This is a genomic window from Aeribacillus sp. FSL K6-2848, assembly GCF_038004325.1.
Lineage (GTDB): Bacteria > Bacillota > Bacilli > Bacillales > Aeribacillaceae > Aeribacillus > Aeribacillus composti.
The window spans coordinates 2,268,599-2,326,269 of record NZ_JBBOQQ010000001.1; the positions used below are offsets into that span (position 1 = coordinate 2,268,599).

The 57,671-nt window shown below is 38.6% G+C and carries 51 protein-coding genes, 1 pseudogene and 1 CRISPR repeat array (1 of these 53 cut by a window edge); of the genes and pseudogenes, 17 read left to right on the plus strand and 35 right to left on the minus strand.

The features are described from left to right. The 4 genes from tkt to yneA all read right to left on the minus strand — a co-directional run. Positions 1-873, minus strand: partial view of a transketolase gene (gene tkt, locus NSS70_RS10980; protein ID WP_066251217.1) — the 5' end (the start) only. It extends 1,137 nt beyond the left edge of the window; the window shows 873 of its 2,010 coding nt (coding positions 1-873); the start codon lies at positions 871-873; its stop codon lies off the left edge, out of view. Between the two features lie 71 nt (positions 874-944). Continuing rightward, complete coding sequence (locus NSS70_RS10985; protein ID WP_340881566.1) at positions 945-1,175, minus strand: DUF896 domain-containing protein; 231 nt, start codon at positions 1,173-1,175, stop codon at positions 945-947. Between the two features lie 75 nt (positions 1,176-1,250). Then, a complete protein-coding gene (locus NSS70_RS10990; RefSeq protein WP_339196272.1) occupies positions 1,251-1,901 on the minus strand; it encodes a YneB family resolvase-like protein in 651 nt (216 codons plus the stop codon). A gap of 18 nt (positions 1,902-1,919) precedes the next feature. After that, positions 1,920-2,234 (minus strand): cell division suppressor protein YneA, encoded by a 315-nt coding sequence (yneA, locus tag NSS70_RS10995; protein ID WP_339196274.1) that lies wholly within the window; start codon positions 2,232-2,234, stop codon positions 1,920-1,922. A gap of 158 nt (positions 2,235-2,392) precedes the next feature. Here yneA and lexA point away from each other — a divergent pair, with 158 nt between their 5' ends. From lexA to NSS70_RS11010, 3 genes are all read left to right on the plus strand, one after another. Further along, positions 2,393-3,016, plus strand: coding sequence for a transcriptional repressor LexA (gene lexA / locus NSS70_RS11000; protein ID WP_063388299.1), 624 nt, complete (start codon positions 2,393-2,395; stop codon positions 3,014-3,016). Positions 3,017-3,345: 329 nt separating this feature from the next. Continuing rightward, complete coding sequence (gene gdhA, locus NSS70_RS11005; RefSeq protein ID WP_327862970.1) at positions 3,346-4,725, plus strand: NADP-specific glutamate dehydrogenase; 1,380 nt, start codon at positions 3,346-3,348, stop codon at positions 4,723-4,725. A gap of 732 nt (positions 4,726-5,457) precedes the next feature. Further along, on the plus strand, positions 5,458-6,042 hold the full coding sequence (locus tag NSS70_RS11010) for a lysophospholipid acyltransferase family protein (protein WP_066251223.1): 585 nt from the start codon (positions 5,458-5,460) through the stop codon (positions 6,040-6,042). A gap of 83 nt (positions 6,043-6,125) precedes the next feature. Here the strand turns inward: NSS70_RS11010 and NSS70_RS11015 are convergent, their stop codons facing one another. From NSS70_RS11015 to NSS70_RS11040, 6 genes are all read right to left on the minus strand, one after another. Further along, positions 6,126-6,707: an LOG family protein gene (locus NSS70_RS11015; protein ID WP_066251226.1), complete on the minus strand. Its 582-nt coding sequence runs from the start codon at positions 6,705-6,707 to the stop codon at positions 6,126-6,128. A gap of 97 nt (positions 6,708-6,804) precedes the next feature. After that, complete coding sequence (locus tag NSS70_RS11020) at positions 6,805-7,737, minus strand: aldo/keto reductase (RefSeq protein ID WP_066251228.1); 933 nt, start codon at positions 7,735-7,737, stop codon at positions 6,805-6,807. A gap of 694 nt (positions 7,738-8,431) precedes the next feature. After that, positions 8,432-9,718 carry an IS110 family transposase gene (locus tag NSS70_RS11025; RefSeq protein ID WP_340734194.1) on the minus strand — a complete coding sequence of 429 codons (1,287 nt, stop codon included), beginning with the start codon at positions 9,716-9,718 and terminating at the stop codon, positions 8,432-8,434. Positions 9,719-10,723: 1,005 nt separating this feature from the next. After that, positions 10,724-11,335 (minus strand): alpha/beta hydrolase, encoded by a 612-nt coding sequence (locus NSS70_RS11030; protein ID WP_339209818.1) that lies wholly within the window; start codon positions 11,333-11,335, stop codon positions 10,724-10,726. A 41-nt stretch (positions 11,336-11,376) separates the two neighbouring features. Further along, the gene (locus NSS70_RS11035; protein WP_339196279.1) at positions 11,377-12,318 is read right to left on the minus strand and encodes a ring-cleaving dioxygenase; all 942 of its coding nucleotides are present in this window, start codon (positions 12,316-12,318) and stop codon (positions 11,377-11,379) included. Between the two features lie 566 nt (positions 12,319-12,884). Continuing rightward, positions 12,885-13,028 (minus strand): hypothetical protein, encoded by a 144-nt coding sequence (locus NSS70_RS11040; RefSeq protein ID WP_161939811.1) that lies wholly within the window; start codon positions 13,026-13,028, stop codon positions 12,885-12,887. A gap of 95 nt (positions 13,029-13,123) precedes the next feature. On the opposite strand from NSS70_RS11040, the gene NSS70_RS11045 reads away from it, so the two are divergent. Beyond that, positions 13,124-14,101 (plus strand): LacI family DNA-binding transcriptional regulator, encoded by a 978-nt coding sequence (locus NSS70_RS11045; protein WP_063387811.1) that lies wholly within the window; start codon positions 13,124-13,126, stop codon positions 14,099-14,101. A gap of 348 nt (positions 14,102-14,449) precedes the next feature. Here NSS70_RS11045 and NSS70_RS11050 read toward each other — a convergent pair whose 3' ends face one another. From NSS70_RS11050 to NSS70_RS11060, 3 genes are read right to left on the minus strand one after another with little or no spacing between them, the layout of a single operon-like run. Next, the gene (locus NSS70_RS11050; protein WP_340881568.1) at positions 14,450-15,058 is read right to left on the minus strand and encodes a hypothetical protein; all 609 of its coding nucleotides are present in this window, start codon (positions 15,056-15,058) and stop codon (positions 14,450-14,452) included. Continuing rightward, the gene (locus NSS70_RS11055; RefSeq protein ID WP_339196283.1) at positions 15,058-15,921 is read right to left on the minus strand and encodes an ATP-binding cassette domain-containing protein; all 864 of its coding nucleotides are present in this window, start codon (positions 15,919-15,921) and stop codon (positions 15,058-15,060) included. The genes NSS70_RS11050 and NSS70_RS11055 overlap by 1 nt, the downstream gene beginning before the upstream one ends. Next, positions 15,908-17,944 carry a hypothetical protein gene (locus NSS70_RS11060; RefSeq protein ID WP_339196285.1) on the minus strand — a complete coding sequence of 679 codons (2,037 nt, stop codon included), beginning with the start codon at positions 17,942-17,944 and terminating at the stop codon, positions 15,908-15,910. Before NSS70_RS11060 ends, NSS70_RS11055 begins: the two co-directional genes overlap by 14 nt. A gap of 594 nt (positions 17,945-18,538) precedes the next feature. Here NSS70_RS11060 and NSS70_RS11065 point away from each other — a divergent pair. From NSS70_RS11065 to NSS70_RS11085, 5 genes are all read left to right on the plus strand, one after another. After that, positions 18,539-18,880 (plus strand): lmo0954 family membrane protein, encoded by a 342-nt coding sequence (locus tag NSS70_RS11065; RefSeq protein ID WP_063387809.1) that lies wholly within the window; start codon positions 18,539-18,541, stop codon positions 18,878-18,880. A gap of 15 nt (positions 18,881-18,895) precedes the next feature. Next, a complete protein-coding gene (locus NSS70_RS11070) occupies positions 18,896-19,540 on the plus strand; it encodes a PspA/IM30 family protein (RefSeq protein ID WP_063387808.1) in 645 nt (214 codons plus the stop codon). Between the two features lie 82 nt (positions 19,541-19,622). Further along, entirely contained in the window at positions 19,623-20,357 is a 735-nt protein-coding gene (gene liaF / locus NSS70_RS11075) for a cell wall-active antibiotics response protein LiaF (RefSeq protein WP_066251251.1), read from the plus strand. Next, positions 20,354-21,400 (plus strand): sensor histidine kinase, encoded by a 1,047-nt coding sequence (locus NSS70_RS11080; RefSeq protein WP_340881571.1) that lies wholly within the window; start codon positions 20,354-20,356, stop codon positions 21,398-21,400. The genes liaF and NSS70_RS11080 overlap by 4 nt, the downstream gene beginning before the upstream one ends. Beyond that, positions 21,393-22,025 (plus strand): response regulator transcription factor, encoded by a 633-nt coding sequence (locus NSS70_RS11085; protein ID WP_063387805.1) that lies wholly within the window; start codon positions 21,393-21,395, stop codon positions 22,023-22,025. Before NSS70_RS11080 ends, NSS70_RS11085 begins: the two co-directional genes overlap by 8 nt. A gap of 526 nt (positions 22,026-22,551) precedes the next feature. On the opposite strand, the gene NSS70_RS11090 is transcribed toward NSS70_RS11085, so the two are convergent. From NSS70_RS11090 to NSS70_RS11100, 3 genes are all read right to left on the minus strand, one after another. Next, entirely contained in the window at positions 22,552-23,796 is a 1,245-nt protein-coding gene (locus NSS70_RS11090) for an HAD-IIA family hydrolase (protein ID WP_340881573.1), read from the minus strand. 503 nt (positions 23,797-24,299) lie between these two features. Next, the gene (locus NSS70_RS11095; RefSeq protein WP_339196302.1) at positions 24,300-26,048 is read right to left on the minus strand and encodes a methyl-accepting chemotaxis protein; all 1,749 of its coding nucleotides are present in this window, start codon (positions 26,046-26,048) and stop codon (positions 24,300-24,302) included. A gap of 390 nt (positions 26,049-26,438) precedes the next feature. Further along, positions 26,439-27,161: an EAL domain-containing protein gene (locus NSS70_RS11100; protein ID WP_339196304.1), complete on the minus strand. Its 723-nt coding sequence runs from the start codon at positions 27,159-27,161 to the stop codon at positions 26,439-26,441. A 174-nt stretch (positions 27,162-27,335) separates the two neighbouring features. Between NSS70_RS11100 and NSS70_RS11105 the strand changes: the two genes are divergently transcribed. Further along, positions 27,336-27,674 (plus strand): helix-turn-helix domain-containing protein, encoded by a 339-nt coding sequence (locus NSS70_RS11105; RefSeq protein ID WP_063387802.1) that lies wholly within the window; start codon positions 27,336-27,338, stop codon positions 27,672-27,674. Between the two features lie 54 nt (positions 27,675-27,728). On the opposite strand, the gene NSS70_RS11110 is transcribed toward NSS70_RS11105, so the two are convergent. The 5 genes from NSS70_RS11110 to NSS70_RS11130 form a co-directional block, all read right to left on the minus strand. Then, positions 27,729-28,976 carry a restriction endonuclease subunit S gene (locus tag NSS70_RS11110; protein WP_339196307.1) on the minus strand — a complete coding sequence of 416 codons (1,248 nt, stop codon included), beginning with the start codon at positions 28,974-28,976 and terminating at the stop codon, positions 27,729-27,731. Between the two features lie 301 nt (positions 28,977-29,277). Continuing rightward, positions 29,278-29,820, minus strand: a complete 543-nt coding sequence (locus NSS70_RS11115) for a helix-turn-helix domain-containing protein (protein ID WP_339196309.1) — start codon at positions 29,818-29,820, stop codon at positions 29,278-29,280. Further along, positions 29,817-30,770 carry an alpha/beta hydrolase gene (locus NSS70_RS11120; protein WP_340733825.1) on the minus strand — a complete coding sequence of 318 codons (954 nt, stop codon included), beginning with the start codon at positions 30,768-30,770 and terminating at the stop codon, positions 29,817-29,819. Before NSS70_RS11120 ends, NSS70_RS11115 begins: the two co-directional genes overlap by 4 nt. A gap of 295 nt (positions 30,771-31,065) precedes the next feature. Next, positions 31,066-31,344, minus strand: a complete 279-nt coding sequence (locus NSS70_RS11125) for a YciI family protein (protein WP_066251612.1) — start codon at positions 31,342-31,344, stop codon at positions 31,066-31,068. Positions 31,345-31,436: 92 nt separating this feature from the next. Continuing rightward, a complete protein-coding gene (locus NSS70_RS11130; protein WP_094245887.1) occupies positions 31,437-32,582 on the minus strand; it encodes an AbrB family transcriptional regulator in 1,146 nt (381 codons plus the stop codon). 144 nt (positions 32,583-32,726) lie between these two features. Here NSS70_RS11130 and NSS70_RS11135 point away from each other — a divergent pair, with 144 nt between their 5' ends. Further along, positions 32,727-33,599: a LysR family transcriptional regulator gene (locus tag NSS70_RS11135; RefSeq protein WP_340806249.1), complete on the plus strand. Its 873-nt coding sequence runs from the start codon at positions 32,727-32,729 to the stop codon at positions 33,597-33,599. 79 nt (positions 33,600-33,678) lie between these two features. Here the strand turns inward: NSS70_RS11135 and NSS70_RS11140 are convergent, their stop codons facing one another. The 5 genes from NSS70_RS11140 to NSS70_RS11160 form a co-directional block, all read right to left on the minus strand. Continuing rightward, complete coding sequence (locus tag NSS70_RS11140) at positions 33,679-34,206, minus strand: nitroreductase family protein (protein ID WP_063387794.1); 528 nt, start codon at positions 34,204-34,206, stop codon at positions 33,679-33,681. A gap of 293 nt (positions 34,207-34,499) precedes the next feature. Further along, positions 34,500-34,712, minus strand: a complete 213-nt coding sequence (locus NSS70_RS11145) for a hypothetical protein (protein WP_066251603.1) — start codon at positions 34,710-34,712, stop codon at positions 34,500-34,502. 524 nt (positions 34,713-35,236) lie between these two features. Beyond that, positions 35,237-36,697 carry an aldehyde dehydrogenase family protein gene (locus tag NSS70_RS11150; RefSeq protein WP_066251600.1) on the minus strand — a complete coding sequence of 487 codons (1,461 nt, stop codon included), beginning with the start codon at positions 36,695-36,697 and terminating at the stop codon, positions 35,237-35,239. A gap of 224 nt (positions 36,698-36,921) precedes the next feature. Further along, positions 36,922-37,593: a response regulator transcription factor gene (locus NSS70_RS11155; RefSeq protein ID WP_066251597.1), complete on the minus strand. Its 672-nt coding sequence runs from the start codon at positions 37,591-37,593 to the stop codon at positions 36,922-36,924. Between the two features lie 2 nt (positions 37,594-37,595). After that, entirely contained in the window at positions 37,596-38,966 is a 1,371-nt protein-coding gene (locus NSS70_RS11160; protein ID WP_094245889.1) for a sensor histidine kinase, read from the minus strand. A 300-nt stretch (positions 38,967-39,266) separates the two neighbouring features. On the opposite strand from NSS70_RS11160, the gene NSS70_RS11165 reads away from it, so the two are divergent. Together NSS70_RS11165 and NSS70_RS11170 are read left to right on the plus strand one after the other, a co-directional pair. Beyond that, the gene (locus NSS70_RS11165; protein ID WP_340881577.1) at positions 39,267-40,574 is read left to right on the plus strand and encodes a cell wall-binding repeat-containing protein; all 1,308 of its coding nucleotides are present in this window, start codon (positions 39,267-39,269) and stop codon (positions 40,572-40,574) included. A gap of 519 nt (positions 40,575-41,093) precedes the next feature. Continuing rightward, positions 41,094-41,273 (plus strand): annotated as a pseudogene (locus tag NSS70_RS11170) (energy-coupling factor ABC transporter permease); the annotation flags it as partial. Positions 41,274-41,434: 161 nt separating this feature from the next. Here the strand turns inward: NSS70_RS11170 and NSS70_RS11175 are convergent. The 4 genes from NSS70_RS11175 to NSS70_RS11190 all read right to left on the minus strand — a co-directional run bounded on the left by NSS70_RS11175 (position 41,435) and on the right by NSS70_RS11190 (position 45,604). Beyond that, complete coding sequence (locus tag NSS70_RS11175; RefSeq protein ID WP_340881579.1) at positions 41,435-42,280, minus strand: hypothetical protein; 846 nt, start codon at positions 42,278-42,280, stop codon at positions 41,435-41,437. Positions 42,281-42,588: 308 nt separating this feature from the next. After that, positions 42,589-43,788, minus strand: coding sequence for a CaiB/BaiF CoA transferase family protein (locus tag NSS70_RS11180; protein WP_339196332.1), 1,200 nt, complete (start codon positions 43,786-43,788; stop codon positions 42,589-42,591). 1 nt (position 43,789) lies between these two features. Then, the gene (locus tag NSS70_RS11185) at positions 43,790-44,587 is read right to left on the minus strand and encodes an enoyl-CoA hydratase/isomerase family protein (protein WP_339196335.1); all 798 of its coding nucleotides are present in this window, start codon (positions 44,585-44,587) and stop codon (positions 43,790-43,792) included. Between the two features lie 351 nt (positions 44,588-44,938). Continuing rightward, positions 44,939-45,604: a GntR family transcriptional regulator gene (locus NSS70_RS11190; protein ID WP_339196337.1), complete on the minus strand. Its 666-nt coding sequence runs from the start codon at positions 45,602-45,604 to the stop codon at positions 44,939-44,941. A gap of 750 nt (positions 45,605-46,354) precedes the next feature. On the opposite strand from NSS70_RS11190, the gene NSS70_RS11195 reads away from it, so the two are divergent. Then, entirely contained in the window at positions 46,355-47,638 is a 1,284-nt protein-coding gene (locus tag NSS70_RS11195) for an SLC13 family permease (protein WP_063387780.1), read from the plus strand. 259 nt (positions 47,639-47,897) lie between these two features. On the opposite strand, the gene NSS70_RS11200 is transcribed toward NSS70_RS11195, so the two are convergent. Together NSS70_RS11200 and NSS70_RS11205 are read right to left on the minus strand one after the other, a co-directional pair. After that, the gene (locus NSS70_RS11200) at positions 47,898-48,911 is read right to left on the minus strand and encodes a FecCD family ABC transporter permease (protein ID WP_063387779.1); all 1,014 of its coding nucleotides are present in this window, start codon (positions 48,909-48,911) and stop codon (positions 47,898-47,900) included. Position 48,912: 1 nt separating this feature from the next. Further along, positions 48,913-49,956 (minus strand): FecCD family ABC transporter permease, encoded by a 1,044-nt coding sequence (locus tag NSS70_RS11205; RefSeq protein ID WP_340881582.1) that lies wholly within the window; start codon positions 49,954-49,956, stop codon positions 48,913-48,915. A 127-nt stretch (positions 49,957-50,083) separates the two neighbouring features. Here NSS70_RS11205 and NSS70_RS11210 point away from each other — a divergent pair, with 127 nt between their 5' ends. After that, the gene (locus NSS70_RS11210) at positions 50,084-51,061 is read left to right on the plus strand and encodes an ABC transporter substrate-binding protein (RefSeq protein WP_066251568.1); all 978 of its coding nucleotides are present in this window, start codon (positions 50,084-50,086) and stop codon (positions 51,059-51,061) included. 1,114 nt (positions 51,062-52,175) lie between these two features. Here the strand turns inward: NSS70_RS11210 and NSS70_RS11215 are convergent. After that, a complete protein-coding gene (locus NSS70_RS11215; RefSeq protein WP_063387775.1) occupies positions 52,176-52,379 on the minus strand; it encodes a Fur-regulated basic protein FbpA in 204 nt (67 codons plus the stop codon). 1,136 nt (positions 52,380-53,515) lie between these two features. Between NSS70_RS11215 and NSS70_RS11220 the strand changes: the two genes are divergently transcribed. Beyond that, positions 53,516-53,713 carry a hypothetical protein gene (locus tag NSS70_RS11220; RefSeq protein ID WP_340881584.1) on the plus strand — a complete coding sequence of 66 codons (198 nt, stop codon included), beginning with the start codon at positions 53,516-53,518 and terminating at the stop codon, positions 53,711-53,713. A gap of 1,038 nt (positions 53,714-54,751) precedes the next feature. After that, positions 54,752-55,914 (plus strand): IS3 family transposase gene (locus NSS70_RS11225; protein WP_445206667.1). Its coding sequence is split into 2 segments (ribosomal slippage): positions 54,752-54,995 and positions 54,995-55,914, totalling 1,164 coding nucleotides; the frame shifts between segments, so codons are not numbered across the junction. Positions 55,915-56,086: 172 nt separating this feature from the next. Here the strand turns inward: NSS70_RS11225 and NSS70_RS11230 are convergent. Together NSS70_RS11230 and NSS70_RS11235 are read right to left on the minus strand one after the other, a co-directional pair. Beyond that, positions 56,087-56,350, minus strand: coding sequence for a 2TM domain-containing protein (locus NSS70_RS11230; protein ID WP_339196348.1), 264 nt, complete (start codon positions 56,348-56,350; stop codon positions 56,087-56,089). A gap of 433 nt (positions 56,351-56,783) precedes the next feature. Then, positions 56,784-56,909, minus strand: coding sequence for a hypothetical protein (locus tag NSS70_RS11235; protein ID WP_445206668.1), 126 nt, complete (start codon positions 56,907-56,909; stop codon positions 56,784-56,786). Positions 56,910-57,217: 308 nt separating this feature from the next. Further along, positions 57,218-57,648: a CRISPR direct-repeat array (repeat unit 31 nt; unit sequence TGTTTCAATTCCTTATAGTTAAGATAAAAAC). The last annotated feature ends 23 nt before the right edge of the window (positions 57,649-57,671 follow it).

Consider the following 57,671-nt stretch of genomic DNA (forward strand, 5'->3'; position numbering starts at 1 on the left):
TGGAACATAGAAATCTTCTTCAAATGTCCATGCATAGGCTTCTTTTGTCAATTTTGCCTCTTCTGGACCTAACGGCGAACCATGAACGGAAGAAGTGCCTGCTTTATTCGGCGAACCATATCCGATTGTTGTTTTTACTTCAATTAATGTCGGTCGTTGTTCATCCAATTTGGCTTCTTCAATGGCTTTCGAAATCTCTTCAATGTTGTTGCCGTCCTCAACGCGCAGCACTTGCCAGCCCATAGATTTAAAGCGCTCTTCTACATTTTCTGAGAATGATTTATTTAAATCCCCATCTAGGGAAATATCATTCGAATCATAAAGAACAATTAATCGTCCAAGCTTCAAGTGACCAGCTAAGGAAGCTGCTTCAGAGGAAATCCCTTCCATTAAGTCACCGTCACCGCATATGACGTATGTGTAATGATCAACAATATTGTATCCTTCTTTATTGTATGTAGCTGCTAAATGACGTTCTGCCATCGCCATTCCAACGGCCATTGCTATTCCTTGGCCTAATGGTCCAGTTGTTGCGTCAACGCCAGGTGTATGTCCGTATTCAGGATGTCCAGGTGTTTTGCTTCCCCATTGACGAAACGATTTAATATCATCCATGGAAAGATCATAACCCGATAAATGAAGCAAGCTGTAAAGCAGCATCGAACCATGTCCGGCAGATAAAACAAAGCGATCTCGATTAAACCAATTAGGGTTTTCAGGGTTAATGTTCATAAATTTCGTCCACAGCGCATAAGCCATTGGTGCGGCGCCCATTGGCATTCCAGGATGTCCGGAATTCGCCTTTTCAATCGCGTCAATGGATAATGTTCGAATCGTCATGATGGATAAATCTTGAATGGAATGAGTCACCATTATCATCCTCTCATCTGTATTTTCAGTTTATAATCTTATCTTTATTGTTGCAATAAGGCAACACCCATCCGTTAATGCAGCCTTTTATTTTTAAATTTTTTCAATTTTTCCGGTGTAACATCATTACCTTTCGGATCAATCACTGTAACATTTTTTAAGGTGTTTTGAAAATCCCAACGAAACGACTCTAAATATTCCTGCCTTAATTGCTGCTGCTCTAGCTTTTCCTCTTGCGTCAATCCTTCTGACTTAGACTTTTTAGATAGTTCATTAATACGGTTAAGTTTTTCTTTTGAAATCATAAGCTGAACCCCTTGTATATTTTTGCCGCGCTCTTTTATCATACTAAATGCAACCACTAATGACAACAATTATTGCTATGATTCGCCTTTTTCTGACAAAAATTGTTGATATCTGCGATGAACAGTAGCTTTTGAAACATCATAGCCGAATCCTCTTAATGTTGCCGCTATTTCTGAAAATGTCAGGCCGTTTTTCCGCAATCGGTCAATCTCCTCGATCGGAACTTCTTTTCGCTCTCTTTTATAGGAAGAATTTCTATTCTTTAAATTTTTTTCAGGCCTGTACCCATTTTGTATAGCTCTCAACATTCCCCGCTTTATTTTCAAATTATGAATTTTTCGTTGATATTCTTCCACAATTCCTATAATTTCAAGCACCATCGTGTCTGATTCAGACAGTTCCATCTCCCCGCGATGGGCAGCGGTGAAAATTTTCACGCCTTGTTTCAAAATGGAATGGACAATGGCGATTTTGGCATTTCCTCTGCCAATTCTTGTTTCATCCTGTATTAATACCGCTTCAATTTCTTTCTCCTCAATCAATTCCAGCAGTTGAAAAACCCCTTCACGATCAACATCATACCCGCTCGCTTTTTCTTCTATCACTTCAACAACTTCCATACCGTTTTCAGCTGCGAGCTTTAACAGCTCGTCTTTTTGTCTTTTCAAAGATGTTTCCTGCTCTGCCTTTTCAGTGCTGACTCTTGCATAAACGACTGCTCTCATGTTAAATGCTCCTTGCGGTTATTCTTTGTTTGCCAAATATTCAGCATTGTAGTATTTATTTTTTTCAATCGGAATGACGATTGTTTCCCCCGGTTTTACAACAAGGCTTTGGAGATTGTTTCGCTCCTGAACCCATTTTACAAACTCTGAATGAGACATATTGTCATATTCTTTATATTCATCAGCGATTTTCCACAAACTGTCCCCTTCCTTCACTTGAACCTCCATATAATGATCGAGCTCTTCCCTTTCTCCAGTATACGAAATCGCCAAAACTGCCGCCATGATGACAAGGAAAAAAGAAACGATGTAAGACCATGATAATTTATCCATTAAGAACCGCCCCCTGAAACAGAATATTTGTTCGGTTTTTGTTTTTAAGTATAAAAGGGAACACATGTTTCTGTCAAGCAAATATTCGAACTTACGTTTGCTTTTTTGGAAAAATCATGCTATAATCGACACAAATTGATATGACTGAGGTGCTTGACATGTCAACAAAATTATCTAAGAGACAACAAGATATTTTGAACTTCATTAAGGAGGAAGTAAAAAAGAAAGGATACCCTCCCTCTGTAAGAGAAATCGGCGAAGCGGTCGGTCTTGCCTCCAGTTCAACTGTTCACGGGCATTTAGCAAAGCTTGAGAGCAAAGGACTGATTAGAAGAGACCCCACAAAGCCGAGAGCCATTGAAATTTTGGACGATGATGGCAGCCACCTTCTAACAAACAATGTGATCAACGTGCCGGTCATCGGAAAAGTGACGGCTGGTATTCCGATCACTGCCGTTGAAAACATCGAAGAATATTTTCCGCTTCCGAATCATATTGCATCAGGTGATGATCAACTTTTCATGCTTGAAGTAGTCGGAGAAAGCATGATCGAAGCAGGCATTCTGGACGGAGATTTAGTTATTGTCAGACAACAGCAAACAGCCAATAACGGCGACATCGTTGTCGCGCTCACAGACGACAATGAAGCGACCGTAAAAAGGTTTTTCAAAGAAAAAGACTTTATACGGCTTCAGCCGGAAAACCCAACAATGGAACCGATTATTTTAAAAAATGTGACAATACTCGGAAAAGTGATCGGGCTATACCGTTCCATACACTGAATATTCGATGTCTCAAAACAGGTGAGGCATCCTTTTTCTTTTTATAAAATTTTCAACATTCCCTCTCTTAGCGATGTTAAATTTTTAAAAATGTTTTCTAATCAATATGTATGCAGACAAGCTAGATTCAATGAAACAAATTTCAGGCGCCTTCTCCGCGCCTGCATGCAAAGCTATTATGCAACAATTCTCAACAGTCATTGTTTTTTGATTTATTTTGTTGTAGAATTTTTTATTGTAGATTTCGCTTCCTTAGCCAGTGCCGGGATGATTTACTGAATTGTTTGAATTCTTCTAACTGCTTAAATTTTAGGTATAGGAGAGGTGCTATGAATCAATTACTTATGAAACAAAGTGAACTGGAAAATGCAAAGCAATATGTCAATGAAGTATTTCAATCCGTGCAAGAAAAAAATCCGAATGAGCCTGAGTTTCTTCAAGCTGTAAAAGAAATATTTGACTCGCTTGTGCCTGTATTTGCTCAACATCCTACATATATAAAGCACGGAATACTTGAAAGAATTGTTGAGCCGGAAAGATTGATCATTTTTCGCGTTCCATGGGTGGATGACGAAGGAAAAGTGCGTGTAAACCGCGGATTTAGAGTGCAATATAATAGTGCAATTGGGCCATATAAAGGAGGCTTGCGCTTTCACCCGACCGTCAACGCCAGCATTATTAAATTTTTAGGATTTGAACAAATCTTCAAAAATTCATTGACTGGGCAGCCGATCGGCGGAGGAAAAGGCGGATCTGATTTTGATCCGAAAGGTAAATCAGATGGGGAAATTATGAGATTTACACAAAGCTTTATGACAGAGCTTTACAAACATATTGGACCAGATATTGACGTTCCTGCCGGTGATATTGGAGTTGGCGCAAGAGAGATCGGATACTTGTTTGGCCAATATAAAAGAATACGCGGCGGATTTGAAGCTGGGGTGTTAACCGGAAAAGGCATTGGGTACGGCGGAAGCTTAGCGAGAACCGAAGCGACAGGTTATGGAACTGTTTATTTTGTTGAAGAAATGCTTAATGACCATGGATTAAGCTTCAAAGGAAGCACAGTTGTTGTCTCTGGTTCTGGGAACGTTGCCATATATGCGATTGAAAAAGCAACACAATTAGGTGCAAAAGTTGTCGCATGCAGCGACTCTGATGGCTACATTTTTGATAAAAATGGAATTAATCTTGAAACGGTTAGAAGGTTAAAAGAAGTTGAAAGAAAAAGAATTAAAGAATATGTAAATGAACATCCTCATGCAGAATATTATGAAGGCTGTTCCGGAATTTGGTCCATTCCATGCGATATTGCCCTCCCATGCGCTACTCAAAATGAAATCGATAAAAAAGCAGCTGAACTCCTTGTTTCCAACGGACTCAAAGCTGTTGGAGAAGGCGCCAACATGCCGTCTACATTAGAAGCGATCGACGTGTTTTTATCAAACAATATTCTTTTTGGACCTGCAAAAGCTGCTAACGCAGGCGGAGTTGCTGTTTCAGCATTAGAAATGGCTCAAAACAGCGCAAGATTGTCTTGGAGCTTTGAAGATGTCGACGCAAAATTACGTGATATCATGAAGAACATTTACCGAAATTGCGTCAACGCTGCAAATGAATACGGCTGCTCCGGAAATCTTGTCGTCGGCGCTAACATTGCAGGATTTAAAAAAGTCGCTGATGCAATGGTAGAACAAGGAGTCATTTAAAAGATAGAAAAATGGTCATTTCCATCATTTATTCTTTATAGTGAGTAAACATATATGATAATCGCTAAAGCTTTACCTAACCTGCTTTGGCGATTCATCATGCTCACTATAATACCCCATCTTAACTTGAGTGAATAGAAATTGACATCACACCGATCCAAATTCACTCTTCTTTATTTCCACGATTGGATCAAATTTTTCTCTATCAGTGTATCCCATTCAATGAGAGAATTGAAGTTTTATGTCAGATTATCTTACATATTTTTTTACGCTGATGCCTGGACTGATTGTCTCTTGCTTTTTAATTAAAAAAGACAGATTGCGCTGATGTTCGTTTTTCTGCTTCTTCTCTTCTTTACTCTCAATATTTTGTATCATTAAGTATAAAATTTATAGAAACAAAGTAACTGCTATTAAAATTGATTTTTCCAATTAAAACATTTTATTATTGATGTGGTTGCCCCTTTTATCCAGCGCCAACAACCTTCAGCACAAATACTTGTTCATCTAAAAAACACCGAATACGACCCGCCCTTCCTCCAAATGAAACGGCGGTATTTTCACTGACTGACTTTGGATAAGACGATTCGTTGACGATGTACTACCGACTTTACATGCATCACGTAAAAATGCTAAACTGAACGCAGACAAAATCGACATGCGCCCTAACCGAAAATACAGATCTTTTGCAACGCAAACATATTTCTGGAAGTCATTCGGGGGGGGAACAAAATGATTTATCATTTAGCAGGAAAACTTGCAATATTGATCATTAAAATTTTTAGTTTGCTAGAAGTCAAAGGCAAGCAGCATATTCCGGCAGACCATCGTTTTATTGTTACATGCTCTCATCGCAGCTGGGTAGATGTAGTCTTGCTCGCCGCAGCACTTTTTCCAATTCATGTCCATTATATGGCCAAAAAAGAATTGTTTCAGAACACGCTCATAGGTTGGTTTTTGAAAAAGATGCATGCTTTTCCAGTTAATCGTGAAAATCCTGGACCGAGCGCACTAAAAATTCCTTTGAAACTGTTAAAAGAAAATAAAGTTGTTGGAATTTTCCCGAGCGGCACAAGAACAGACGAGGAAGTTCCTTTAAAAAGAGGCGCGGTTACAATTGCGATGAAAGCCGGCGTTCCCATATTGCCTGCAACCTATCATGGTCCAAAAAGTTTAAAAGATTTTTTTGCCGGGAAAAAAGCTGTCGTTGCATTTGGCGAACCAATCTATTTAGAGAAAAATGCAAATCAAATTGATGATGCGCTTCAACAGCTTGAACATAAGCTGAAAGCTCTTGAAAAAAGCATAAACGACTAAACATTGACGTTTCTGATCAGCTTGTCATTTTTAGACAAACTGATCAGAAAGCTAAAGGCGAAGTAAAGTTCTGATATTTTCATTTATCGATCTAGTTCGATCCACTTATTTGTCTTCAAAGGCGGTTTGTACGCACGAAGTTTATCTATTAATATAGAGGGATTGTCTGCAAAAATCATAAACTGTTTATGCGTTTCAGGCATGAAGCCTCCCTCTACCGCATTCTCAATCATCTGTTTTACCGGCGTGTAATAGTCATCGATATTTAACAACGCCACAGGCTTTTCATGAATCCCAAGCTGCCCCCAGCTAACCGCTTCAAATATTTCCTCAAAAGTACCATAGCCTCCGGGAAGAGCAATGAACGCATCTGAAAGCTCTCCCATTTTTGCTTTCCGCTCATGCATATCATTGACTTCATAAAGCTGAGTGAGATGCTTGTGGACAACCTCTCCTTGAAATAAATTCGTCGGCATAACGCCCAATACGGTGCCTCCTAACTCTAATACGGTGTTTGCAATCACTCCCATCAGACCAATGCTGGAGCCTCCATATACGAGCTCAAGCCTGTTTTTTACCAATTCTTCTCCCAGTTTGATAGCTGCTTCTTTATACTTAGGATTTGTTCCCGGATTCGATCCTGCAAAAACACAAACACGTCTCATATTACCACTCCTGCTTCTTCTCTAAACGTTCTGACGAATGAGAAAGTCCTATTAAAAGCTGTGAATGGGATATTTCCATCACAGCTTTTTTACAAAATTATTGAAAAATCTGACTGATTTTCTCTATTTCTTCCTTTGTTAACTGGACATCTAACGTTTTTAAATTGTCAAGTACCTGTTCCGGCTTCTTCGCACCAGGGATGATCGCATCGATGGAATCGACCGTTAAATACCATGCTAGCACAACGTGAGCAATTTCAGCATTTTTCGCTTCTGCGATTGGACGCAATTGCTCGACTTTTTCGAGATTACGCGCAAATGCTTCCCCTTGAAACAAAGGATTTTGTGCACGTGAATCATTGAACTTCGCATCTTTCGAATATTTTCCGCTTAATAGACCTGAGGCAAGTGGAAAATATGGTATAAACGATATTCCATTTTCCGCTGTGTAAGGAAGCAAATCTTTTTCTGCTTGTCGTTTAAATAAGTTATATTCGGACTGAATTACATCGACATACCCATCTTTGTTCGCTTCCTTTAATTGTTCGAGCGAGAAGTTCGATACACCGATCGCACGAATTTTCCCTTCATCCTTAAGCTTCTTCAATTCACCGACAGCTTCATCCTTCGGTGTCGTTTCGTCCGGAAAATGAATGTAATATAAATCTATGTAATCCGTTTTTAAGCGTTTCAGGCTGCCCTCGACCGACTCGCGAAGGAAATCGGGAGAGTTATCAAGAACAACTTTTCCGTCTACAAATTTGTGAGCACCTTTAGTAGCAATGACTACTTCATCACGACGGCCAAACTCCTTGACGACTTCACCGATAATTTCTTCCGAACGCTCAGGACCGTAATAAAATGCCGTATCCAAAAAATTTATTCCATGATCCAAAGCTGTACGAACGATTTCTTTCCCAGTTTCATCGTCAAGGTTTGGAAAAATGTTGTGCCCGCCAACAGCATTTGTTCCAAGTCCGATTGGGTTCACATATATATCGGTCTTGCCTAATCTAGTCTTTTTTGTCACAATATTTCAACTCCTTTCATTTACATTATAACAAATTCTATCAGAAAAATCAGTTTTTTAACTAATAAGCTATTAAATATTATTATGGCTTTATAAATGAAATTATGAAAGGATTCTTTTATTCATTTTCAAGCAGCAGTTGCTCGACTGTTTATTGTTTGTTCCATTATGTTCAAATTCTTGAGGTTGTCTAAAGCATCATAAAAATATCTTAAGCAACTGCAGCCTGCTGCAATAACAAAATAAAGAGGGGGCTGTCTAATAAGTCGATTTTCCGGCTTATAGACGCTCCCTCTATAAAATAAAGTTTTTCTTAGAATTACTCGCATTTTCTCCGGAAATCTGCACCAATTGTTTTTACTTGTCAATCAATTCATGGATATTATAGGTATTTTACCTAATAAATGGATGTTTGAGTTGACTTCGTGTAAGACAAAGGTTCTATTTACCTTTATCTGGTAACAAAGATATGATCGCACATAGGGATCTCCACAACGCTCATGGCGGTTTACCCTCCCATGTCTCACAGAGTCAAAGCTCTTACATTCCTTCGTTCTACCTATCCATGAGGTGGAGGCCGGAAAAGCTCCTTTACTGGGTCATGCCCGAATGGTACAAATCACTCCGGCTTCTCCGTGCTTCAATTGTCAAGGTCACAAGTCACAGTTGGGCGATTTCCTTTGATTGATGCGTTTTAAGCAACCTGTTTCTGATTCTGAAGATGAGGCATATCTTGAATCATTCTCTCTTCACTAAACGCACATTGACGACGGCCTATCACAAACATAACGCGAATAAGCTTACCACATAAGGCAATCAACGCTTGTTTTCCTGTGAGCGGATTTTCCGGACGGTGACGATAGTATTCATGCAGACGCTTAAAGGCCGGATTGGTGGCGGCTAAGGGCATGGCGACCCGGAACAAAAGGGCTCTTAAACGTTTGCGGCCTCTTTTGGTTATCGTTGTCCGGCCCTTATGCTCGCCGGATTCGTTCTTTCGCAAGTTCAATCCCGCTAATTTTAGGATTTGGCGTGGATGATGATATTGCGAAAGATCGCCGACCTCGGCAAAAAAGCCGACGACGGTCATCACCCCGATACCCTTTATTGCGCTGATTTCCTTAGCCCCGGGTATGGTCAGAACCATCTCGCTTAATTCCTTAGCTAACTCGTCAATACGGGCCGTTAAATCGTCATATTGCTCCATTAAATACCGCAATTCCTTTTTAGCGAATCGTACACCTACCGATAAGCCCACTGATTTTGCAGCGGCTTCCTTAAGCTTTTGAACACGCTTCATGCCGACCGCGCGTCGAGCTGCCTTCTTGATCTCAAAAAGAATGGTTTCTTCAGGCATTTTCACAATGTCTTGGGGGAAAAGGCCCGCGCGTAAGATTTGAAGAGCGGCGTTGCCTTCCCAATTCTTAAAGACCGTAAGAAACTCGGGAAAATAGCGATCCAGCACATTATGGACTTTGGCTTTAATCGCATTGCGATCCTGAACCATTTGATCATAAAGCTTCATGCCTTGTCTGAGATCAGCATAGATGCTTTCGGGCAGCGTGGGTTCGGAATAGCGCCCGTCTTTCACAAGTTGGGCAATCACCTTCGCGTCCTTCGCATCATTCTTTGTCGGCGAATTGTCGTCCAGCTCTTTACTTCTTTTCACATGTAACGGGTTGACTACAACGCATTTAATATCATGTGTTTTTAGGTAATAAGCCAGAGTCATCCAATAATGACCAGTTGGCTCCATTCCGACAATGACCGTATTCTTTTGATGACGACCCTTCAAATGGTCTATCCATTGTGTCAGGGTTTGAAAGCCTTTGAGATCGCTCGTAAACACTAGGCGATTAGCTAGGTCAATGCCTCTAAAATCTTGCGCCCGAGCGACATGTTTGTGCTTAGCAATATCAACACCGACGATCAATGTGTTCTCTGTGATTTGAGAGATTTTGCGATTTTGGTTATAATTCATGTATGAGTCCTCCTTGGTTTCCTAAATTAGAGGTCAACATCCGTTGACACTCCGTACTATACCAAGAGGGCTCTATTTTTGTACAACCCGAAAAACCGCTATTTTGCCTCATTTTTCTTCAATACAGGAATGCTCCTTTAATGTTTTGGAAACGCTGATATATCAATGCTTATGATGTTTCGTTTTCAGTGGATTTTGACTTTCTGGACAACCTCTTTATTTTATGGACTTATCGGACAGACAATTTTTTTCAATCTTGTTTATATCCTTCAGAAGTCTTATGAAGGATTTTTCTTTTGCTCTCTTTCTTCATTAGGTTCTTCAAAAGTTTTATGACGGACATTCAGCACATACAATCGCTTCTTGTTGGACTTCATTGCCTCTATAAAGAACATTTATAAATTTTATTTCATTATTTTTGTCCTTCACAGTTGTATTTCTCAAAATCTTTCATTTTAGCAACTCGTCGGACAGCCCCACTGTTTGCTTGAAAGCAATTCCGTCCTTTACTTTCAATCTTTTTATTTAGAAGGATATTCTTTTTTTCGGCAATTATATCAATTAATTAAAACAGAATAAAGCATTACTGAAAAATTGCAAATTAGTGTCTGTCAAAACATTTATTTTGCGAATACTTATCTTGATTTCATAAAATCCACCGAACGCTCACGATTTTTTATTGTAAATCTTGTGGAATTCGGCAGCTCTGTTAATATATTTGATGCACAAGGTTCAAAGTTGATAAACATTTTTTCAAATATAAGAACTCCCGCACTTTGACGAAACTTTTTGGCATTACGGATCATTTTTGATCCGCTTTGCGTGGAATTAAGCAGCTCTTTTGATATATGATGTACGAGCCTTGAGAATTACAAACATTTACAAATGAAAGAGCACGCCCAATTTCCTTCCGCATTTTGTTATAAACATTTTGGAATGACGGCCAATTGATTGCTGGCAACATTTTGATCCAATTTACTTGCTTTTATTGGTATCTTTCACAGCTTATTTTTGATAAAGCTGCCGGTACCAATTGGATGCTGCCTGAACTTCTGATAAAGTCAGCTCATGTCCTCCATTTTCCCAATGCAAGTGCACATTTGCGTTGTTATTTTCTAAAAATGTTTTAAGCTCTATTGATTCTTCAGGAGAGCAAATTTGATCACGCTTTCCAGCTGCAATAAAAACGTTTTTTCCTGATAGATCCGGCAGATCCATCCCTCTTCTCGGCACCATCGGATGATGCAAGATGGCTCCATTTAGCGCATCCCGAAAATGGAATAAAAGGCTGGCTGCTATATTTGCTCCGTTGGAATAACCGATTGCGATTACAGAATTTCGATCAAATCGATATGTTTGCGCTGCTTCATCTAAAAACGAGTTTAATTCCTTTGTACGGAAAACAAGATCTTCTTCATCAAAAACTCCTTCGGCAAGTCTTTTAAAAAAACGCGGCATTCCATTTTCCATTACATTTCCGCGCACAGCTAAAATCGATGCTTCTGGATCAATAATTTCTGCAATGGGAAGAAGATCAAACTCATTTCCGCCGGTTCCATGCAGCAATAGGAGTGTCGGTTTTGCCGGATTGCTTCCTTTTTGAAAAATATGTTTCATCGTTTTTTCTCCTTCTCAGCGTTTATTAAGCATTACTTTTCTTATTCGTCAAGGTTACGGACTTCCACTGGCATCAACTTATTTTCCAACCGTTCCCGATACTTTTCGTAACGCTCCGGAAGCTTTAATTCTTTTCCAAGTGCATCTAAAGATTCATCAATTGCAAAACCCGGAGGATCTGTTGCAATTTCGAACAAAATTTCACCATGCTCTCTGAAATAAATAGAATGAAAATACTTTCGATTCTGAACTGGCGTTACCCTGTATCCATTTGATTCTAAAGATGTTTTCCATTCTAATTGATCGTTGTCGTCTTTTGCCCGAAGCGCGATATGATGGACTGTTCCAACCCCCATGATGCCGCGTCCGGAAGAAGTAAATTTTACATCAACGACATTGCCGATTTCACTTGGAGACTGAAAACGAATAAAATCTCCTTCCCTTCCAATTCGTTGAAGTCCAAAAATATTCTCCAACAACTCTGACGTTTTTTCAGGAAATGATGAATATAATACGGCGCCGCCAAATCCTTTAATGGCAACATCAGAGGTGACATGGCCAAATTCCCATTGATTTAATTCTCCTTCTTTTCGTTCCACTAGCTCAATGTTCAAACCGTGCGGGTCTTGAAATACAAGCAGTGACTCACCAAACCGTTCTGTCATTGTAAACGGAATTCTAAATTTATCTAGTCTTTCTTGCCAAAAGCTCATGGAACCTTCTGGTATCACATAAGAAGTTACACCCACCTGACCCTTGCCGATTTTTCCTTGATACGCATCAGGCCAAGGAAAGAAAGTAATCAGTGTCCCTGGCTTTCCTTCTTTATCCCCGAAATAAAAATGGTACGTGCCGGGATCATCGAAATTCACAGTTTTTTTAACTAACCTCAGCCCTAAAACTCCAGCATAAAAATCAATATTTTCCTGCGGATGGCCGACAATAGCAGTAATATGATGAATTCCAGCTGTTTTCTTTTTCATCTTTGATTCTCCTTTATTATTTTCTTTACGCGATTCATTTTTGTAAATCAATTATTTTAACGGGTCGTTATTTCGAATTAAAATATCTCGAATTAAATTATTTTTAATTCGAAATAATTTTATCAAATCTTTCATTTATTGTCAAAAAGCTGATCTGTTGAATTTTTCATCTCTTTTCGTTCCGTATTCACTAAAATACCATCCTTACCAAAATGAAAGCAATCGCAAGAGCAGCGTTTGAATGCGAAGAGAAACCTCCCTCTCCTCTTACGCGCAAAATCGTTACAGAAATTGTTGTTCTGGCCGCAGCAAGGGCTATCGGCCGTTCCATAAATTTTTTTTGTGATGGCTCGGCAAACACAGTCGAATTTAAGATTGGTGATGAACACGCAACATCCTGAAAGTAGCCGGCATCCGCCAGCTGCTTTCAGATAAACCGAAAACATGCAAAAGCAAATTGCTTTTTGCAGACTGATCGGAATGACCGTTGCAATTTAATATTAGTAAATCCGTATGGCTTTAGCAAATGTAGACAAATGAAGTTGAATACCGTAACCGGACAGGTATCATTTCTGATCTTCTTTTTTATCATCTAATTCAAAGAACTCAGCAAAATCCATCAGCGAAGCATCTTTGTCTTTTAACGCCAATTTTGCTAAGATGATTTCGAGAAGACATAAGCCAATTAAAATAAGTAATCCTTTCATCATATTCCTCCCCCCCTCAAACTCATCTCTTTGTCAACATCAACATAATGTATGAAACGCGTTTCAGGTCAAGGATTTTTAAAAGAAAGGGATATTTCATGGCAACGATTCGTGATATTGCAAAGCTTGCAGGTGTTTCTGTTACAACGGTTTCGAGAGTTTTAAATAATCATCCATATGTCAGTGACGAAAAAAAAGAAGCGGTTTTAAAAGTGATAGAAGAAATCAACTATAAACGGAACATTCATGCAGTCCACTTGTCTAGAGGCTTTTCAAATTTGATCGGCGTCGTCCTGCCTAAAATCGATCATCCTTATTTTAGCAGCATTGTGGAAGGGATTTCGGAGGAAGCGATCAAGCATCATTTGCAGCTTGTTCTCTTTCAAACGAATTATGAACCAGCAAAAGAGCTTGAAGCATTGGAATTGTTGCGGGGAACCTTATTGGATGGTGTCATTTTTTGTTCAAGAGCCATTTCCTTTGATGTATTGAAAGAATATAAAAATGCTGGACCGATCGTTCTTTGCGAAGATTCAGACCAAAGCCATTTCCCTTCTTTGAGCATTCCGCATGAACAGGCATTTCAGTTTGGTTTGGACTATTTAATTTCGAAAGGTCATACGAAAATTGCATTTACTTTAGGACGAATGGAAGGGCCAAACAGTAAAAAAAGAAGAAAAGCCTATAAAACAAAAATGAAGGAATTAGGCGAACCGATTCGAAGCGAGTGGATCTTCGACAAATGCCTATCGATCACTGACGGCAAACAGCTTATGGAAAAGCTTCAGCATTTAGAGAAAAAACCGACTGCCTTTTTTGTTACAAACGATCAAGTGGCAGCAGGTATCTTATTAAGTGCCGAACAATATAAAATAAAGATTCCTCAAGACATTGCCATCTTAAGCTTTGATAATCAGCCTATTGCCGACATCATGGGAATCACTACTATTGAAATCCCAATAAGAAAAATGGGGAAGCTTGCGGTGCAATCGATTATTCATTGTAAAGAAAAACGGGAGCAAACAAATAAGAAGATGACTCTCCCCTTTCGGTTAATTGAGCGGAAAACTGTGTAACCCATGAAGAAGGATGCCCCCTCTTTAGAGTTCAAATCATTCCTGCCAAACGATCATCTGCAAAAACCGAAGCAGCTTGGCAGGATTTTTCATTTGATTTTGTAATCATTTTGACGATTTGCATGCGTCTTTTTCCATATTCCGTTTTCTTTTGACGTTCAGTGTGAAATTCATCGATTACTACTCAAAGCTGGTTAACAACTTGTCTGCATACTTACTCCCCTTTTTGGCCGACAGCAAAGTGTACGTCAATCACAAATGGCCTTACAGATGTTTTCAATTGCATAGCAATGAAAATCCTTAAAATTGGAGCGTTATTTCCCCAAACCGCTTTTTAAAACAATTTTCCTACTCCGTTAATTTTCTTCTTATCAGCAAGCTTGCGATCACGATGCTCAAAATATTTGCTGCATAAACAAACGCTTCATTTCCGTCAACCATCGAGTTGAATTTGTAAAAAAAGTGCGGCCATGGTATAAGTTCGCCGTTTGTCACGTATTCGACAACCGTATAAATGGCAATGAATACGAACGCCATTTCAACATTTTTGACCAATAAAATCAATAACGCACCAATCAGCAAAAAATTCAACCCGAGCAGCAAGGCGAATAAAATTAAATGCCAAGGCACATCCGCTAGATTACGGAAGAAAAACAACAAGATCATTAACAAATTCATCACGGTGTAATATCGCATTAAATCAATAATGGCGTGCTTTTTATACAGATTGATCAATGTTTCCCATGCCCCGTCCTCCAATAACTCACTATAGCGGAAAACAGGCCAAAAACAATACATGGGAAGAAAAATATATTGCAAGCCTTGAAAAAAACGAGCCTCTTCGAAATCGTTGAACATGAGGACAATCGCAAAAACCGCCCAAACTATAAAAGGAAAATAAAAGAGAATTCCCATCGATTTCCGGTCAAAGTAAAAGAATTTTCTTAAATCGTTCATTATACCCCACACTCTCTCATGACAGCAACATAGCCGTCCACCATTCTTGGCGCTGCCGGCATTTTCTGGCTATTAAGAGGATCATAAATCCGCACCAAAAAGCGGCCTTGATTTTCTGTTACAGTGATCACATCAAAATGATTGAAATAATGATCCAGGTTTTGTTCCGTAACGATCTCTTCACGTATTTTCCCGCTTGCACGTTGTTTTAGTTCTTCCGGGCTTCCTTCAAAAACGACTCGGCCGTTTTTTAACATCCCGATTTTCGTGCATAATAATTCTATATCGTCAACATTATGCGATGAGATCATGATAATATAGTTTTTGCTGATTTTGCGGATCAGATGTTGAAACCGCAGCCGTTCTTCAATATCCAGCCCTGCCGTTGGTTCATCTAAAATCAAAACTTTCGGATTTCCCAGCATAAGCTGCGCAATCCCCACCCGCCTTTTCATTCCGCCTGACAAATGCCCCATTTTTACATTGCTTACGTTAGCTAAATTGACTTCTTTCAATATAGAAGCAATGAGATGTTGTCGTTCCGTTTTATTGTGATGTCCTTTTAAAATGGCGAGATGCTCCAAACTATCCTCGATGGAAACGTTCGGATAAATATTGAATTCTTGCGGCAGAAACCCGATTTTGTTATCGTGTTTCACATACCTTCCTTTTACCAGCTCTTTTCCATCTAATGAAACTGTGCCATGTTCAAGCTTTATCAATCCAGCTAAAATTTTCATCAATGTGCTTTTCCCTGCACCGTTTGAACCAATTAAGGCATAAACTCCTTCAATATTGAGTGTGATATTTGATAACACCTTTCGTTTGCGAAAAGATTTTTCGATCCGTTCAATTCGAAGCATCGGCTAATCCTCCATATGTTTTTAAAAATTTTTCATAAAATGTTTGCCAATCGATTGCGTAAAGATCTATATGATGGTACAAATCGTATAAAAATTGCTCTTTTTGCTCTTCCGTTAAACGCTTGTAGATTGGAAGAATTGACCGCACCACTTCCCTGTCTTTTTCATCCTCTACTAGCACAATTGTTCCATCGTCCCAGTGCTGTTCAATCAAATCTTCAATATATTGGTGTAAGTCACTCTCTGTCTGATTGGTGTAGCCTGAAGCCGATTGATGGAAAGCCTGATTGACGAGCATAGTAACGAGGCGCTGCAAATGATAGGTGAACACGGAATCCGCCCCTTCCGGAAACAGCATCGCATAAATAGGTTCCTCGAATTCAAATGAAAAATGTTCCTGTTGATCATAATGATCTGTATCTAGATTCATATAGAGACTGTTTTGGAAAACATAATGGCTGATTACGATTGGACAGACAACGATTTTTTTCAATGGACGAGAATTTTGCAAAAGCTTGAGCTTTTTTGCCAGCAATTGCTGAAGCACTAGTGCATCCTCAATTCTTTCGTCAAAATCTTCCGGCATTTTCTTTAATATACTTGGCTGGATAAGGTGATATGATTGAACTTTTTTCTCCGTAAGATCTCCTGCCATTAAAAATACACCTTGATTGGAAACGCCTGCTTGTTTCTCAGTCAACGTTTCATTTAAAGAAGTGTACAGCTGATAACGTCCTTTATAAGCGACAGTGTAACGAACGGACTCATGATTCGCGAGCGGATTTTGAATAAAGGAATAGCGATGCTCTCTTAAAATGAGCGGGACTGACGGTTTTACAGGCATCCAAGCCTCTTGATTTGTAAAAACAAAACCGTTTTTCACTTCTCTTTCTAATAGTTTTGAAATTTGATAAGTAAATTGAATGGTTCGTTCACCTTTTACATTTTCTTTCCATTGAACGGTAACAAGCGATCCTTCCTGTTTAAAAGGAAGCGGACCAGTTTGTTTATCCACCACATCTAAAAGAGTGAAAGAATCATCTAAATAAAAATGGGCGAGGTTCGTTTTTTGATGCAAACCAAGCTGCACTGTTGCATGAAAAGCTAAGGAATGATCATGATCGATTTGGATATCGACCGATTTTATGTCATAATTCCGTTTTAACTCCGCTAAATCAACCAAATCATCGACTTCGCTTTCGTTCCCCTCCGCAGCCTGAAAGTCCATGTAATTCGTAAAAATGAAAATATCAGCCAAAATGACGGCAAACATCATCGCAAGAACCAATAGACGAGGAAGACGGTCTTTTATAACAACTAAGAAATACACAATCAACAAGCCAATAAAAAACAAAAACCAAAAGAACGACTGCCATTCAATCCAACGATCGAAATAAAAACGGTGCAGAAAATCAAAATGAACTTTAGAAATTTCAGGATAAATGTAAAACGTTTCTGGAATGATACTGGAAAAAATAAACGAATTAAACGGTGCAAAAACGAGCCATAGCAAAATAATCAATAAAAATGAAAACTTCTTTTGATTGAAAAACAGCGCTGTTAAACTTCCGATTAGAAAAAACAGCAGAAATTCCAGAAACCAAAAAATTAATAAATAAACTAAAAATTCCCTGTAAAACGTGCTGTTCAGGATCCCCATGTTTATAAAACGAATGAAATATACCGCATAGTAGCAACAAAAAAACAGAAAAGAAATCAAAAAATGATTAAAAAATACAGCAGCAATGACGGACAAATGATCTTTCCAGTTGGTGTGATAAATGGTCAAAATCCCATACTTCATTTCATCCCGAAACAGCAGAAAGCCTGAAAGCATCATCAAAATAGAATGGATTTGCATCGGCACTGCCAAAGCAGATATTGAGGTAGACAAAAATCGGTTATCGTAATTGATATTTGTAAACAGTGTAAACCCGAGCAGCAGAACATATGAAATCCAATACAGTTTAAGCGACAACAACCGCTTTACATAAAAAAATTGCAGCTGGAAAAACTGTTTCATCTTTGTACCCCTAACAAAAAATTGTAAATTTTTAGTTAATTTTAATGAAGATGATTTATCAAGGTCAATAAAATAAAACAATTGTTCATTATTTATTCAAAATTTACGAAATGATAAAAAAACACTTGTATCAAATCATTTGTACTCGAACGATTTCAATCTTCTTTTTCCGGGGCTGTCCAGTAGTCAAAATCCACTGAAAACGAAACTATATCAGCGTTTCTAAAACAGTAAAGGGGTGTCTATAATCCGGAAAATCGACTTATTAGACAGCCCCTGTGACTCGCTTCGTTTTGCTTTTTTCATTAAAGACATCATTACAAAACAGTCTTCGTACTGATTAGTGAATGATTTTTCTCAATCGATGTCATCAACACTGAATGATTCTATTTTCTAGATTGTTTCATTTACGCTTACCTGAATTGTCTTCTTTATCGATTTTCGGAAAAAACAAATGCTTTTCCAAACAGCCTCCTCCCTTATTGAAAGGAAATCGAAATACGCCTCAAGTCGTAGTTCAAAATATGCCTCAGGTTCGTTATGAGCAGCGACCACAAAAGGTAAGATGAAAATTGAAAGGAGGTCATTCAAATTATGAAAAAAATTGGTTTGTTCATCGCAGGTGCAATAGCCGCAATAGTTTTAATCGCCAATCTCGGCTCAATCGTCGGACTTCTTATCAGTTTGCTTGTTCTATACTTTTCGTTTAAACAATTTGTGAAATCCGACAAAAAATCAAAAAAATGGTTTTGGGGGATTGTCGGGCTGATTGCACTATCTGTTTCAGCTGCAAATGTCCCAGCTATTCTCGGTTTAATCGCCGCATATGTGCTTTATCTCATTTTTAATAATTGGAAAAAATCGAATGATCCGTATGTGTCAGACGATCCATTCACCAATTTTGAAAAACAATGGGAATCACTAAAACGACAATAAATGGAGGGGAAAAAAATGAGCATATTTACGAGATTAAAAAATGTGATTATGGCCGATTTACATGATTTATTGAATGAACAGGAACAAAGGAATCCAATTGCGCTATTAAATGAATATTTGCGCCAATGTGAAAAGGAAGTTGAAAAGGTTCAAAAATTAATCGAACGCCAACGATTATTAAAACAAGAGCTGTTAAGAGAATACAACCATGCTGAACACTTAAAAGAAAAAAGAAAATATCAAGCCGAAATTGCGTTGAAAGCGCAAGAAGAAGAATTGCATCAATTTGCCATCAACGAGCAGCAGCAGTATGAGGAGCGTGCATCAAAATTAAAACAAGCGCTTGAACAAGCAACGAAACAGCTCATTGACTTAGAACATAAATATGAAGAAATGAAACATAAATTAAAAGATATGCATATAAAGCGCATGGAGCTGATGGGACGAGAAAATATTGCACGCGCCTACTCCCGGATCAACCAAGTTCTTGAGCAGCATAATTCCGAAAAGAACCATTTTGTTCGCTTTGCTGAAATAGAGAATTACCTTGATGAACTGGAAAATCGAATCAACAACAGATACGATACATTAACATTTGATGCAAGAATCGCAAAGCTTGAAAAAGAATTAAAAAATCAAGAAACGGATTCAAATTCTTAACGTAAATTGTTATGCTATAAGGGCGTAGTTCTCTACGCCTTTCCATATTTATGTTCACACTAATAGGAAGGAGAGGAGCCTCGTGTTTCATCAATCGAAAATAGATTTTACAAAATGGATTTTCGTCATTGGCATCATCTTATTCATCGCAGAGCTTTTATTTTTCAATGGTGAGGCCCTTTTCTTCCTAATGATGATGATTTTTTGCGTATATATTGGAAGAAAAAGAATGCCGAAAAAATCAGGATTATTGTTATTTTGGATCGGAATAATCGGCGGCGTTCTATCTTTTTTCAATATGTTTACATTCCGACTGCTTCTATTTGCTGTTTTCATTTACTTTATTTTTCACTATGTTCAAAACAAGCAGGTAGCTGCTAAAAAGTCTCCTAAAATTGAAGAAGCAGATCCAATCCTCTCGCAAGAAGAGACATTTTCCAAAACGCCTCTTTTTCAAAACAGATTGTTCGGAACGCAGCGAACCGAAGAACAAATATACAGATGGAACGATGTCAACATTCAAACAGGCATCGGCGATACAGTAATAGATTTAAACTATACGATTCTTCCGAAAGGTGAAGCGGTGATTGTCATCCGAAAGCTTATCGGCAATATCGAAATAATTGTTCCTTACGAGCTGGAAGTGTCCGTCCACCATTCCGGTTTCATCGGCTCCTACTCCATTTTTGATTATAGTGAACCGAATGTATGGAACGAAACAATTCGATATGAGTCCAAAAACTATCATGAATCTGCCCAAAAAGTGAAAATCATCACCTCTATAACCTTTGGCAGAATAGAGGTGAAAAGAACATGAATGTATTGCAAAGACAAATTATTATCTGCTTAGTAACATCAGTAGTCACTTTTTTATTTTTCACTGTTTCGCTTTTGCTTACGTTCCTGTTTCCTAATTGGACATTACTATGGAAACAAAAAATTCTTGATATTCCGTTTATCCTCTTCACGTTCGTAATCAGCAGCGCCATCGGCTTGCTTTTCGGCATTCTATTCGGACTTCCTTTTAAAGATAAACTACACAAGATTGAAGACAAACTAAAAAAAATAACAAAAGGAGAAACGGTTAAACAAAATGAACATATAAACATTAAAGAATTAGATGAAATCAACCTTCGAATTGACCAAGTGCAGCATCATCTCATTGAACAGACGAAATTAACGCAAAAACTTGCAGGTGAAAACGCAAAAGAACAAGAAAAAAGATTGGAAGAAATCATTTCACAAGAAAGGCAAAGGCTGGCACGCGAGCTGCATGACTCTGTCAGTCAAAACTTGTTTGCGGCCTCGATGCTCATTTCTGCTGTTAAAGGAAACAATGAAAAAATCGATGAAGGAACGAGCAAACAAATCCATTTAGTTGAAGAAATTATTCAGCAGTCCCAGCTTGAAATGCGCGCTCTTCTTTTGCATTTGCGGCCTGTCCCTTTAAAAGGTAAATCTTTGCAAACTGGAATTGAAGAACTGCTCACAGAGCTGCGGCAAAAGGTGCCGATGAACATCCAATGGAAGACAGAGCAATTTCCTCTAGATAAAGGGATTGAAGACCATTTATTCCGCATTTTGCAAGAATCGGTGTCAAACACTCTTCGCCACGCCAAAGCGAATACACTTGAAGTATTGCTGATCAAACGGAAAAATATGGCCATTTTACGGATTGTCGACGATGGTGTAGGATTTGACGTTCAATCGGCAAAATCAGGAGCATATGGTTTGCAAAACATGTATGAACGTGCAGCCGAAATCGGCGGAACATTGCAAATTGTCAGTGTCCCTCATGAAGGAACTAGATTGGAAATAAAAGTACCGTTGTTAACAGATGAAGGTGATAAAAATGATTAAAGTATTACTAGTTGATGATCATGAAATGGTAAGAATCGGCGTTTCGGCTTTTTTATCGTCCCAGCCTGACATAGAAATCGTCGGCGAGGCTGATAATGGCAAAAAATGCATTGAACTAGCTTTACAATTAAAGCCTGATATTATTTTAATGGACCTCGTCATGCCGGAAATGGACGGGATTGAAGCGACAAAAGAAATACTTCATCAATGGCCAGAGGCAAAAATCATTATTGTCACAAGCTTTCTCGATGATGAAAAAGTCTACCCTGCCCTTGAAGCCGGTGCTGTCAGCTATATGTTAAAAACTTCAAAAGCAGACGAAATCGCCGATGCGATCCGTTCAACATATCAGGGACAATCTGTCTTAGAGCCTGAAGTGACAACGAAAATGATGGCAAGAATGAATAAAAAACAAAACCGCCATCCTCATGAAGAATTAACAAACCGAGAAATGGAAGTGCTGCTTTTAATGGCTCAAGGGAAATCAAATCAAGAAATTGCAGATGAGTTGTTCATTTCATTAAAAACCGTCAAAGTTCACGTCAGCAACATTTTAAGCAAACTGGGCGTTCAAGACCGCACCCAAGCCGTCATTTATGCGTTCAAGCATTCGCTAATCAAGTAAAATTGGCAATAAGCGAAGAAAAGAGAAAGTGGAATGGTTTTTCACCGAAGCACAAATACAGGAAATTTCATTCGAAATTTATTTATCATTTTACATATAATCAAAACAAAAAAATTGCTAGTTTTCCCAACCTAATAGAAAGCGATGTTATTCATCTACCAAATGAATGCATATTCGTCGACAAAAGCAAATATAAACATGTTAACGCTTGATAAAATCGGCTAAAAATAACTCAAAAATCTCAAGCGAAACGATGGCGGAAATCGAAATAATCGGTAAAAGAAATCAGAAATCCTCCTATTCGTTTTCCGCCAAAAACTAGTTTTCTCTTAAAAAAACAATAGGTGAACAAAAGTCCTATTATGATCATTTATGCAACAGGCAAAAAAAGCAGCCTTCCCTTGCAGATAGCACATCCAATAAGCCTTTTGGTTTCCAGGCTTAGGATGGGGGCAAAATAAGATTCATAATCTTCATAGCGCAACACTTGAACAAGACGCAACTTCCCCCAACAGTATTCCGGCTTTTATCGTATATATGGAGCATGCTCTTTTTCCAATGCATCTTGCAGCCATCTCGGATGCATCGTTAAAAGGTTTTCCGGCAGATTGTTTGGATCGAAAAATCGTGCATCAAGGGTTTCATCTGTTTTTTGGCGCAGCTTTCCCCCAATGATCTTGCACTCAAAGCAAGTTGTAATAAAGTGGCTGATTTCGCCGTTTGGGTATAAAAAAATTTGCGAATCCGGATCTGAGTAAATGCCGATCAGCCGGGTTACCTCCACTTCAAGACCAGTTTCTTCGTAAATTTCTCTTATAATTGCTTCTTCCACCTTTTCTCCCGGCTCTACATGCCCTGATGGAATACCCCATAATCCGTTATCTGCTCGTTTCAATAAGAGAACTTGCTGCTGTTCATTAAAAATAATCCCCGCCACTCCTGCTTCGATCCGCTCCGGCCACGCAAAATCACGCGGATGCCATTGTATGATTTTGACACGATCATCAAATAAAGACTGCAAATTGCCGATCACCGCATCCGGATTGCGGTAATCCCCGGGAGATGGAAACGGTGCATTCTTCCCGTTGGAAATTAAAATCGCTTGAATCCCTGCTTGATGAGCTCCTAATATATCAGTTGAAGGGTTATCGCCGATCATAACCACTTTTGCTTTAGATGAAATCGATTCGATCGCTTTTTGAAACATAAATGGATTCGGTTTGCCGACAATGTACGGTTTTTTTCCGGTTGATGCTCGTATCATTTCGGCAACAGCACCTGTTGCAGGCAAAGGACCTTTCGAAGTAGGGAAACTCATATCGGCATTCGTTGCAATAAACTTCGCACCATTATGTATTTGTTTTACCGCTTCCTGAATATCGTACAAAGATACATTTCCGCTCCAGCCGACAACAACGGCTTCTGCCTCCTCTTCACCCTTTACAACCATTACTCCTGCTTGACTGCACTCGTGCTGTAAATGATCGTCCCCCAGCACGTAGGCACTGCGAATATTTTGTTTTCGCAAATATTGAGCTGTCAACCAAGCGGATGTAATGATTTCCTCTGGACTTGCTGTAATCTCCATTCGCTTGAGCCGTCCGGCAATTTTTTCTCTCGTAGTACAAGGATCATTTGTAAGAAACCGAATCATTTTCTTTTCTTGACGCAAGCGCCGCAAAGATTCAACTGCCCCAGGAAGCGGATTTTCTCCTATGTAAATCACTCCGTCTAGGTCAAATAAAAACACGTCAAAATCATCTATGATCATGAAATCATCCTTCCTTAGTGAACCATTTTCGCATGAAACAAGCTGATTGAAAAAACCTCCTCATCAGCAAGCTAATTCAAGTTAAAGTGATCGTTTTCTCGAAAAGATTTGAACTTATTTAAAATACCTCAAAACTAACTCGTGTTAAAACAATCGTTTTCTCAATGAACCATTTCTTAAACTTGCGCAAAACTTTTAGAAGTTTTTTTGCTGTCAAACCAAAAGATGTTTCAATGAAACGATTTGCCTTGCTTGAAAGTTTGCATGAGCTTGTATGAGGAGGAATCTTCTTTCTTTATTTCCACTTCTACATATGATTATAATAGATTTATCGTTCATGCAGCAAAAAGGCGGTTTTAATGAAGAAAATGTGATGTGGAATATTATCCCCCTTTCTGCAGGGAGTTGGTCTATGTATCGCTCAAAAGTTTAAGGTGAGGACATTTATCCCCACCCAAATACATCTTCTGATATCAAAAAAATCAAACACATTCTTCTATTTTCTAAAGCTTAAATTGCCGTACAAATTCATTCAGCTCTTCGGCTAGCTTCGCTAGTTGTTCGGAGCTGTTCGCCACTTCTTCCATAGAACTGCTTGTTTGTTCGGCTGCCGCAGAGGTTTGCTCAATACCTGCTGCTGATTGCTCGGAGATCGAGGCTATTTCCTCGATGGAACGGTTCATTTCCCGGCTGTTGGAAGCGATTTCCTTCAAGTTGTTCGCAATCGTTTGAATATGATGAACCATGTCCGTAACAGCTTTGTTGATCGTTTGAAATGTTGCGCCTGTATTTTTAATTTGCTCTGTTCCTTGTTCAACCTCCTGATAGCCGCTCTTTAAAGCATCAACTACATTCTTTGATTCATTTTGGATATTGTCGACAATGCTTGTTATGTCTGAGATTGAGACGGAAACTTGTTCAGCGAGCTTTCTTACTTCATCTGCAACTACTGCAAAGCCTTTTCCGTTTTCGCCTGCTCTTGCCGCTTCAATCGCTGCGTTTAATGCTAGAAGATTCGTTTGGTCCGCAATTCCTTGTATGACTGATACGAGTTTTGTAATTTTTTGCAAATGTTCGTTTAAACCGAGCACTTTATCAACAGATTGTTGGAAAATTTCGTCAATTTTCGACATTTGTTCGGTAGAAGACATCATTAGTTTATTTCCTTTGCCGGCAATTTCAAGCACCTCTCTGGAGACTGATTCAATATGCTCCCCTTTTTCGCTGGCATCTTGAACTTTTTCGACAAATACCTCCATCTTTGCTGCCATGTCGCTCGCGCTGCTTGCTTGCGTTTCAGCGCCTGATGCCAATTCCTGCATGGTGGTTGAAACCTGCTCTGATCCGGCCTTCACTTCATTTGCAGAGTGGGTCATCTCCTCGCTGTGGCTTGTCAGTACTTCAGAAGCATTCGAAATGTTTGTAATCATTTCTTTCAGTTTATTTTGTAGCTGATTTATGGCATGTGCCAGATTTTGTGTTTCATCTTTCGAACGGATTTTTATTTCACCTTGTGTTAAATCTCCATTAGCCAGCAAATGCATGCGCTCAGATACGGCGTGTATTGGTTTGGAAATGCTGTTTGAAAACAGCCATACGATGAAAAATCCAATCACAATCGTTGCGCCAATGACAATCATTAAAAAAACGAGAAGATCTTTAGCCGGCTGATTGAAATCCATTAAATACGTGCCCGCACATACAACCCATCCCCAATGAGGATCAGTTTTTGAATAGGCGACTTTTTTTTCAATTCGATTTTCGTTGTCAGGCAAAGCCCATTCGTAATAAGTTAAACCGCCACCTTCATTTCCGGTTTTAATCATTTTTTGATTGAATTTTACGCCTTTGGAATCTTCGTCATTCCAGCCTTGTCTGCCTTCTATAACTGGATGTGCAATAAGAGTTCCTTTTTGATCGATAATATGCATGTATCCGTTTTCGCCTAAATCAAAATTTTTATTAATTGGCCGTTTGCCGTCAGCATTCTTTTCCCCCAATATCGCAACTTTTACCTGTTCCTGCGCTTCTTCTAAAGACAATGTTCCCTTTTCAACCTCTTTATTTAACGCATCGATTAACTCAATGGTCATTTCGACGCTATTTTTTAATTTCTTTTCCCCCAGCTTGTTTAAACTGGAAGTTGTTTTCTGATAGCTTAACAAGCCTAAAATGACTAACGGAATCGTTAATAATAGAAATGAAATGGTCATTAGCTTCATACGTATCGTGAATTGAAATTTCTTTTTCATGAAAATCATTACTCCTTTGTTAAGCCATAATTTTTTTAAAGACTTAGTTCTTTCCTCTTAGAAAAGCGTTACAAACTCATTTCCATCCATTTTCACTCCCCAAATCCGAAATTGGTTGCTTGACATTTTAATTATCGGTCTCTAAACATACTTTTTTTAGTTAATTAATCATTTATTGTTAAAATTGTATTTTTTTAGCTTTCGCATGAACGTATATGATCAAAAAATATGATCAACCGATAACCCGATATTTAAGCGTTTTTATTAAATATATCGTCCATTTATTGCGGTTCTTTTACGTCAATGAAGCAAAAATAATCTGAAAATAGTCTATATGTTCGATCCGATAAAATTTATTTTTCTAATTCATTTACTATGAATAAGAAGCAATTATTTTTTTGTATTCTCCCTCATCGGCTTCGGCTCGCCTAATAAATATCCTTGAGCGTAATGAACCCCCAATGCTTTAGCCATGTCTAAATCTTCTTTTTTCTCAATTCCTTCTAAAACTAGTTTCATATTGGTACGTTCGCAAAGAAATAAAAGCTTTTTAATAACATCTTGATTTTTGCCCGAATTATATAAATTTTGGCCTAAAGAACGATCGACTTTAATATAATGCGGGTTTAAATCGACAATGGTTTCTAACGATATTTCACCTTTTCCGAAATCATCAACGGCAACTTTATACCCTTCATCTTTTAAAAATTGAATATTTTTTTTCAGCAATTCAATATTTTCGATTTTTTCACTTTCATTTATTTCAAAAACTACTTTTTCGGTCGACTGAAAAAAAAGGTTTATTTTTTTTATAAATTGGGTAAAAGAATGATGAACAATCGTCGATGGAAATACGTTAATAAACAGCTTTTGCTGCCGGTCTCCCATCGATGTTATTGCATTGTGAATGGAGCAAGTATCCAGTTCATATAAAAAATCGCATTCACGGGCGATTTGAAACAAAATTTCCGGATCGGAAAAATATTTGCAGCGAAGCAAAGCTTCGTATCCATATATTTTTGATTCTTTTAATTCATAAATAGGTTGAAAAAAATGACAAAATGATTTGTTATCTATAATTTCTTTTATCCTTCTAATTTCCCATTTAACCAATGGAAGAACCTCCTAGACGTCTATCTATAGACCTATTCCGGATAATGTCTAATGTTATATTTCATATTTTTAGTATATATTTTAATACTTTTAATATCAATAGTCTCTTGGGGGCTTAACTCTCATAGTAGATTGTAAAAAGGAATCACTATTATCCCCAAGGAGTGACGGTTCATGACTAAAATACAGCAAATAATCGGAGAAAGAATCCGAAATTTTCGCAAGCAGAAAGGGTGGAGTCAAGAAGAATTAGCAGATATAGCAAATCTACATGCTACTTATATTGGACAATTAGAAAGAGGCGAAAAAAACGCAACATTGGAAAGCATAAACAAAATCGCAACGGCGCTTGAGGTTTCTTTAGAGGAATTATTTAAATCTATTCAACCAAATTCAAAAAAACCAGATTATACTTTGTCGCAAATTATTACAAAACTTCAGGCAAGGCCGGTTGAAGATCAAAAATTCATACTAAACATGCTTGATCTCCTATTGAACTGGAAAGATAAGTAGCAGTATTCCAAAAAGGGGGAACAATCCCCCTCTTTTTGGAACTTATTTATCATTTTACAGCATGTTAGCAACATGCTTTTCAGCATCTAATACATCCATCTCCCCTGATAAAAGCCGGGGCAGCAAAGCGTTTTGCATTTTTTTGAGCCGGTCATTTTCATTGGCATTTTGTATCAGCATCGCATAATAATTGCTGGTGAAACGTATAAATTTTTTTAAAATATCATCCGGCGGAAGCACAATTTTCATTTTTTTTATCTCATCCGCGCTGACATTCGGCTGTGCAGATCCAGTAGACCGATCTAAAATTTTTTGGCGGAAATCCGGCAATTTAGTTATGGCATAGACAAATGGCAATGTGTTCATCTCGTGCACGCTAGAATAAAATTTGCCGACACGTTGATTTAATAATGCGGGTTCTTCAAAATAGTAAATGCCGCATTTCCCGATTTCAGCGCCTGTTAGCCCAATGAGCAGATCTCCTTGTGTAATTTTGAAACGATCTAATCGATGGAATAAAGATGGATCTACATATGCTGCATCTTCTTTGTTGATGAAAGGCGGGACAATATTTTTTATTTTTATTACTGGTATGCCTTCACATTTCCATTCCTTGCTTTTAAAAGCATATCCATTTTGTAATTCTATAACTTCACCTAATGTTCCTGCCTTCCATCCTTTCGGAATCATTCCCAATTCAGAAAGTTCGAACCCTCTATCTTTAAAAGGCCCAAACTCTATGAACCAGTATTTGTAAAGTGTCATGATCGTTTCATCGATCGTTTTATTTATCTTGATATTCAGTTCAATTTTATCATCAATTGTTCCTAATATGTCCGCAATCTTCTCTTGCGTCCGCATGTCCGGCAGCAATACGAGCGCATTTTTAATAGAATCCATGCTGACAGCCGGATACGCAGCTCCCTGTTCCTGAGAAACTAAATAATCTGTAAAAGATTGATTGGAAATAAGGTAATACACATACCTCGGATGAATATGCTCCGTAGGCCGAAGAACCGCAAAACCGGTCGATACAACTTGATTTTCTTTCGGATTTTTTAAAAACAAAAAGGATCTTCGATTCGGACGGACGGTCGAAAGAATTGTATCGCCTGCTCGAACCAGCCTTTTTGCTCTGCTGGGCGCTTCATGAATCAAATATTGCGATGTCTCCCTCAGTTCGCCTGTTCCAACAGACGAAATATCGATGTAATCGATCATTTGAAAGGGAAATTGTTTCGTTAATGATTCAGGATTTATTTGAACAATCTCACCAAGCCGAACTTTCTTCCAGCTCGCCACATAAATTCCTCCACATGCATTAATTTTGAAACTTTATGGGGCAGTCTAATAAGTCGATTTTCCGGCTTATAGACGCCCCTTTAATGTTTTAGAAACGTTGATCCGTTGATATATCAATGCTTATGATGTTTCGTTTTCAGTGGATTTTGACTTTCTGGACAGCCCCATGACAATTCCGAAGCAACAATCAGATCGCTTCCCCAATTTTTCTAGTTATAGCTCGTTCAGAACATAATCCTCCTGTTTTGATCCATATTGATTAGCTTTTCATTTCCAATCAAAGCGGATAAAAAAAACTGCACTATTTTAATTTTTCTTCTGCTTCCGGCATGATGATAGATGTAAAAATTCTTTTTTTTCGGTTAGGAGCAGGCTGGTTTTCCATTAGCTTTTTCATCGCCCGGTTGATAGTTTGAGCAAATTGAAAAAACTCTTCGTCGCTTGCATAAAAGCGAACCTGCCGAAATCCCACCCCATCTTTTAGGAGATCGATTTGTTCTTGTCGTAAATATCTCTCATAATCCGCTAAAATATTGGCGATAAATCTCATAAATATGTTCAAATGTTCATCTCTGCTTATATGCTGCAAATCGCTGTCTTCGAGCCCAATCGTTTCATCCGGCAAGGCATAAACTTTTTCTATTGTTCCCCTTATCTTTCTTTTCTCAACGATTTCAATCAGCTTTGCTTCTTCAAGTTTTTTTAAATGTCTGTACAAGGATGCTTGCGGAACTTCCGGCAGAAACTCCATTATTTCCTGCACAGTCAAGCGTTTTCCGATCAATGTTTGAATGATCCGAATCCGTACCGGATGCAAGATTAAAGCAGCTTTTGATTCAATCATGAAAACACCTCATTGTACCGTTTGTTCAACCAATTTTTCAAATGGTCGCAAAGCTCTTCGTGAAGCGGTTGATCCGCATTTTTGATATAATTTTTTTTCATTTTCAACATATTAATCTCATCTTCTTGTTTTTTCAATAAATGATCCATATTTTGAATCATATAATATTCCAACTCCCCTTTCACTATAGCGGGGAGGCGGTTGAGCTTTTCCGGATCAGCTTGAACGTCCTTGTCACCGGTAATGGCCAAAACAGGGCATTCTATTTTTTTCAAATCTTCGAGCACATCGTATTGCAAATGCTCCCGAAACCATTTAGCATTTATTTTTTGAAAACCAACTTTGATCACATCTTGATCAGATTGCATGATTTTTTCAAAAAGGGCATTCGACTTTTTTTCGTTTTTTTGCTCGATGTTAAACATGCGGATCATTTTTCCTTTTAAACCTGTTACATTGTTTAAAGCTTCATACACAAGCTTTCTCTGTCTCGTTAAAGCTTCTTCCAGCCTCTCCCCTGCCCCTGAGAGAAGAATGAGCCCATCCATTTTCTCCAAGGTGTTTAAAGCAACTGCCAATGTTGTTCCTTCACTGTGCCCCAAGGCAATGATCCGATTTTCATCAACAAGCGGATGTTGTTTTAAAAATTGTACAGCGCTAGCTGCATCCCGGACGAAATCCCACATTCCTGCAGATAAATAATCGCCGCCGCTTTCACCAACTCCCCTTTTATCATATCGCAACACGATAAATCCTAAAGAAGTAAGAAATGATGCCAATTGCTTATATATATTCAACTGGAATTTTCCTTTTGCATCATTGCCGTCGCGATTCAACGGACCAGAACCGGAAAGAATGAGAATAGCCGGCTTTTGGCTGTTTTGTAACATGGATAATGTTCCTTTTAACTCATATCCGCAGCTTTGAAAGCTGACAAATTGTTCAATCATGTTAATTTCTCCTTTATTTATGTTATTATTATCATTATCGATAATAATAACAAATAAGTCAAGAAAATTCTGATGATTGTTTTTTGCATATAAATGTTATCAGAATTGTGCCTTCAGCCCACAGCATATTGAAAGCAGTCGGCATCTGCGAACTGTTTTTTTGAGAAAAATCGTAAACATACAAAAGCCCTTAGAGAAAAACAGCTCTTTTTCTCTAAGGGCTTTATTTTAGAGACTAACGGACAGCACCGATGCAAATGTTCTATCATTCTACAACGGCTTTCCTATCAAAATCTTAATTTGGGAGCACTGCGTCGCTGACCATTTCCCATTCGTGAATCTCATACCCTCTAGCGCCAGTCACAACATATGGATCTTCTTTCGCAAGCTTTTCGGCCTCTTCAAAAGAGCCGGCGCGATAAATCACCATACCGCCTGTGCCGTCGGTAAATCTGCCTTTTGCAAATATTTTTCCTTCTTTTCCTTTCTGCTCTAAATAATTCAAGTGATCATTCCGAAACGCTTTGCTTTTTTCTTCATCTTTCATCGGCAATAATACGACAAAATATTTCATCTCAACCACTCTTTCTATTAGATTCATCGCTTACCATTTTACTTGAAGCTGTCAGTCTTGAAAAGCTTCATGTCTTAAGTTCCTAATGTCAATCAAATATTTCTTGCTGCATGCGAATGTGCTCTATTGCGCAATCTTCTTTGATGGAGCAGTTTGATCAATGGAGGTACTGCGATGCATACTAACACAATGCGCAGTACTTGAACGACCACAACAAATGTTGAATCTTCATGAAGTACAGCGGCTGTTGTAGCCATCTCCGTAATACCGCCCGGCGCAAATGCAAGAACTGCTGTGACAAAGGTTATTCCAGTCAGCTTTGAAACAATAAAAGCGCAAATAAACAAGGAAAGAATTAAACCAATCGTGCTGAATAAAGCAACCGCCATTGTTTTCCCTAGCCCTGTAAACATCTTTTTATGAAATTTCGAGCCGATGCTTGCAGCGATGAAAACTTGCGCCGCTATGATCAAAATGTTCGGCCACCATGGCGTCAAGTTGTGGCCTGCAAATGATGAGCCGGCTGCTTGAATACTAGCAGCACCAAGCATTCCGCCAACGAGCCAAGGTGCAGGGAACTTCAGCCGCTTTCCAATGTAATACCCTGCCAATGCCCCTAGTGCCAATACTGCCGTCCAAATCATTTCGTCCATTTCCAAGCTAGGAAAAATGAACGCTGATTGGTTGTTCGAAACTTCAAGCTTCGCAGAATGGACCGCAAATGAAGAAACAAGAAACGGGATCACAAGCACTACTAAAAATACCCGCATCGTTTGTATAATGCTGACGACACCAATGTTGCCCCCGACTTCTTCTGCTATGCCGGGTATAACAGACAAGCCCCCGGGCACCGTTCCGAACAAACTAGTCAATAAATCTGTATGACTGAACTTCCACAAAACGAGTCCAGACAGCAGCGAGAAAACAATGGACAAGAGAAGCATTGTCATGATGGACATCCAATGATCTCTAAAAATATCTATAACTGTCAAATTGATTTTTTGCCCTAATTCAATCGCCAAAATAAATTGCCCAGCATTCATCCAAAATCGGGGCAAAACATACTTGTCATCGGACGATGTTGAATTGGTATGGCTCCAAAATGAAAAAGCCCCTGCCATCACCAATGTTCCGAGCATCCAGCCGATGGAAAGGCCTGTTAGAGATAAAAGCAATCCTCCAATACTGCTGAATAAAATAAACGAAACATTGCGCAAGAAACCTTTCGTTCGTATCATTTCAATCCTTCTTTCTAAACAAAATATCTTGCGGCATTCGAACTTGCTACAAACATATTGTATACTTTTTTTAGATATAAATAAAATATCAATAATCTATGCATGATTATAAAAATTATTGATGGAAAAAGAGAGGTGATGACGATGGATGATCGAGACTGGCTTATTTTGAAAGTTCTCTACAACGAAAAAAACATTACAAAAGCTGCAAAAAATTTATATATTTCTCAACCAGCTTTAACAAACCGGCTTCAGCAAATTGAAAAGGAATTCGGTGTACAGATTGTTCATCGAGGAAGGCGGGGAGTTGAATTTACCCCGCAAGGAGAATATTTAGCGAAATGTGCGAATCAAATGCTGCTGAAAATACAAAAAATAAAAGAAAATGTTGTGAACATGGAGAACCGAGTAACCGGCACATTAAGATTAGGGGTTTCCAATTACTTTACAGATTATAAACTCCCCGGTCTTTTAAAGCTTTTTAAAAACGAGTATCCCGACATTGAATTTAAGGTCCTGACAGGCTCGAGCAGCGAGATAGCCCATTTGATCCACAGCCACGAAGTCCATGTCGCTTTCGTAAAAGGAGCTTACAGCTGGAACGATCAAAAACGATTACTATTTGAGGAATCCATTTGTATTGCTTCTAAAGACAAAATAGATCTCCGCGATCTTCCAAATTTGCCGAGAATTGATTACCGGACGGATCCCTTGCTAAAAACGGCAGTGGACAATTGGTGGTTTGAGAATTACTCCCAACCACCATTGATCAGCATCGAAGTCGATAAAGCAGATACGTGCAAAAAAATGGTGTTGAACGGATTAGGTTACGCTATTTTGCCAAGCTTGATTTTAGATGATGCCGACGATATTTATAAAATCGATCTGAAATCGAAAAATGGGAAGCCCATTTTAAGAAAAACTTGGATGTTTTATCACAAGGAATCGATCCAACTGAAATTTGTGAAAGCGTTTGTCGAGTTTATGGAAAAGCTCGATTTTCAAAAAATTCCATAAAATGCTATGACACTCGTATAACCTTTTTCCTTACATATGTTGCTTGGAAAAAGGTTTTTCAAAATTTCCGCAAACGTAATTACGTTTGAAACCGTTCATAATGAATAATAGATTCCTTCCGAACCATTTCTTTTGCGGGCGGTTCCTTTTCAGGATAACCTAAACCTAATATTGCAACTACGCGGCGGTCTGATGGAATGTTTAAGGCTGTCCGGACAAAGTCTTCCCGTTTTTTTGATTCTTCTTGATCCTGTGAGTGATATATCGCACCAAAAGCAGCCCCTAAACCTAATTCAGTTGCAGTCAGCCATATAAAACCGCATGCGATCGAGGCGTCCTGCAGCCAATATTTGCTCACTTCCGGGCAGCCTGTAACGGCTATGGCCGCTTTCGCCTCTTTCAACCAAGAAACAAAAGGCGTGGCGTTTGCCAATTCATCAAGCTTTTCACGATTTGTTATAAGTATAAACTCCCTGGAAGGAAGATTGTTCCCAGAAGGGGCTAAATAAGCTGCTTCTAAAATTTGCTCCAACCGTTCATTTGGTATAGGCTGATCTAGAAACTTTGTCATTTCACGTCTTTTCTGTATAGCTTCAAAAACGTTCATGCACCTTCATCCTTCTTTCTATTTTTTCGCCTATTTTGCTTTCGTATGAATGTACCTTTTCATAAACGATTTTTTCCCTCTCCTGTTCAATACATGATATGGAATCATTATATCGATTCATATGGATCCACAAAAGAATCATTTTAGCCAAAACTTAGGAAGTTTCATTCCGAAAAATTAAAATATAGGAATGGACGAACAGCGTTATTATTTAGATGCTGCTGTCTATAATGGCAGCTTATGATACCGACAGAGCCATTCACTTTACTTTTTAATTATTTCACAGTTTGAAGTTAATTTTTTTTATTTATAAATAAAAATCCTAGTTTTGACACTAAATACAAGATAAAAAGAATTACTAAAGTTCTAGCAATTACATAACCATCAACAGCCAGCTTATATGCTTCAGGCACTAGTGAATTGGGTTCAATTAACAAATAAATTGAAATTATCAAAACAATAGAAATAAGTATATACCCTAAAGCTGAAACAGATTCTTTTGACATACATGTTTCTCCTTTTTATCCAATAATAACATTTTTTTGTTGGTACTGGAACATTAGAGATTTCTAAACAATGATAATTAAAATAATTGGAACAATACGCTAAAGCCGGATTGAAAGTGAAATCGGATAATAAGCAGCCAGTATTCACCCGTTATTATCCAATAGAGTATAAATGAAAATATTTAACGACAAGCTGGAAAGCTTCTTGAGTCGTAATCCATCGCTGCCTAAGATAACGAGACACACGCTTCATCGTTTTTTGAAGCCGGATTGAATATTAAAAAGATGCAGAAATAGTGACAGTAAAACTATCTATGCTCATATCACGAGATTAGAAAAGATCATCCTGCTCATTTCTAGATTTTTAAAAGTGCACAACATAAAAAACTTTCCCAAAAATCGCGGGAAAGAGTTTGGAAACGTCATGATTATTTGCCAAGCAAAAATGATACACAAATTCATTTTCAGTTAACCATTAACTGTTCGTTCAAAAATCCCTTATTGTTTGGCAGGTCGGGATGTTGTTAAAAAGGATATTTTCGATATTCTTTTTGAATCGAAATCCATTTTGTCATCGTAAATTCTTCTACCACCCAAGGATTTCCAAATCTACCCATTCCGCTCGACTTTGTTCCGCCAAACGGAATTGTCGGGCTGTCGTTGACTGTTTGATCATTGATATGAGTCATTCCGCTTTCAATTTGAAGTCCTAGTTGTTCACCTTCACTTAAATCCTCTGTAAAAATCGCAGAGCTTAAACCATATTCTGTATTATTCGCCATTTCAATTGCATGATCGTCTGATTCCGCTTTCATGATCGTAGCAATTGGTGAAAATAACTCAGTTTGAGCAAGCTTGCTGTTGTTATCAACATCCACAAATACAGTCGGAGTTAAAATATTTCCGATACGCTTCCCTTCCAACGCAATTTTTGCTCCTTCTTTTTTTGCTTCATTTATAATATTTAAAGCTTTTTCAATTTGTGTTTCGTTTATAAGCGGTCCAATAATTGTTTTCGGGTCAGACGGGTCTCCGTAAGGCAACGATTTGGCTTTTTCCACAAATTTTTGTACAAATTCATCATATTTATTTTTATGGACAATAATTCTGTTTACAATCATACAAATTTGACCTTGATGTATAAACTTTCCAAAAATAGCTGCATCAACAGCACGGTCTACATTTGCATCTGCCAGAACAATGAACGGGTTATTTCCGCCTAGTTCAAGGGCAACCCTTTTCAGCATGCTGCCGGCAATTTTTCCGATATGCTTGCCAACTGGCGTTGAACCAGTAAAGCTAATAAGCTGTGAATGCGGAGAAGTGAGCATGTCATCGCCAATTTCATCAATATCCGTTAAAATACATTGAAAAACACCTTTTGGCAGTCCTGCATATTCAAATGCCCTCGCAATGATTGATCCTCCTGTCAAGGCTGTTTGAATATCAGGTTTATGAACGACACTGTTTCCAAGTGCAATAGCAGGAGCAATTGTCCGAATGGATAAATTCATCGGAAAATTAAAAGGCGAGATGGATGTTATAACTCCTAAAGGAAGACGATAAACACGATTCACTTTCCCCTTTATATCGGCTTCAATTTCCCTCATTTCATCTAATTTCTTGGCCATTTTCACAGCTTCTTCCACAAGCCCTACCGTCAAGTCAAGTTCAACGTTAGCCTTTATGAAGCTTCCGCCTGTTTCACGAGAGATCACTTTTATGATTTCGTCGCGATTTTTTTTGAAAAATTCCGCTGCTTTCCGCAGCACTTCTTCTCGCTCACAAGAAGACGTTTTTCCCCATTCTTTTTGAGCTTCTTTTGCGTTTAAAAAAGCTTGTTCAAGTTGCTGTGAGGTCGCTAGCCGAATCGTTTGAATGACAGTTCCATCATAAGGATTCAAATTTTCATATGTTCTCTTACTTAATCCCTCGACCCATTCACCATTAATATAACTTTTGTTCAATTCCTCAAAGCGCTCCATATCGTTCCCCCTTTTACAATTTATTTATTTTAGTGTAGTTTTTTATAGTTCGCACAAAATTATTCTTGCTAAAGGCCGGAAAGCAAATGACAGATGAACTGTAAATTGGTTCCAAAAACAAAAAAAGAGCCGGACATAAGCTGGCTCTCATCTTCCTTTCAACAATATAAAAGATGCATACAATCCCGCTCAGCAGACATTAAAAACCTAATCTGCTAATATAGCTATTTCCCCCATTTATACCCTACTCCCCAAACAGTGTGAAGAAATTGATCGATTGGAAAACCGGCTTGTCTCAGTTTTTCGCGAATATTTTTTATATGAGAGTCGATGGTTCGCTCTTCGGTCTCGGCATCGTATCCCCATAAGGACACAATGATTTCTTCTCTGCTGAACGCTCTGTTCGGGTGCTTTAAAAGCAGCCCTAAAATATCGAATTCTTTCGGCGTTAATAATATGTCTTCGTTTTGAAAATGGACTTTATGTTCTTCTTGATCCCACACCAATCCTTGAACATCAATAATTGAACGCTTTCCTGCGGAACGACGCAGCACCGCTTCGATGCGAGCAAGCAGTTCAGCTTCGTCAAACGGTTTTGTTATATAGTCGTCCGCACCGAGTTTGAGGCCTTTAACAATGTCGAATGTTTGGTCTCTTGCTGTTACCATTATAATAGGAACGTTTGAAAATTCTCTTATTTTCCGGCAGGTTTCCCAGCCATCCATTTCCGCCATCATAATATCGAGCAGGACAAGTTCAGCTTTGTTGTTTTCTAAATATCGGATGGCTGATAGTCCTGATTCGCACTTGACGCAATGATATCCTTGAGGGGAAAGATAAAGCTCCAGCAAGTCCAACATTTTTCTTTCATCATCAACGAGCAAAATCGTGTACATCCTTATACCTCCGGCAGCGTGATAACAACGTTTGTTCCTTTTCCGTATTCACTGGCGGCGTAAACCGTTCCTCCGTGCGCTTCGACGATCTCCTTAACAATGGCCAATCCGAGACCAGTACCGCCGCTTGTTCTTGATCTTGATTTATCCACTCGGTAAAATCGTTCAAAAATATGATGCAAATCTTCCTCTGGAATTCCGATTCCATCGTCTGAAACAATGATCACTATGCTGTTTTTCTCCGCTCTTGCTTCAATCGATACAACTGAGCCTTCATCGGAATATTTTAAAGCATTGTCCAACAAATTGATCATCACCTGCTCAAATCGCTTTTGGTCAATTTGGACGGTAATGTTTTTTTCACATTTATAGATAAGTGACATGTTTTTCTCATGAAACGCAGGTAGCATTTTGTCATGTAATTTCTTTAAGAAATCACACAGGTTGGCCGGTTCCTTATGGATTTGAAATGAATGTTGATCCATCTTTGCTAATTCAAACAGTTCCTTTACAAGCTTTTGCATATTCTCCGCTTCTTCATAAATAATGGACAAATAGCGGTTCCTCTCCTCTTCTTTTAGATTCGGCCTTCTTGCGATATCTGCATACCCTTTTACATATGTAAGAGGGGTTCGGAGCTCATGAGAAATGCTGGCAAGAAATTCTTTTCTTTCTTTTTTTAAATATTCCAAATCTCTCGCCAATGTTTGAATCGCTTCCCCCAGCTCCGCCAATTCGTCCTCCCCTTTCACTTGCAAGCGAACAGAAAAATCGCCTTTGCTCAATTTTTCGGTTGCCTGTTTCATACGAATAAGGGGATTTGTTATCACTTTTGATAAAAAAGCGATCGTCAAAATGGTTAAAAATACCGAAAGAAATCCAACCAAAACGAAATGATGCTTTAACTTATAGATCATTTTTTGAATAGCATCGGTATTTTGAAACATATAGACATACCCTTTGATCTTGCCGTCAATACGTATCGGGCTTACTGTCGCTATATGCGACTCTTTTTGCCAATTTCTTTGCACGATTATTCCGTCATGCGGAATCGTTCTGTCCATTGTATTTACAATTTTTTTGGCAAAAGGCAATATGTCATCGGAATAATACAATATATTGCCTTTCTCATTTGTAATCACTACATCCGTCACCGCTTCCGATTCCATCATCGTCACATGCTCCAGCGTGGAATGGTCAAAGTTTTTTTCCAGCACATCGCGATGGTTATTCCCTCTCGCCAATAGATGCTCAAACTCCTCCTCAATTCTTGAATTGACCAAAGTTATGTACAATGAGACAAATAAAATGATTTCGACTCCCAAAACAAACACGAAAAATAGCAGTCCTAATTTAAACGAAATTTTTTTCACTTTTTGTCCCTTCCTTATCAGCCAACTAGCTTCCTCTTCAAAAAGGAAAGCTCTTCGCCGCCTTTAACCGAACGTTCTGTTCTCATTTTTTCATTATATCATTTTCATCCAACGCTTATCTGTTCTCCCCCGTCCGAACTTTAAAACAGCGAGCGGATGCCAAATGCGGGCACACCTTTTGGCGAGTAAATAATTTTCGCATAAAAAAATTTACAGGATCAAAAATGGACCGTCTCCATCATTTTTGCACATTTTTTTGTTAAAACAGATGCAAAGAAAATGTTAGGAGGAGGAATCAGAATGAAAAAAAATAGTAAGCTGCTGATTTTTCTTACCGTTTTAACAGCTTTCATGCTCTTTTCTGCATCATGTTCCAACGGAAGCAGCAACGACCATACAGGAGAACATACAGAAGGCATGAATCATGAAAAAATGGACCACGAAAATATGAATGATCATGCCAATCATAACGGAAAAGACACTCAGAGCACAAAAAATCAAGACTTTTCCAAAGCGCCTGCACAATTCAATCCTAATGCTGAAGAAAGCTTAATTGTTCAAAACACGAAAAATATAACGAGAATTCCTGTTGCCGATCCAATTCGTGCATCCATTTACGTATCCCAAACCATTTGGCCTGCCACACATAAAGAAAATCAACCCGGAGCCGCTATTCTGTCTCCTGTTGGTCAATGGCAAACAACATTAGCCGGAGCTGACTTAATCCATCATCCAAATAACGGCCCGATCTTACTGATTCATCAAGATAACATTCCCGATAAAGTGTTGAGTGAAATCAAACGGTTAAATCCAACTGGGAACCGGAACGGCACTCAAATTGTTGTGTTAGGAGATGTTTCAAACAATGTCATCAACCAGTTGTCAGGTTATAAAATAGAACAGATCAAAGGAAAAAATCCCGCAGAATTCGCAAGGAATGTCGATCAAGCTTATGCAGAAGTATCCGAAGGCTATCCAGAAAGCGTGATCATCGTTTCTTCAGAGGATCAACATAAACTATATTCCATACCAGCCGTTAATTGGATTTCCCATATGCCTGAGCCTATACTGTTTGCATCTGAACACGAGCTTCCTAAAGAAACGAAAGATGCGCTTAAGAAACGGAACAAGAAAGCAAACATTTATATTTTAGGACCAGAGAAGGTTATTTCTAAAGATGTAGAAAATCAATTGAAAGAATACGGGACTGTTCATCGAATAGCTGGAAATGACCCTGTAACCACTTCGATTGAATTTGCCAAATTTAAAGATAAAGACACTCAATTCGGATGGGGTATAACGGAACCGGGCCATGGTGTTTCTTTTATTTCAACAGATTCACCAGAGCTTGCTTTAGCTGCCGCGCCGTTTTCACATCTCGGCAAACATGCACCGATGATTTGGTTAAACAAAGGACAGCTTCAACAAGAAACATATGATTTCTTGGCAAGCATCAAGCCACCCTTTCAAGATGACCCGACAACAGGTCCTTACAATCATGGTTTTATCATCGGAGATCAAAAACAAATTTCCTTTCAAACACAAGGAATTCTAGATGACAAGCTTGAAATTGCTCAGGAAGACGGACACGGGCATGGTGGGCATTAAGGAAAACCGGGCGTAAAAATTGAACGCCCGGTTTTCCTAATCTTTTTAAAGTAAATAAACAGCTTCATATGGTAAGTGTGAAAGATCGCTTCCATTTAGCTTCCTGCTGTTTGAGGAGTTTTATATTCTATCTGTCCCGAAGATACTCAAAGATTTATTTGTGCCCACGAATTAGTTTGAGGCGTTTTATATTCTTTCTATCCCTGAGGACAAAGTCAATTTTTTTCATTTTCCAAAATAACAAAAAGTGCAAAACCAAGAATCGTACTAGACACATCATCTGTTGTTAATTGTATATTTCCCTATTTATTGAAAACTTTGAGTATTCTTCACGATGAATAAACTGGCGTTTTCAATCAGCTAAAAATGTTTGAAAATGGCGGATTAACAAGAGATAAATTTGTGTAAATAATGATTGGAAAAAGAGAACAATAAATCCAACAACACTCATCGCTGTTGGGCCGAAAAGGAAGCTCCCAATCATTTCTATTCGTTTTTATCCCGGAACAGGCCATCGCCATGCATATTATGGAAGGTTTTCTGCCGATTGAATGGGCTTTATTTTGGTGGGGGGTTACTTTACCTTCTTTAATTATAGGCTTACTTTCTATTAAAAAGAAGCTTCAGGAGCATCCTGAATTCAAAATGATGCTAGGTTTATCTGGAGCATTTGCATTTGTGCTGTCAGCATTAAAAATATAATACTTGCTCTATATGAATTTATTTTTTCAATATGCCTTTTACTGTATAATCCGTTCTTTTACATTTGCCATTTTTATAATAATGACTGACTTTTTGATCATATGGCACCCCTTTGCTCAGCTACGATTACCTAATTTTGCATAACTTATCAGCCCAAATCATATGCGCGCAGTCCGGATCATTGATGCAGTATAAGAGTGTTCCATCGACAATTTACTGATATGAATAGTAATGCTATTTAACTCTATATTTAAAAACTTTAAAAAATCTTCAGCAACTTTTTGTTGAATCTTTTCTGCGATGACGGGTAATGCTTCATCCAATGGATAAAATATGGTGAGGTTGATTTTTATATTCGGCAGTTCGTTTAATGCAATATCTATCCGATGGCATTTTTTCACTGCTTCTACCGAAGTGCAGGCATGGGAAATGATTTGTTTTAAAACGTATTCAGAAATGTGGATGGTTCCTTGATGAAACCGTGGTCTGATAATCGTTGTTTCACCAATCTCTTCTTTTGGGGTAGAAAAAATTTTCTTTCCCTTCATAATGATCTTCTTTAAAATATTTTGTTCAACTTGTACATATGGAATCGGAATAATATGTTTCCCCTCTGTTTTTCTCACATATAATGCCATGTTGATTTCCTTTGACGATCTAATTTCTTCAATTTTGTAATATTTGGTGATTTTTCCTAATTGCAATGTTTCCGCAATTTGATCAACCATTTTCGTAGACGTACCAATGATGAGAAGCGAATGAATATCAAGTGCTTTAATAGCATTTTGGACTTCTTTTCGGTGATCCTCATAAAAAAAGACAGCCCGTTTAATAGCGGTTATATAGTTCTTTTCATATTTCGCTGAACTCCCTGCAGCTTTTCGCCCTTTATAAATTAACAATCCATCATCAATCATAGCCGGTATGTTTTTACTATGTGCAAAAGAAAGTGCGCTGGTGCTTTTTCCCGTGCCGCTGCGGCCAACAAGAGCGAATACGCGCATTGGGTGAATACCCCTTTCTTAAAAATCTTTCAACCTGAAGGAAAATGCCCGTAAAACTTAAAGGCGGACCGGATCCGGCAAATCGGAAACTCTATTCTGTCTATTTACAGGAAAATTCAGTTCGTATGACAGCAAATGTTTGTTTCGGGACTCCGATTGTTATGTGGGATATTAATATTCATGAATTTCAAAAAAATAGGCTTTGGATCGAGCATCATACACAATAAAACAGAGGAAGTTTTTTTACTTGAAAAAACTAGCAAATTATTAAAATATTTTTAGTCGATTGTCGACTGAATTTTATCGAATTATACACATTTTTGTTGAGGAATAATAATCCCCTCTTTTATAAATGTTTCTATCTCTTCTTTACTGTAGCCCATTTGCTTTAGAACGGTTTCACTATGCTCCCCCTGAGCTGGAGGGACCGTTTTGATCCTGCCCGGTGTGCGCGATAATTTTACAGGAACACCAAGCATTTTTAAGATTCCGAGGGAAGGATGCTCCATTTCAACGACCATTTCCCTTTCCTTGATATGGGCATCATTTAAAATGTCCGAAAGCTTATTAACCGGTCCGCATGGAATTTTCGCAGATTCCAACATGTCAACCCATTCATCTCTCGTTTTTCTTTTAAATATTTCTTCAAGTATGGAAATCAGTTCATCTCTATTTTGAACCCGGTCCGGATTCGTTTTAAATTTCCGGTCTCTAAGAGCTTCCACATCCAATACGTCAACCAGCGAATTCCAAAGGCTGTCATTTCCTACTGCAAGAATAAAGTGGCCGTCCGAAGCTTCAAAAACCTGGTAAGGCACAATATTCGGATGGGCTCCTCCCAGCGGCTTTGGATCATTGTTTGTCGCAAAATAGTTGCCGGCAAGGTACGTTTGCCAAGAAACCATCGTGTCGAGCAAGGAGACATCGATCCATTGTCCTTGACCTGAACGCTCTCTTTCCCAAAGTGCTGACAGAATGCCGATTGTTGCCCACATTCCTGCTCCGATGTCTGCCAAAGAATATCCAGCTTTAACTGGTGTACCGTCTGGTTCGCCTGTAACGGACATTAACCCGCCCATTCCTTGAGCCAGGACATCATAGCCAGGCTTTTTTGAATACGGTCCTGTTTGACCGAAGCCGGAAATCGAAGCAAGAATAACTCCGCGGTTATGCTGCTTTAAGATGTCATAATCAATTCCGAGCTTTTTTAATGTGCCGGGTCGAAAGTTTTCAACAACAACATCCGTTTCTTCTACCATTTTCAATAAAATTTCTTTTCCTTTTGGATCTTTTAAATTTAAAACAACACTTTTCTTATTGCGGTTGACACTTAGAAAGTACGCACTTTCATTTTTAATGAACGGAGGACCCCATTGCCTTGTATCATCCCCTTGTGGACTTTCAATTTTTATCACCTCGGCGCCTAAATCAGCTAATGTCATTGTGCAAAAAGGGCCGCTCAATATTCTCGTTAAGTCAATAATTTTAATTCCTGCAAGTGGCAGCATGTCAACCTCTCCCTTTAAAATTCGGTTTTCTTTTTTCTACAAAGGAACGAACACCTTCAGGAAAATCATTTGCGTCAATACTGGACGCCGTACCTGTATCCCACGGAAATGAAAGTGCCGGCTTATTGTAGGCGACAGATCTTTTAACAGCAAGAAGAGATGCCGGTGACTGCTCCATAACTTTTTTCGCCAAACGTATTGTAAAATGATCCACATCCTCATCATCCGGAACCATGTAATTAACTAATCCCAATTGACAGCATTCTGAAGCGTCTAGCAGTCGACCTGTATAAACTAAATCCATCGTCCGGCTCCCTCCGATCAGATCTGCAATTCGTTTTACAAACATTTGGTTTAACGTAATTCCCAGCCGTCCGACTGGGATTCCCATTTTAGCTTTAGAGGTCCCAACCCGAAGATCACATGCTAAAGATAGAACAAATCCTGCACCTAATGCCGGACCATTTATAGCGGCAATGGTTGGCAACGGAAGTTTTTCAAACGTCGAAATGGCTTGTTCCATTAAGCGGAAAGCTTCGTGCGCTTCGTTAATCGACATTTGGTTAAATTCTTTCAAATCAGAACCTGAACAAAATTGATCCTTGCTTCCGCGCAGGATCACCACTCGTGTTTTCGGGTTTTCAGGAATCAGCCTTCCGATTTCCGCCAGCTCCCTCCACATCCCCGATGTTATAGCATTTTTTAGGCGTGGACGTTGGATCGTTACAATGGCAAGCCCGGCACTTTCCTGAAGTATAATTTTCCCATCCGCCTCGACCTGACTAATCGTTACCCTCATTAAAAATCACCTATCTCTTGTCTTTATATTTTTTAACAAAACCATCAGGATTCAAAAAATGCTCTTCCTAGAAGATGGACGACTGTCGACAATCATCTTGTTACAACCATGATATCCCCTCATGTTATAAAAGTCAATAAAAATTCTAAAAATTTTAAATTTTCATTTTGTATTTGCTGAGGAAAACCTACTTATGTCATGTTTTGATTATGACCCAGTCAATAAGCTGAAAAATAAAAAAAGGAGCTTATATGAAAAGGGCTTCACTCCTTCATATGAACTCCCTAAAATCATGTATATGTTGTTCGTTTCAAGACATTTACAGCGCTCGTTGTTTTCCCTTTTTTGCTGCTAGTACGATTGTTTATTTTTCGTTTTGTTTTCGACCCTTTTAATTACGCTATGATTATGATTTTCAAGCAAAACAAGCGCTTCATCGATCAGGTTTTCCTTTAACAAATCTAAAATAATGCGGTGTTCCTTCAAAGACTTTTTTATATGCTCCTCTTCAAGAAACGATATTCTTTGAAGTACAAGCAAAGGACGTCCTAATCTCCAATACATTTCTTTAATAATTTCGCTTTTGCTCATTTCAATGATGAGCATATGAAACTCTTGGTTCAGATTGGCATACTGTTTTTCGTCATCAACCTCTGACATCTTTTGTACCAATTGCTCCATTTTCTTAAGAATTTCTTCATTTATCCCGCGGACTTTAATTCTTTTCATCGCAAGGCTTTCCAATACGATTCTCATTTCAAGAAGATCATAAACTTCATCTTCCGTATAGCCTTTCACAACAGCGCCTTTTCTAGGAATTCGCTCTATTAGCCCTTCATTTTCCAGCAAATAGAGCGACTCTCGAATAGGCGCCCGGCTCGTTCCAAACTCTTCTGCGTAAGTGGACTCAATAATTTTTTGTCCGGGCTTCAGCTCCCCCGCCATAATTTGGTTTGTTATTTTTTCCGCTATTTTGTGGGACAACGAATGATTGTAAAATAATTGATTATTTTTCATTCCCGCTCTTCCTCTCTATAATGTCGACTGTCTATTTTTTATAATCCTATTATAACTTGTTTATAAATACAAATCGAAAAATTCTGTAAAGTCGGCATTGTATTGGAAGATTTTCCGCAAATCTTTCGTTTGCTGCACTGTTCTAATTTATTCGAAATTTATAGAAGTTCTCCTTCCTCCATATATAAAAATTAATGTGATCCCTTTCATTATAAATGACTTCATAAATAAGAATATTCAAATTTTTATTACGAATATTTCATCGCTTCGTACATCCTGTCGACAATTGACAAAGATGCATATTTTGCATTTTGCTTTCGTAAACATTTTTGTAAATGAATAAATAGCTGTAAACAATCTGTGATGAATGAAAAACGGAGAAAAGGAGGGAATGTGCGAAAAACACTTTATCTTAATCTTATAAATGCTGTTTCTCTCTTTATTTTGCCCTTGGACCGCCTTCTAACAAATAGGATAAGCAGCCGATTTCCTTGTGAAGTCGCCGAAATGTTCAGGTATGTCATTCAAAATAAAAGCATACATTTCAATTATTTTTTCGAGAGGTGACGATTTATGATTTGAAATTATATTTTTCAGAATATTCAAATAAAAAGTCACCTTTTTTCTAGTCATTCATATTCTTATAATGCATTGTCGATCGTCGATTTTGTAAGCTGGGGTTTTTAGAAAGCGGTTTCAAATTTTTGGGATTTTCTATTTTCATTCCAAAGCTTAGGAGGAAAAATCAATATGAGTATTGAGCTCATTGGAATTATTGTGCTTCTGTTGATGTTTATTGTAGGTTCAGTTTTGCCAATTAACCTCGGTGTTTTAGGGTTCGTAGCTGCTTTTATCGTCGGAGTTGTATTCAGCGGATTAAATATTGACGACATTTACAGCGGTTTTCCGGCTGAATTGTTCGTCACTCTTGCTGGAGTGACTTATCTGTTTTCAATTGTTGAGAAAAACGGGACAGTTGATTTGATTACCGGATGGGGTCTTCGCCTAGTCAGAGGTAATCTAGGTCTCGTGCCATGGATAATGTTTTTGCTTTGCGCTATTTTAACTAGCGTCGGCACTTTGGGACCTGCTGCTATTGCGATCCTAGCGCCGATTGCGCTGCGTTTTGCCGCACGATACAACATTAATCCTCTCTTGATGGGGTTATTGTTAGTGATTGGTTCCACAGCGGGATCCTTCTCACTGCTTAATCCTTATGGAGTGATTGTTAACGGCGTTATGCAGGCAAGAGATCTTCCTCATTCGCCGGGGTTGCTTTTCATAAACGCTTTTATCTTCAGTGTATTTGCTTCTGTGATTGTGTTCATCGTTTTGGGAGGACTTCGGCTGCTAAAAAAGCGAACTGCTGCCGAAGAAGATGCAGCGTCTAGAGCTGAAGGGTCCTCCGCAAATGAGAACAATAAATCACAAGAAATTGGATTAACTTTTTACAGAGGCATCACACTTTTAGGGATCATCACACTCGTCGTCCTCGCTCTTATGTTCGATATCGATATCGGCTTTGCAGCGCTTGGAGTAGGATTAGTGCTAGCATTAATTGCTCCAAAGCAGCAAAAGGGCGTTCTATCACGGATGCCTTGGTCTGTGATTCTCTTAATAACTGGTATTGTCACATACGTAGGCGTTTTAGAAACAATTGGAACGATTGATTACATGACTGACTTAATCGCAAAAGTAGGAAATCCGGTAATCGCAGCCCTTGCATCGTCATACGTAGGAGGCATCGTTTCAGCTTTTGCCTCGACAACAGGGTTTCTGGCAGCTATCATCCCGCTGGCAGCGCCCATTTTACAGGACCCGACCATTTCTTCCATCGGTGTCGTTTCAGCCATTGCCATTTCTTCAAGCATCGTCGATATAAGCCCCTTCTCCACTAACGGTGCATTGCTGCTCGCCAACGTACAAGGGGTAAAAGAGAATGTATTTTTTAAACAGCTTTTACTTTCTGCTGTTGTAGTCGTAGCGCTTGGACCTGGGCTCGCCTGGCTTGCTTTTGTATTAATTGCGGGATAGCATGGCAAACGATCATCCTTTCACCGGCAGAAAACAGTTTTTTATAACGAACAAGCGCAGCTTCAAGCTGCAATAATGAAAAAACGTTGACCGCTTGATCTTTTGGATAAAACAAACACCTCCATTCATCGAATTTATTTGATGCATTCGACACTGGAGGTGTTTGTCCCTTCCCTCATTTAACCGGGCCGCTTTTAGACAAATTCGTATAGTTTTTTTTGAGACGAAGCGGTGCAATGAAATCTTGCTGTATATTGCGTCAAATTGATTTTATTAGCAAATATATAAAATAAGGCGCCCCCAAAATGGAAACAACGATCCCGACAGGCAGCTCTGAAGGAGCCATGACAACCCGTCCTAATGTATCTGCAGCCAAAAGAATGAAGCTTCCTAAAGCAGCAGTAAGGGGCAAGCATTTCGAATGCTTTGGCCCGACTAGTTGCCTTGTAATATGAGGGGCAAGCAAGCCAAGGAACGTTATCCCTCCGCCAACCGCTACACAAACTCCTGCCAGTGTAACGGCAATGATTAATAAAATCTTGCGTTCTCTTGCAACGTTTATTCCTACCCCTGTTGCTGTTGAATCACCTAAAAGCAATATATCGAGAACCTTTGATTTATAAATCGCGATCGGAATAAGGATCAATAACCATGGTAACAGCGCCCACACATAGTTCCAGTTCGCACCCCAGATGGCTCCCGACAGCCAAGTAAGTGCTCTTGTAAAATCATTCGGTTCCATTTTCATTTGGAAGATGAGGATGCCGGCATTGAATGCCCCATTCATCCCTATTCCCATTAATAAAAGTCTTATCGGTGTAATATGTCCATTTTTTCGAGATAAAAAATAGATTAAGACGGCGGTAAGAAAAGCGCCTGCTAAAGCCGTTATGGGCAAAACATACACGGAAGCCCAGCCGTTCAAAAAGGAAGCTCCTTGGAAAAAGAACATATATAATACAACGGCAAACCCTGCTCCTGAATTAATCCCCAATATTCCCGGATCCGCTAACGGATTTTGCGTAACCCCTTGGAGGATAGCCCCTGAAAGGGAGATTCCCATCCCTACGAGCAATGCCATGAATATTCTAGGCAAACGGAATTGGAATATGGTCAATTCATTTTGATCTGTTCCATTTCCTAATAAGGCGGCAATGACCTCATGAAGAGGTATTTGTATATAGCCGGCATTAATGCTTATGATTGCGGTTATAATGATGAAAAAAATAGTTGAAAAAAACAATGTTTTGAAGTTTATTAATCTTTTTGACATGTTACACCCTCCCCTCTTTACGGGCTAAATAGAGGAAGAAGGGAACCCCTACAACGGCAGTTATCGCTCCAACAGGAGTTTCAAACGGAGCATTCACCATGCGTCCGACAATATCAGCCGCAATTAATAAAATCCCGCCTAAAACGGCAGAACAAGGAATAATCCAACGGTAATCCGTTCCGACTAAAAACCGTGTAATATGAGGAACGATGAGTCCGACAAAGCCAATCACTCCAGCAATTGAAACAGCTGCCCCTGTTAAAAGCAGCACCGTGACCGCTCCTAAAAATTTTACCACATTTGTATTTTGCCCGAGACTTTTGGCAGCTTCTTCGCCCAAGTTAAGGACGGTAATAGAGCGCGACAGTAAGATGGCCAGCAAAAGACCGGAAATGACGAACGGCAAAAGAAAATGGACTTGGGTTGGTTGGACAGCTGAAACTCCTCCCGCAAAAAAATAGCTGATATCCTTTGCAATATTAAATTTAATTCCGATCGCAGTCGATAAGGAGGTTAGGAGTGATGTAATCGCTGACCCGGCCAAAGCCAGCTTCACAGGCGTCATCCCTCCGCGGGAAAGGGAGCTAATGCCGAACACAAGACAAGCGCCAAGACCTGAACCTATAAAAGAAAAGATTGATAGACCGAAATAAGAGATTCCCGGTAAAAATGCCAGCGCAATGGCAATGAGAAAGGACGATCCTGCCGTTACACCCATAATAGAAGGAGAGGCTAATGGATTCCTAGTCATTCCTTGCATAATAGCACCGGAAACAGCCAAGGCAGAACCGACGAGAATGGCTGCGACTGCACGGGGCAAACGCAATTCCCTGACAATGACATGAGCTTGATTGTCCTCTTCAAAGGCAAAAAACGCACCAAGAACATCCCGATAACTCAAATCCGCAGCACCAAAACGAATCGAAATGACAACTGACAGAAATAGGCCAATGATGCCTATGAAAAGAACGATAAGAGCAATCCATCTATTTTTGCTTTTATGTAAAGATTCTGAAGCAGTTTTCGTATGTATCGTTGAATCCATAAACCATTTTTCCTCCATATGATAAAAATTAAGATTGACAAAGTGGCAGAGATATATTTTAATTGAAAATGGTTATCATTATTGCTTCCCAAAAATTTATTTTATCATATGAGTTGGAGGTTTAGAAATGGTATTTCAGAAAAAGTTATTTTCTCTAATAGGAGCTGCGCTATTAGCTCTATCACTAACCGCTTGCGGTGGACAAGGAACCGACTCCTCTTCCGGATCGGATCAAGCTTCAAATGAGAATGAAAAGTCAGCAGAAACAAGAACATTAACAGATGGAATGGGAAATAAAGTGGAAGTTCCTGCTAATCCAAAAAGAATTATTGCCAGCTATCTTGAAGATCATCTTGTTGCCCTTGGTGTAAAACCTGTCGCACAATGGAGTGTAAACGACGGGAAAACCGTACAAGATTATCTGCAAGACGAGCTGAAAGGAATTCCAACCATTCCTCATGATCTTCCGTTTGAAGCAGTTCAAAAAATGAATCCGGACTTAATTATAATGGACTCCGCTAGCATGGTAGAAGGCGGAAAATATGAACAATATAATCAAATCGCCCCTACTTTTGTTATTGGTGAAGAAGATAACAGCGATTGGCGCAAAGAATTGAAGCTTATTGGCGAAGTATTAGGAAAGGAAAAAGAAGCGGAAAAAGCTCTAGAAGAATATGACGCCAAAGTAGCCGAAGCGAAAGAGACAATTAAAGAAAAAGTAGGAAATCCTTCTGTCGCAGCAGTCTGGTTAGTAGGCGGACAATTCTTTATCGTAAATGAAAAACTTTCAAGCGGTGCCGTCATGTACGGAGACTTAGGATTAAAAGTGCCAAAAGTTGTAAAAGAAATTTCAGCAAACTCAGCAGATAACTGGAGCTCTATCTCTTTAGAGAAATTAGTAGAATTGGATGCTGACTATTTGTTCTTAATTAATAGTGACGGTTCCAATGCAGCACCTTTAAGTGATGCTCTATGGAAAAGCATTCCGGCTGTAAAAGCAGGCAACGTTTTTGAATTTTCACCTGAAAAAAGCTGGTTGTACACAGGCTCTATTGCCAATTCGCAAATCATCGATGATATTCTAGATTCCTTAGTACAAAAATAATGAAAAAGGGTATCCATCACGGATGCCTTTTTTTTGTTGGAAATTTCAACTAAGCGTTTTTTTCCGTTACGCCTTTCCGTAATGGCGAGCGGTCACAAACTTCAATGTTGCAAGAATTTAAACGTCTAATTCATATAAACAGCAGGCCATACAGCTGCTAGAAGATCAAATGAACTTTGTTTTTTGTTTTGCTATTTTCGGTCAAAACCGGAGTAGATAGATCACATCTCAGTGTGCTGATCTGAAAACGAAGCAAAAACCGAACTTGATTGATCACAAGTTTATCCTTTTCTCAATGTCTGGCCAATGAAGCCAAAACTGTAAGGTTGAAATTCATGGTTTTTGCCGGAAAATTCCTCTATTTTTTATGTAATGGTTGACACTTCATTACATTAGTCGTGGAAAGTTCTTGTTTGCTATTTTCTATGTAATAACGCGCGTTTGCGATTTTTTATTGTTCATTTTCAAACTCAAGCTGATCTGCATTTGTTTCAGGCTGCCGATGATGAAAACGGCTTCCCCTCTCAGTTGTACAAAATCTTTAAACCGTTTGAGGACGCCATTTTGTGCTTTGCAATAGCCTTTAAAGCCTTATTCCCCCCTTCTGCATAACCGAGCTCCATATGTACATTTTTTCTATTTTTCCTATGGCACAATCGGCATCTATATATGTTAAAAATTTAAAGGCGGATTTAGCGAAAATGGAGAACGCTGTTTCAATCGGCATCTATAATCCTTACACTAAAATGAAAAGCTAAGAGGCTCTTAAATCAAGATTTCCTCCTATCTCGAATCAAGAGCCTCAAATAATTCAGCTGGCAGTTTATTAAATCATACTAATAATATCTATATAGTAGTATTTAAAGGTGCAAAAAACAGATAGAAATTTTTACTAAAAGCCATTGCGTAAAATTTCGTTTTCGATAAATCCTCATTCAAAATTTTTGGAATTTGCCATAGCGTTTTGATCTGCTAATCACTAGCAGAATAATTGAGAAGGGTTGAAGACCTTTTGGAAAATTCAGTTCACTTACCCATGCTTTGAGGAGAATTCACTGTCCTTCCCTTTCCAACGTACGGGTTTAAAAGAATCATGCGTATTTTTTGATGAAAATTATAATTTTTTGCTCGTCCAACGAATCAACCCTGTTTCACTATGCGGATGGGAATCCCTTTGGGTTTTTTTATATTCATATTCTAATTCTGATAACGTTAATTTGCAAAGCTGCTCCTCATTCTTAAATGCATTTAAGACAATCAGTTTGTTGATCAATTTTTTTCTTCTGATTTCTACAGCCTGACGAAGAAGGTTACTCATGTGATCCTCTCCTTATCATAAAATTTTTACGTTTTTTTAAATGGTTATCCGATTTCGCTGCACCAGCTTTCTTAGTGCAAGTCTGATCTTGTTAAGACTATTTCATCCTCTGTGCCTTATACGGATCATTTATATTCCTGCTGCGAATTTAAAAACTAAGAGGCTCCCAAATCAAGAAAATCCATCTTGAATGGAGCCTCTAGTGAACCAGTCGGCGTTTTTAATTTTCCAGTAAATTTAACATTATATTAAAACATATTAATCCTACCTGTCAAGTAGAAATTTATGTTTTTATGAATTTAGGCAAAAAAATTCTGCCTCACCGGTCGTTGATTTGTTAATTACAGATTGATTTCAATTATACAGTCCCGATCCACCCCGGGAAACAGTCCCTTTTGAATGTGCAGTAACATGTTAAAATGTGAAGGGTTAAGGGTTGCCATCCTGACGAATGTACGGTAACATGTTAAAACCCTATTTCACAACTTGTTAGGTTGTTTCAGCAGGCCAAAAATAAAGCAGCTTACCGTTTTTCTTAACAGAAGAAATGCTGTTTTAGACGATAGCTTTTTTCTCTAAGCAATTATTTGAAAGAAGTGGAATTCCAATGCTGCTGTTAAAATGTTGGGAAGTCACCATAGCAATTTTTTGCATAATATGGCATAAAAGCGTTGGATCCGTGCTTTTGTAGAACAAAGAAATGAGCCGTTCACATTTAGCAATTTGCCGTTTAAATCATAATACCCCGCTCTGATGGAGCTGATAAATCGGTTACACGAAAACTTATAGCCCCTCACTTAATGGGTTTCTCCTGCCCCTAGTAAACATAATAACAGTTCATTTTCTCTTCTGTTGCTGAACTCTTTTTTGTTCCAGCATCTGGCAAATGGATTTGATCCCGATCATTCCAAATTTAGCTTTCTTCATGAAGCGGGATAGCTGGACGTCTTTTAACGTCAACACATCGAACAAAAATTTTTCTTCAAAATGTGTACATTGAATGCCCTTCTAATACTAAAGATCCCCAATCTTTTACAACTAGATGAATTTTTTATATAACTTGTGATATTTGTCCGTTTCAAAAAGTCCTGCTAATACATTTAATGTATATAGATATTCTAGGAGGTGAGTTTCCAATGTTTGGTCATAATAGACCTATTATCTGTCCGCCTAAACATGTGGTTCGCGACCGTTTCATTCCACGTGTAGTTCCTTATATTCATCCAATTGTAAGGATTAATCGTTTCAATATTGTCAATGTTCCTAGACATATTTATAGACCAATTACAAGAAACGTAATTGTTGATCCAGGATACCCTTCTAAATGCTGCTAAATGACATTACAATGCGCCCTCTTTTATTAAGGGGGGCGTTGTTCTGTTTAAATTCCCTTAACGCCATAACCTCAAGAGGTTCCATCATTATTTCGCATTCAAAAGTACACTAATGTTCAGATTTTCATTGGAGACACCATAAATTAAGCCGATACAGACCAAGCAACTATTCCTTTGCAAAATGCCGATGCGTTTATTGTGAACAAAGGATTTTTGTGCCCTCTGGATGTTTCAATGTATACAAAAGGAATTTTTCGTCTTCTGATTCGCCATCCTCTCGGATGTTGTCTGCGGCCATCCTCCAAGATCAGAAAGCTTTCTTTTTATCAACCCATTCCAACCTGTTTGCCCAACAATATCCATACTTTGAGTTAATCCCCATCAGTTGCAATACATCCATTTATATCCATATGATGAATGAGTCGACACTTTTTTTATATTAGTTCACATAATTATTTTATGGGTTACTAAACTTAATTTTGGCTAATTTATCAGCTGCTGTTCGCTTCAAAATTGATTCTGCAGCGGTTTCCAATCGATTTTAGCAGCGCTTTTGGCTCTTGCTCTTACCCGTTGCTTGTGCAGTATTTAACAAAAAGCTCCCTCCTTTGAAGTTGAGTTTTGAAGGAAAAGAAAAAGCACCTTTCAAAAGGTGCCTACACTTTTTTTCTAAATGCCCTTCTTTCCGCATATACTGCACATTCCGGACAAACTTTCATACTATTTCCGTTATGGTCTACATAATGATAGTAAGTTTTTGTTTTTCGCTTACACAAAAAGCACCGCTTATGAAATAGACGAAACATAATTCAACTCTCCATACTGTAATGTTTGAAATGCACCTCACAGGGTGCATCTTTTAGATGTTCCATTTTAATACTCTCCACAAAAAAACGTTCGATTCCGAACGCTTTTAAAATGTTCTACCTGTCTTTTTCCATATATTTTTTTATCTTTTTTTCTTCCCATTTGATGCTAGTATAGTTTCATGGACACCCTTTAGTGAAATATAATATTAACGAAGGGATGTGTCCTGATATGGGTAACACAAGCGAAAAACGTAAAAGTTATCATGCTGAATTTAAGGAAATGGTGGTTGAGCTTTATCAAACTGGAACACCAGTAAAACAGATCTGCAGCGAATATGGCCTGTCTGAAACGACAATCTACAAATGGATCAGAAAACAAAAACCGGTTAAGCTGGATGACGGGGGCTCTTTTACCCCGGAAGAATTTCTGAACCTGCAAAAAGAATTGCACCGGCTGAAAGAGGAAAACGAAATCTTAAAAAAAGCTATGGCCATATTCGCAAAGAAGTAGATCAAACCACTGTTATATCCATGATTGACGAGATAAGAGCCAAACACCATTATGACCTTAAAACCATGTGTACGGTCCTTGGCGTGCCGAGAAGTACCTACTATCAATCCAAACAAAAAACAGAGTCAAAAACAAAACGGGAAAACCGGGAGCTGACAGACAGAATACGAAAAATCCATACGGAAAGCAAGCAGAGATACGGAGCACCGAAGATCCACCATATGCTTGAAAAAGAAGGGCTCAAAGTCAGCCTGAAACGGGTTCAGCGTTTGATGAAGGCTGCAGGCATTTATTCCATTATCAGAAAAAAGTACCGCCCCCATTCCAATAAGGGCAAGATGGAAGAACACGATAACCTGCTGAACCAGGACTTCTCAACGACAACCATCAACGAGAAATGGGTTACGGATATTACGTACATTCATACTTTGAGAGACGGTTGGTGCTACCTGGCTTCCGTAATGGATTTACATTCCAGAAAGATTGTCGGTTACGCTTTTGACCGCCACATGACGACTGAACTGGCTTTAAAGGCAGTAGAAAACGCTTATCAGGCACAACGTCCAGGTCCGGGATTGATCTTGCATTCTGATTTGGGATCCCAGTATACAAGCGAGAAATTTGCAGAATACATGGAAAAGAAGCAGTTCAAACACTCCTTCAGTAAAAAAGGTTGCCCATACGATAACGCCTGCATGGAGTCTTTCCATGCAATTCTGAAAAAGGAAGAGATCTACAGAGTCAACTATTTGAACTTTCAAGCTGCCAGAAGAGCCTTATTCGAATTTATAGAAGGCTGGTACAATCGGAAACGGATTCATAGCTGCCTGGGCTATATGACGCCACAAGAAACAGAAGACAGTATCAAAGGGGCAGCGTAGTGCTCTTCACAATTTTACAAGCATCCGCTTTACATGGAGTGGCGGGGCGTGGTAGGCTTGTTTGCCATGCGAAAGAAATCATTGCCCCTTTCGCCCTTCGCATAACACCACGCCCGCAGAGGCTCCATGTCAAGCGACCAGCGATGTCAATGAGATCAAAATTAAATTTCACTTATTGGTGTCCAAAATATTGACTTAAATCCATTTCTTCCCCGAATATGCCAAATGCAAACGTTGAGGCGCCGTGTACTAAAAGTCCAATCCCCCAGCCAAAAAGCGGATATTGAAACCACCAATTACCGGGATCCGAAATTAAGTTAAAAAGAAAAAGCATAGAATTCACTAAAACATAAGAAATGAAATGCATATAAAAGGCTTTCAAATTTTCCACTCTTTTTTTCGCCCTTAAATATTTTTCATCTTTTTCGACTTTCAACCCCCCTATATAGCTTAGTTTTTGAACAGCCTTGTTGCCACTCATAATGCTGAAAACATTTTGTTCTCCTTCACCGTTTACATTTGGGAATGAGGCACGACAATTTCTAACCTGCTGTTGATTCGGTTTTTCATAAGTCTTGAACCGTAAACGCAACAAATTTGCTTAAGTTTCGGCATTTACCTCTCTTCTTTTACTCCATTCGACAAAGGGGTAATTTTTCCTTCTTTAAACAATAAGGATTAACAAATTTTTTGCAGGAAAAAGGCGAATAAAAGCTTCAAAAAAATATGGGTCACCATTCAATGAAATCGTTTCACAAATGAAATGCACACCACAAAGCTCTCAGCAGGATGGATGAAATGAGCTTTTTCATCTAGAAAGGCCAGAACAAGAAGATTGGAGCTGAATCGCCATTGGCTAACAAGTACATCTAGTGGCATTCTTTTGAACAATCTTTTTCTGTCAAAGCGGCAACCGTACCGTCATCCAAACCTTTAATTTGCAACGCATCTTTCACTGGAACAGGGTGTGGCTCCTTAAACAGCTCTTTCATCATTAGAATGGGGGCCATCCGTCATCATGAAGGAAATGGTCAATTTTCAAACTTCCCAGCAGGATTTACATCTACAATTATGGAGATCGTGATGCCATGCCTGTATCTAGAAGACAAAGAAACACCTTGATCATATTTCATAAGCAAATACCTGCATCAATTTTACTGTTTTGAACATCATATCGGCACAATATTTTTATATCTCAAATGTATCTTATGACCGCCTCAAAGTTTTTTATTCCTTATTTTTAACAGCTGGGTCTATAATGGGAGCAATTGGTAGGCATCAAACGTAAAGGCCTTTAGTTTGGTGTTGCAATTCCTTGTAGGTAAGATAAAAACACAAGGTGGCTTGTGTCAAGTGTTTCCTTCCAGACTGTTTCAATTCCTTATAGTTAAGATAAAAACTTCCCTATCACATAATGAGTTGTTGCGTAGACTGTATGTTTCAATTCCTTATAGTTAAGATAAAAACAAAATCACGAGCGAATGGGAGGAATTAAAATGAAAAGTGTTTCAATTCCTTATAGTTAAGATAAAAACAGATGTGGATCCCCAATGAAAGGACATACACACAAATGGTTTCAATTCCTCATAGTTAAGATAAAAACAGACGATCATGAATCACGCATCACTCAAACAGAAAATGCTTCAATTCCTTATAGTTAAGATAAAAACGTGCAAGAGCGTCCTTGTCCTCGACAAAAACTTCGCTTCAATTCCTTATAGTTAAGATAAAAACCCCAGAAAATGTTGTTAAATAAG

Bases quoted from the DNA above. Each gene is read 5' to 3' on its own strand.
- NSS70_RS11220 (WP_340881584.1), top strand. From the start codon at position 53,516: ATGTTTGGTCATAATAGACCTATTATCTGTCCGCCTAAACATGTGGTT.
- NSS70_RS11200 (WP_063387779.1), bottom strand. From the start codon at position 48,911: ATGTCAAAAAGATTAATAAACTTCAAAACATTGTTTTTTTCAACTATT.
- NSS70_RS11145 (WP_066251603.1), bottom strand. From the start codon at position 34,712: ATGTCAAAAGAATCTGTTTCAGCTTTAGGGTATATACTTATTTCTATT.
- NSS70_RS11045 (WP_063387811.1), top strand. From the start codon at position 13,124: ATGGCAACGATTCGTGATATTGCAAAGCTTGCAGGTGTTTCTGTTACA.
- NSS70_RS11065 (WP_063387809.1), top strand. From the start codon at position 18,539: ATGAAAAAAATTGGTTTGTTCATCGCAGGTGCAATAGCCGCAATAGTT.
- NSS70_RS11155 (WP_066251597.1), bottom strand. From the start codon at position 37,593: ATGTACACGATTTTGCTCGTTGATGATGAAAGAAAAATGTTGGACTTG.
- NSS70_RS11025 (WP_340734194.1), bottom strand. From the start codon at position 9,718: ATGAATTATAACCAAAATCGCAAAATCTCTCAAATCACAGAGAACACA.
- NSS70_RS11040 (WP_161939811.1), bottom strand. From the start codon at position 13,028: ATGATGAAAGGATTACTTATTTTAATTGGCTTATGTCTTCTCGAAATC.
- NSS70_RS11060 (WP_339196285.1), bottom strand. From the start codon at position 17,944: ATGAAACAGTTTTTCCAGCTGCAATTTTTTTATGTAAAGCGGTTGTTG.
- NSS70_RS11175 (WP_340881579.1), bottom strand. From the start codon at position 42,280: ATGCGCGTATTCGCTCTTGTTGGCCGCAGCGGCACGGGAAAAAGCACC.
- NSS70_RS11180 (WP_339196332.1), bottom strand. From the start codon at position 43,788: ATGCTGCCACTTGCAGGAATTAAAATTATTGACTTAACGAGAATATTG.
- NSS70_RS11070 (WP_063387808.1), top strand. From the start codon at position 18,896: ATGAGCATATTTACGAGATTAAAAAATGTGATTATGGCCGATTTACAT.
- NSS70_RS11215 (WP_063387775.1), bottom strand. From the start codon at position 52,379: ATGAGTAACCTTCTTCGTCAGGCTGTAGAAATCAGAAGAAAAAAATTG.
- NSS70_RS11035 (WP_339196279.1), bottom strand. From the start codon at position 12,318: ATGAAAAAGAAAACAGCTGGAATTCATCATATTACTGCTATTGTCGGC.
- NSS70_RS11115 (WP_339196309.1), bottom strand. From the start codon at position 29,820: ATGATTGAATCAAAAGCTGCTTTAATCTTGCATCCGGTACGGATTCGG.
- NSS70_RS11030 (WP_339209818.1), bottom strand. From the start codon at position 11,335: ATGAAACATATTTTTCAAAAAGGAAGCAATCCGGCAAAACCGACACTC.
- NSS70_RS11120 (WP_340733825.1), bottom strand. From the start codon at position 30,770: ATGATTGAACAATTTGTCAGCTTTCAAAGCTGCGGATATGAGTTAAAA.
- gdhA (WP_327862970.1), top strand. From the start codon at position 3,346: ATGAATCAATTACTTATGAAACAAAGTGAACTGGAAAATGCAAAGCAA.
- NSS70_RS11050 (WP_340881568.1), bottom strand. From the start codon at position 15,058: ATGAACGATTTAAGAAAATTCTTTTACTTTGACCGGAAATCGATGGGA.
- NSS70_RS11095 (WP_339196302.1), bottom strand. From the start codon at position 26,048: ATGAAAAAGAAATTTCAATTCACGATACGTATGAAGCTAATGACCATT.
- NSS70_RS11235 (WP_445206668.1), bottom strand. From the start codon at position 56,909: ATGATGAAAGAGCTGTTTAAGGAGCCACACCCTGTTCCAGTGAAAGAT.
- NSS70_RS11015 (WP_066251226.1), bottom strand. From the start codon at position 6,707: ATGAGACGTGTTTGTGTTTTTGCAGGATCGAATCCGGGAACAAATCCT.
- NSS70_RS11125 (WP_066251612.1), bottom strand. From the start codon at position 31,344: ATGAAATATTTTGTCGTATTATTGCCGATGAAAGATGAAGAAAAAAGC.
- NSS70_RS11210 (WP_066251568.1), top strand. From the start codon at position 50,084: ATGGTATTTCAGAAAAAGTTATTTTCTCTAATAGGAGCTGCGCTATTA.
- NSS70_RS11150 (WP_066251600.1), bottom strand. From the start codon at position 36,697: ATGGAGCGCTTTGAGGAATTGAACAAAAGTTATATTAATGGTGAATGG.
- NSS70_RS11080 (WP_340881571.1), top strand. From the start codon at position 20,354: ATGAATGTATTGCAAAGACAAATTATTATCTGCTTAGTAACATCAGTA.
- NSS70_RS10985 (WP_340881566.1), bottom strand. From the start codon at position 1,175: ATGATTTCAAAAGAAAAACTTAACCGTATTAATGAACTATCTAAAAAG.
- NSS70_RS11165 (WP_340881577.1), top strand. From the start codon at position 39,267: ATGAAAAAAAATAGTAAGCTGCTGATTTTTCTTACCGTTTTAACAGCT.
- NSS70_RS11085 (WP_063387805.1), top strand. From the start codon at position 21,393: ATGATTAAAGTATTACTAGTTGATGATCATGAAATGGTAAGAATCGGC.
- NSS70_RS11090 (WP_340881573.1), bottom strand. From the start codon at position 23,796: ATGATCATAGATGATTTTGACGTGTTTTTATTTGACCTAGACGGAGTG.
- NSS70_RS11130 (WP_094245887.1), bottom strand. From the start codon at position 32,582: ATGATACGAACGAAAGGTTTCTTGCGCAATGTTTCGTTTATTTTATTC.
- NSS70_RS11205 (WP_340881582.1), bottom strand. From the start codon at position 49,956: ATGGATTCAACGATACATACGAAAACTGCTTCAGAATCTTTACATAAA.
- NSS70_RS11010 (WP_066251223.1), top strand. From the start codon at position 5,458: ATGATTTATCATTTAGCAGGAAAACTTGCAATATTGATCATTAAAATT.
- NSS70_RS11105 (WP_063387802.1), top strand. From the start codon at position 27,336: ATGACTAAAATACAGCAAATAATCGGAGAAAGAATCCGAAATTTTCGC.
- NSS70_RS11190 (WP_339196337.1), bottom strand. From the start codon at position 45,604: ATGAAAAATAATCAATTATTTTACAATCATTCGTTGTCCCACAAAATA.
- NSS70_RS11195 (WP_063387780.1), top strand. From the start codon at position 46,355: ATGAGTATTGAGCTCATTGGAATTATTGTGCTTCTGTTGATGTTTATT.
- NSS70_RS11140 (WP_063387794.1), bottom strand. From the start codon at position 34,206: ATGAACGTTTTTGAAGCTATACAGAAAAGACGTGAAATGACAAAGTTT.
- lexA (WP_063388299.1), top strand. From the start codon at position 2,393: ATGTCAACAAAATTATCTAAGAGACAACAAGATATTTTGAACTTCATT.
- NSS70_RS11185 (WP_339196335.1), bottom strand. From the start codon at position 44,587: ATGAGGGTAACGATTAGTCAGGTCGAGGCGGATGGGAAAATTATACTT.
- yneA (WP_339196274.1), bottom strand. From the start codon at position 2,234: ATGGATAAATTATCATGGTCTTACATCGTTTCTTTTTTCCTTGTCATC.
- NSS70_RS11055 (WP_339196283.1), bottom strand. From the start codon at position 15,921: ATGCTTCGAATTGAACGGATCGAAAAATCTTTTCGCAAACGAAAGGTG.
- NSS70_RS10990 (WP_339196272.1), bottom strand. From the start codon at position 1,901: ATGAGAGCAGTCGTTTATGCAAGAGTCAGCACTGAAAAGGCAGAGCAG.
- NSS70_RS11135 (WP_340806249.1), top strand. From the start codon at position 32,727: ATGGATGATCGAGACTGGCTTATTTTGAAAGTTCTCTACAACGAAAAA.